At 68.2% G+C, this 57,671-nt stretch carries 49 protein-coding genes and 2 pseudogenes (2 of these 51 running past the window's edge); 24 read left to right on the top strand and 27 right to left on the bottom strand.

Translation table 11 applies throughout. The annotated features are described in order from the left end of the window. Positions 1–292: the 5' portion of a YajQ family cyclic di-GMP-binding protein gene (locus tag WS78_RS15240; RefSeq protein ID WP_038752114.1), read on the bottom strand. Its footprint begins 194 nt before the window's first position; only the first 292 of its 486 coding nucleotides appear in the window; it begins with the start codon at positions 290–292; its stop codon lies off the left edge, out of view. A 136-nt stretch (positions 293–428) separates the two neighbouring features. Between WS78_RS15240 and murB the strand changes: the two genes are divergently transcribed. Continuing rightward, entirely contained in the window at positions 429–1,478 is a 1,050-nt protein-coding gene (murB, locus tag WS78_RS15235) for a UDP-N-acetylmuramate dehydrogenase (protein ID WP_059581440.1), read from the top strand. A gap of 159 nt (positions 1,479–1,637) precedes the next feature. Here the strand turns inward: murB and argF are convergent, their stop codons facing one another. Further along, positions 1,638–2,567: an ornithine carbamoyltransferase gene (gene argF, locus WS78_RS15230; protein ID WP_059581445.1), complete on the bottom strand. Its 930-nt coding sequence runs from the start codon at positions 2,565–2,567 to the stop codon at positions 1,638–1,640. 414 nt (positions 2,568–2,981) lie between these two features. Between argF and WS78_RS15225 the strand changes: the two genes are divergently transcribed. Next, the gene (locus WS78_RS15225; RefSeq protein ID WP_038752104.1) at positions 2,982–3,305 is read left to right on the top strand and encodes a DUF3579 domain-containing protein; all 324 of its coding nucleotides are present in this window, start codon (positions 2,982–2,984) and stop codon (positions 3,303–3,305) included. Positions 3,306–3,509: 204 nt separating this feature from the next. Here WS78_RS15225 and rpsT read toward each other — a convergent pair whose 3' ends face one another. Further along, positions 3,510–3,788 (bottom strand): 30S ribosomal protein S20, encoded by a 279-nt coding sequence (gene rpsT / locus WS78_RS15220; protein WP_059581448.1) that lies wholly within the window; start codon positions 3,786–3,788, stop codon positions 3,510–3,512. 168 nt (positions 3,789–3,956) lie between these two features. On the opposite strand from rpsT, the gene murJ reads away from it, so the two are divergent. Further along, positions 3,957–5,663, top strand: a complete 1,707-nt coding sequence (murJ, locus tag WS78_RS15215; protein ID WP_317135630.1) for a murein biosynthesis integral membrane protein MurJ — start codon at positions 3,957–3,959, stop codon at positions 5,661–5,663. A 9-nt stretch (positions 5,664–5,672) separates the two neighbouring features. Beyond that, positions 5,673–6,515 (top strand): SirB1 family protein, encoded by an 843-nt coding sequence (locus tag WS78_RS15210; RefSeq protein WP_038752096.1) that lies wholly within the window; start codon positions 5,673–5,675, stop codon positions 6,513–6,515. Between the two features lie 272 nt (positions 6,516–6,787). Here the strand turns inward: WS78_RS15210 and WS78_RS15205 are convergent, their stop codons facing one another. The 5 genes from WS78_RS15205 to lpxK form a co-directional block, all read right to left on the bottom strand. After that, positions 6,788–7,546 (bottom strand): SDR family NAD(P)-dependent oxidoreductase, encoded by a 759-nt coding sequence (locus tag WS78_RS15205; protein WP_038752093.1) that lies wholly within the window; start codon positions 7,544–7,546, stop codon positions 6,788–6,790. Between the two features lie 183 nt (positions 7,547–7,729). Further along, the gene (gene adk / locus WS78_RS15200) at positions 7,730–8,392 is read right to left on the bottom strand and encodes an adenylate kinase (RefSeq protein ID WP_038752090.1); all 663 of its coding nucleotides are present in this window, start codon (positions 8,390–8,392) and stop codon (positions 7,730–7,732) included. 208 nt (positions 8,393–8,600) lie between these two features. Then, positions 8,601–9,392: a 3-deoxy-manno-octulosonate cytidylyltransferase gene (gene kdsB / locus WS78_RS15190; protein WP_059581452.1), complete on the bottom strand. Its 792-nt coding sequence runs from the start codon at positions 9,390–9,392 to the stop codon at positions 8,601–8,603. A 149-nt stretch (positions 9,393–9,541) separates the two neighbouring features. Next, positions 9,542–9,748 carry a Trm112 family protein gene (locus WS78_RS15185; RefSeq protein WP_059581455.1) on the bottom strand — a complete coding sequence of 69 codons (207 nt, stop codon included), beginning with the start codon at positions 9,746–9,748 and terminating at the stop codon, positions 9,542–9,544. Further along, positions 9,729–10,757 carry a tetraacyldisaccharide 4'-kinase gene (lpxK, locus tag WS78_RS15180; RefSeq protein WP_038752083.1) on the bottom strand — a complete coding sequence of 343 codons (1,029 nt, stop codon included), beginning with the start codon at positions 10,755–10,757 and terminating at the stop codon, positions 9,729–9,731. The genes WS78_RS15185 and lpxK overlap by 20 nt, the downstream gene beginning before the upstream one ends. A gap of 451 nt (positions 10,758–11,208) precedes the next feature. On the opposite strand from lpxK, the gene xseA reads away from it, so the two are divergent. Then, a complete protein-coding gene (gene xseA, locus WS78_RS15170; protein ID WP_059581460.1) occupies positions 11,209–12,591 on the top strand; it encodes an exodeoxyribonuclease VII large subunit in 1,383 nt (460 codons plus the stop codon). A gap of 205 nt (positions 12,592–12,796) precedes the next feature. After that, positions 12,797–13,375, top strand: a complete 579-nt coding sequence (sodB, locus tag WS78_RS15165; protein WP_038752078.1) for a superoxide dismutase [Fe] — start codon at positions 12,797–12,799, stop codon at positions 13,373–13,375. A gap of 130 nt (positions 13,376–13,505) precedes the next feature. Here the strand turns inward: sodB and WS78_RS37600 are convergent, their stop codons facing one another. Next, entirely contained in the window at positions 13,506–14,075 is a 570-nt protein-coding gene (locus WS78_RS37600) for a hypothetical protein (RefSeq protein ID WP_226377154.1), read from the bottom strand. On the opposite strand from WS78_RS37600, the gene WS78_RS15155 reads away from it, so the two are divergent. Next, complete coding sequence (locus tag WS78_RS15155; RefSeq protein ID WP_226377153.1) at positions 14,062–15,099, top strand: hypothetical protein; 1,038 nt, start codon at positions 14,062–14,064, stop codon at positions 15,097–15,099. The genes WS78_RS37600 and WS78_RS15155 overlap by 14 nt on opposite strands. Positions 15,100–15,661: 562 nt before the next feature. On the opposite strand, the gene chrA is transcribed toward WS78_RS15155, so the two are convergent. After that, positions 15,662–16,867, bottom strand: coding sequence for a chromate efflux transporter (gene chrA / locus WS78_RS15145; RefSeq protein WP_059581466.1), 1,206 nt, complete (start codon positions 16,865–16,867; stop codon positions 15,662–15,664). Between the two features lie 284 nt (positions 16,868–17,151). Beyond that, positions 17,152–17,898: pseudogene (locus WS78_RS15140) on the bottom strand (Crp/Fnr family transcriptional regulator); the annotation flags it as partial. 105 nt (positions 17,899–18,003) lie between these two features. On the opposite strand from WS78_RS15140, the gene WS78_RS15135 reads away from it, so the two are divergent. From WS78_RS15135 to WS78_RS15120, 3 genes are all read left to right on the top strand, one after another. Further along, positions 18,004–18,531: an Mpo1 family 2-hydroxy fatty acid dioxygenase gene (locus WS78_RS15135; RefSeq protein WP_038752067.1), complete on the top strand. Its 528-nt coding sequence runs from the start codon at positions 18,004–18,006 to the stop codon at positions 18,529–18,531. 9 nt (positions 18,532–18,540) lie between these two features. Further along, positions 18,541–19,656, top strand: a complete 1,116-nt coding sequence (locus WS78_RS15130; protein WP_059581469.1) for a 2-dehydropantoate 2-reductase — start codon at positions 18,541–18,543, stop codon at positions 19,654–19,656. A 771-nt stretch (positions 19,657–20,427) separates the two neighbouring features. Then, positions 20,428–21,033 carry a class I SAM-dependent methyltransferase gene (locus WS78_RS15120; protein ID WP_038752145.1) on the top strand — a complete coding sequence of 202 codons (606 nt, stop codon included), beginning with the start codon at positions 20,428–20,430 and terminating at the stop codon, positions 21,031–21,033. A gap of 78 nt (positions 21,034–21,111) precedes the next feature. Here the strand turns inward: WS78_RS15120 and WS78_RS15115 are convergent, their stop codons facing one another. The 3 genes and pseudogenes from WS78_RS15115 to WS78_RS37595 all read right to left on the bottom strand — a co-directional run. Then, positions 21,112–22,386, bottom strand: coding sequence for an EAL domain-containing protein (locus tag WS78_RS15115; RefSeq protein WP_059581473.1), 1,275 nt, complete (start codon positions 22,384–22,386; stop codon positions 21,112–21,114). A 486-nt stretch (positions 22,387–22,872) separates the two neighbouring features. Further along, positions 22,873–24,312: a multidrug transporter subunit MdtD gene (gene mdtD, locus WS78_RS15110; RefSeq protein WP_059581477.1), complete on the bottom strand. Its 1,440-nt coding sequence runs from the start codon at positions 24,310–24,312 to the stop codon at positions 22,873–22,875. 120 nt (positions 24,313–24,432) lie between these two features. Then, positions 24,433–24,915 (bottom strand): annotated as a pseudogene (locus WS78_RS37595) (MerR family DNA-binding transcriptional regulator); the annotation flags it as partial. 161 nt (positions 24,916–25,076) lie between these two features. On the opposite strand from WS78_RS37595, the gene WS78_RS15100 reads away from it, so the two are divergent. Further along, positions 25,077–26,474, top strand: coding sequence for a CoA transferase (locus WS78_RS15100; RefSeq protein ID WP_059581487.1), 1,398 nt, complete (start codon positions 25,077–25,079; stop codon positions 26,472–26,474). 21 nt (positions 26,475–26,495) lie between these two features. Here the strand turns inward: WS78_RS15100 and WS78_RS15095 are convergent, their stop codons facing one another. After that, positions 26,496–27,242, bottom strand: a complete 747-nt coding sequence (locus tag WS78_RS15095) for a GntR family transcriptional regulator (RefSeq protein WP_038752055.1) — start codon at positions 27,240–27,242, stop codon at positions 26,496–26,498. Between the two features lie 167 nt (positions 27,243–27,409). On the opposite strand from WS78_RS15095, the gene WS78_RS15090 reads away from it, so the two are divergent. Next, a complete protein-coding gene (locus tag WS78_RS15090; RefSeq protein ID WP_038752052.1) occupies positions 27,410–28,255 on the top strand; it encodes an aldo/keto reductase in 846 nt (281 codons plus the stop codon). 605 nt (positions 28,256–28,860) lie between these two features. Here the strand turns inward: WS78_RS15090 and WS78_RS15085 are convergent. After that, the gene (locus WS78_RS15085) at positions 28,861–30,831 is read right to left on the bottom strand and encodes a hypothetical protein (protein ID WP_063889463.1); all 1,971 of its coding nucleotides are present in this window, start codon (positions 30,829–30,831) and stop codon (positions 28,861–28,863) included. A 294-nt stretch (positions 30,832–31,125) separates the two neighbouring features. Between WS78_RS15085 and WS78_RS37590 the strand changes: the two genes are divergently transcribed. Continuing rightward, entirely contained in the window at positions 31,126–31,359 is a 234-nt protein-coding gene (locus tag WS78_RS37590; RefSeq protein WP_226377152.1) for a hypothetical protein, read from the top strand. Between the two features lie 686 nt (positions 31,360–32,045). Here the strand turns inward: WS78_RS37590 and fusA are convergent. The 4 genes from fusA to WS78_RS15060 all read right to left on the bottom strand — a co-directional run bounded on the left by fusA (position 32,046) and on the right by WS78_RS15060 (position 36,181). Continuing rightward, a complete protein-coding gene (gene fusA, locus WS78_RS15075; protein WP_059581496.1) occupies positions 32,046–34,160 on the bottom strand; it encodes an elongation factor G in 2,115 nt (704 codons plus the stop codon). A 261-nt stretch (positions 34,161–34,421) separates the two neighbouring features. Next, entirely contained in the window at positions 34,422–34,931 is a 510-nt protein-coding gene (locus tag WS78_RS15070) for a DUF192 domain-containing protein (RefSeq protein WP_038745294.1), read from the bottom strand. A gap of 194 nt (positions 34,932–35,125) precedes the next feature. Next, positions 35,126–35,341, bottom strand: a complete 216-nt coding sequence (locus tag WS78_RS15065) for a hypothetical protein (protein WP_081463944.1) — start codon at positions 35,339–35,341, stop codon at positions 35,126–35,128. Positions 35,342–35,602: 261 nt separating this feature from the next. Continuing rightward, positions 35,603–36,181, bottom strand: a complete 579-nt coding sequence (locus tag WS78_RS15060) for a pseudouridine synthase (RefSeq protein ID WP_038745292.1) — start codon at positions 36,179–36,181, stop codon at positions 35,603–35,605. A gap of 264 nt (positions 36,182–36,445) precedes the next feature. Here WS78_RS15060 and icd point away from each other — a divergent pair, with 264 nt between their 5' ends. Further along, positions 36,446–37,705, top strand: a complete 1,260-nt coding sequence (icd, locus tag WS78_RS15055; protein WP_038745290.1) for an NADP-dependent isocitrate dehydrogenase — start codon at positions 36,446–36,448, stop codon at positions 37,703–37,705. Positions 37,706–37,872: 167 nt separating this feature from the next. Next, positions 37,873–39,468 carry a multicopper oxidase family protein gene (locus tag WS78_RS15045; RefSeq protein ID WP_059581499.1) on the top strand — a complete coding sequence of 532 codons (1,596 nt, stop codon included), beginning with the start codon at positions 37,873–37,875 and terminating at the stop codon, positions 39,466–39,468. A gap of 126 nt (positions 39,469–39,594) precedes the next feature. Here WS78_RS15045 and WS78_RS15040 read toward each other — a convergent pair whose 3' ends face one another. After that, positions 39,595–39,798, bottom strand: coding sequence for a cold-shock protein (locus tag WS78_RS15040; RefSeq protein ID WP_004196460.1), 204 nt, complete (start codon positions 39,796–39,798; stop codon positions 39,595–39,597). 531 nt (positions 39,799–40,329) lie between these two features. Between WS78_RS15040 and clpS the strand changes: the two genes are divergently transcribed. The 5 genes from clpS to WS78_RS15015 all read left to right on the top strand — a co-directional run bounded on the left by clpS (position 40,330) and on the right by WS78_RS15015 (position 46,233). Beyond that, positions 40,330–40,644: an ATP-dependent Clp protease adapter ClpS gene (gene clpS, locus WS78_RS15035; RefSeq protein WP_009892611.1), complete on the top strand. Its 315-nt coding sequence runs from the start codon at positions 40,330–40,332 to the stop codon at positions 40,642–40,644. After that, positions 40,641–42,941, top strand: coding sequence for an ATP-dependent Clp protease ATP-binding subunit ClpA (gene clpA / locus WS78_RS15030; protein ID WP_038745286.1), 2,301 nt, complete (start codon positions 40,641–40,643; stop codon positions 42,939–42,941). The genes clpS and clpA overlap by 4 nt, the downstream gene beginning before the upstream one ends. 98 nt (positions 42,942–43,039) lie before the next feature. After that, complete coding sequence (locus WS78_RS15025) at positions 43,040–44,419, top strand: amino acid permease (RefSeq protein ID WP_038745284.1); 1,380 nt, start codon at positions 43,040–43,042, stop codon at positions 44,417–44,419. A gap of 127 nt (positions 44,420–44,546) precedes the next feature. Further along, entirely contained in the window at positions 44,547–45,290 is a 744-nt protein-coding gene (locus tag WS78_RS15020; RefSeq protein ID WP_059581503.1) for a hypothetical protein, read from the top strand. Between the two features lie 151 nt (positions 45,291–45,441). Beyond that, on the top strand, positions 45,442–46,233 hold the full coding sequence (locus tag WS78_RS15015; RefSeq protein WP_059581507.1) for a COG4705 family protein: 792 nt from the start codon (positions 45,442–45,444) through the stop codon (positions 46,231–46,233). A gap of 102 nt (positions 46,234–46,335) precedes the next feature. Here WS78_RS15015 and WS78_RS15010 read toward each other — a convergent pair. The 6 genes from WS78_RS15010 to WS78_RS14985 form a co-directional block, all read right to left on the bottom strand. After that, positions 46,336–47,471 (bottom strand): IS3 family transposase gene (locus tag WS78_RS15010; protein ID WP_394335868.1). Its coding sequence is split into 2 segments (ribosomal slippage): positions 46,336–47,216 and positions 47,216–47,471, totalling 1,137 coding nucleotides; the frame shifts between segments, so codons are not numbered across the junction. A gap of 138 nt (positions 47,472–47,609) precedes the next feature. After that, entirely contained in the window at positions 47,610–48,056 is a 447-nt protein-coding gene (dut, locus tag WS78_RS15005; protein ID WP_038745278.1) for a dUTP diphosphatase, read from the bottom strand. A gap of 65 nt (positions 48,057–48,121) precedes the next feature. Next, positions 48,122–49,333, bottom strand: coding sequence for a bifunctional phosphopantothenoylcysteine decarboxylase/phosphopantothenate--cysteine ligase CoaBC (gene coaBC, locus WS78_RS15000; RefSeq protein WP_059574831.1), 1,212 nt, complete (start codon positions 49,331–49,333; stop codon positions 48,122–48,124). Positions 49,334–49,394: 61 nt separating this feature from the next. After that, on the bottom strand, positions 49,395–49,895 hold the full coding sequence (gene lspA / locus WS78_RS14995) for a signal peptidase II (protein ID WP_059574829.1): 501 nt from the start codon (positions 49,893–49,895) through the stop codon (positions 49,395–49,397). After that, positions 49,896–52,733, bottom strand: coding sequence for an isoleucine--tRNA ligase (ileS, locus tag WS78_RS14990; RefSeq protein WP_059574827.1), 2,838 nt, complete (start codon positions 52,731–52,733; stop codon positions 49,896–49,898). It lies immediately after the preceding gene. Between the two features lie 114 nt (positions 52,734–52,847). After that, positions 52,848–53,840 (bottom strand): bifunctional riboflavin kinase/FAD synthetase, encoded by a 993-nt coding sequence (locus WS78_RS14985; protein ID WP_038745270.1) that lies wholly within the window; start codon positions 53,838–53,840, stop codon positions 52,848–52,850. Between the two features lie 122 nt (positions 53,841–53,962). Here WS78_RS14985 and purN point away from each other — a divergent pair, with 122 nt between their 5' ends. The 4 genes from purN to WS78_RS14965 all read left to right on the top strand — a co-directional run. Then, positions 53,963–54,625: a phosphoribosylglycinamide formyltransferase gene (gene purN, locus WS78_RS14980; RefSeq protein ID WP_059574826.1), complete on the top strand. Its 663-nt coding sequence runs from the start codon at positions 53,963–53,965 to the stop codon at positions 54,623–54,625. Beyond that, a complete protein-coding gene (locus tag WS78_RS14975; RefSeq protein WP_038745266.1) occupies positions 54,622–55,884 on the top strand; it encodes an RsmB/NOP family class I SAM-dependent RNA methyltransferase in 1,263 nt (420 codons plus the stop codon). Before purN ends, WS78_RS14975 begins: the two co-directional genes overlap by 4 nt. 15 nt (positions 55,885–55,899) lie before the next feature. Further along, complete coding sequence (locus tag WS78_RS14970) at positions 55,900–57,252, top strand: mechanosensitive ion channel family protein (protein WP_038745264.1); 1,353 nt, start codon at positions 55,900–55,902, stop codon at positions 57,250–57,252. Positions 57,253–57,444: 192 nt separating this feature from the next. Beyond that, positions 57,445–57,671, top strand: partial view of a DesA family fatty acid desaturase gene (locus WS78_RS14965; RefSeq protein WP_038745263.1) — the beginning only. Its footprint extends 970 nt past the window's final position; only the first 227 of its 1,197 coding nucleotides appear in the window; it begins with the start codon at positions 57,445–57,447; its stop codon lies beyond the right edge, outside the window.

The raw sequence follows: 57,671 nt of genomic DNA, 5'->3' as shown, positions 1-57,671 counted from the left end.
TCTTGATCGTCGCGACCTGCTTCACCTTGTCGCCGCCGATCTTCTCGATCTTGCCGTATTCGAGGAAGCGCACGTCGACGTTGCGCTTCGCCATCTTGCCGATGAGCACGTCCTTGACCTGGCCGAGCTTGAAGTCGTCGTCGGCGTAGAGCGTGAGCTCGCGCTCCTTCTGCTCGACGCGCGCGTCGGAGCCCTTGAAATCGAAGCGGGTCGAAATTTCCTTGTTCGACTGCTCGACTGCGTTTTTCACTTCGATCATGTTCGCTTCGGAAACGACGTCGAACGATGGCATGGCATTCTCCTGTAGGGCGTGCCGCGCGCGGCCTGCGCGCGGGCACTCGCTATAATTGCGGACTGACCGCCATTTTACCGGCGCCCCTAGATTTGCCCAAGGCCGCGGATTTGACCGTGTGCCGGCGCAACCGCGAATGCCGATGTCCCGTCCCGATTCCTCCGTTCAGTTGATTCCCGATTTTCCGCTGCGCGCGCACAACACGTTCGGCTTCGACGTGCGCGCGCGCCTTGCCGCGCGGATCGGCTCGCCCGCGCAGTTCGCTTCGCTCGCGCGCGATCCGCGCGTCGCGGGGCTCGACCTGTTCGTGCTCGGCGGCGGCAGCAATGTCGTGTTCACGGGCGACTTCGACGGCCTCGTGCTGCTCGACGAGATTCGCGGCCGCGCGCTCGTGCGCGAAGACGAAGGCGCGTGGTTCGTCGAGGCGGGCGGCGGTGAGAACTGGCATGCGTTCGTCGAATGGACGCTCGCCGAAGGGATGCCGGGGCTCGAGAATCTCGCGCTGATTCCGGGCACGGTGGGCGCCGCGCCGATTCAGAACATCGGTGCGTACGGGATCGAGATGAAGGAACATTTCGCGTCGCTGCGCGCGGTCGAGCTCGCAACGGGCGAGATCGTCGAATTCGACGCGCAGCACTGCGCGTTCGGCTATCGCGACAGTTTTTTCAAGCGGGAAGGGCGCGGCCGTTTCGCGATCGTGTCGGTGACGTTCCGGCTGCCGAAGGCGTGGACGCCGCGGCTCGGCTACGCGGACGTCGCGCGCGAGCTCGCCGCGCGCGGGATCGACGCGAGCCGCGCGAGCGCGCGCGACGTGTTCGACGCGGTTGTCGCGATCCGCCGCGCGAAGCTGCCCGATCCGCTCGAGCTCGGCAACGCGGGCAGCTTCTTCAAGAATCCGGTGATCGACGCGCAGGCGTTCGCCGCGCTGCGCGCGAGCGAGCCGGACGTCGTGTCGTATCCGCAGCCCGACGGTCGAGTGAAGCTCGCGGCCGGCTGGCTCATCGACCGTTGCGGATGGAAGGGGCGCTCGCTCGGCGCGGCGGCCGTTCACGAGCGGCAGGCGCTCGTGCTCGTCAATCGCGGCGGCGCGTCGGGCGCCGACGTGCTCGCGCTCGCGCACGCGATTCGGCGCGACGTGCTCGAGCGCTTCGGCGTCGAGCTGGAGGCGGAACCCGTGTGTCTGTAGTAGGTAGTAGGCGGCTTGGCCGCGCGCCATCGACCATAAAAAAACCTCGCTGATTCACAGCGAGGTTTCTGGTCGCGCCGAAGGAGCGCGCCGGCGCCGCGATCCGCGGGCGCCGCGCTCGCGCGCTGGGCGGCAACGTGCGGCCGCCGCAGGCGCGCGTCAGTGGTTCAAGCGCCCGAGCAGCAGGAACTCCATCAGCGCCTTCTGCACGTGCAGGCGGTTTTCCGCCTCGTCCCACACGACGCTCTGCGGGCCGTCGATCACGCCCGCCGTCACTTCCTCGCCGCGGTGCGCGGGCAGGCAGTGCATGAAGAGCGCGTCGGGACTCGCGTGCGACATCATTTCCTCGTCGACGCACCAATCCGCGAACGCCTGCTTGCGCGCCTCGTTTTCCGCTTCGAAGCCCATGCTCGTCCAGACGTCGGTCGTGACGAGATCCGCGCCCCTGCACGCTTCGTTCGGATCGTCGAACACCTGGTAGAACGGCGCGCTTTCCGGGTCGACGAGCTTCGCGTCGAGCGCATAGCCGGGCGGCGTCGACAGCCGCAGCTTGAAGTCGAGGATGCGCGCGGCCTGAATCCACGTGTACAGCATGTTGTTTGCGTCGCCGACCCATGCGACCGTCTTGCCGCGGATCGGCCCGCGGTGCTCGTAATACGTGAAGATGTCGGCGAGCACCTGGCACGGGTGGTACTCGTTCGTCAGGCCATTGATCACCGGCACGCGCGAATTCTCGGCGAAGCGCTGGATGATGTCCTGCTCGAACGTGCGGATCATGATGATGTCGACCATCCGCGAGATCACCTGCGCCGAATCCTCGACGGGCTCGCCGCGGCCGAGCTGCGTATCGCGCGTGCTCATGAACACGGCGTGGCCGCCGAGCTGGAAGATCCCGGCTTCGAACGACAGGCGCGTGCGCGTCGAGCTCTTCTCGAAGATCATCGCGAGCGTGCGGTCGTGCAGCGGGTGATAGGTCTCGTAGTTCTTGAATTTGCGCTTCAGGATACCCGTGCGTTCGAGCACGTACTCGTAGTCTTCCAGCGAGAAATCCTTGAACTGCAGGTAGTGACGAATGGTTTTGGCGGTCATGAAACGAAACGCGGCGGACTCACCCGGCGGCCGATGCGCCGGACGGCGCCGCCGTCGGATGTGATAACTCGAAGCAGCATAAAGGATTTTTTACGCTTTGACGAGCCGCGCGCCCGCGCCGCCCGGCGCGCGGGACGGCTTGCTGCCGGCTTGCGGCGCGCGCGCGACACGACGCGCGATGGCGCGCTGCGGTATAATTTCGAAGTTTTCTCAAGCCCGGCGGGCAAGATTCATGCTTGGTCTGCCGGACACAATCGACCAAGGCGGCGGCTTGCCTGCGCGCGATGCGCCGCAAGCCGGAACGCACGTTCAGGCGGGCTCGTCGCGAGCCGCCGCGAAACCGCTTCCATTGTGTTCGAAGTGTCCAGGCGAAGCTTCGCCGGTGCACTGCTGGGCCGTCACTTGGGTACCCTCATGGCTGAAACACTCCCGACCGAATATTTCATTCAGGGCATCACGAAAGATGGGAAGAAGTTTCGGCCGAGCGACTGGTCCGAACGTCTCGCCGGCGTGATGTCGTGCTACGGTCCGGGGGCGAGCGGGCCCAATGCCCGCCTTCAATATTCGCGCTATGTGCGCCCGACGCTGCTCGGTGACCTCAAGTGCGTGATCGTCGATTCCCGGCTGCGCGACATCGAGCCGATGGCGTTTGATTTCGTGATGAATTTCGCGAAGGACAACAACCTCGTCGTTACCGAGGCGTGCGAACTGCCCGATTACAGCAAGGCGCAGAAGTAAGCAATGCGCCGGCGCTCCGGCGGCGGGGCTCGGCGATCGCGTGGCGGTGGCGCCGCGGCAATCGCGCGCGACGGCCGCGGTCGGCGGAACATCGAGCGAAGTCGAAAGGCGCAGCGCGAAATCCAGCAAAAAAAGCCCGCACGAAGCGGGCTTTTTCGTCGATCGCAGAGGAAACAGGGCGCCCGCCTCGCGGGCGCGCCGGATTTACTGCGCGGCTTGCGCCTGCAGGCCCTTGACGGCTGCGGCGAGGCGGCTCTTGCTGCGAGCGGCCTTGTTCTTGTGAACGATCTTCTTGTCGGCGATCGTGTCGATCGTCTTCGTGGCGGCCTTGAACAGATCGGCGGCCTTTGCCTGATCGCCGGCGTCGATCGCTTTGCGGACTGCCTTGATCGCGGTACGGAATTTCGAGCGCAGCGCCGAGTTGTGCGAGTTTGCCTTCGCAGCCTGGCGGGCGCGCTTGCGTGCTTGTGCGGAGTTAGCCATGACGGTTCCTTATCCTGTCCTGTTTCCAGAGCTTGGAGCCTGACGGCCAAGCGCTGCTTTTCGATCCGACTCCCGGAAGCGATTGTCCGGGAGCGCAAAAAAACGTCGGTTTTAACCGAGGCCGGCCGACACGCTTGACCGCGAAACGCCGCTCGCGCGACGCACGCAATGCGTATGACAGGCTCAGAAACCGACAATTATAACAACAAAATCAAGCGAGTGGCAAGCGCAAGCCGCACCTGCCGGATCGCCCGCGCCGGGTCGTCCGCCTTTTCCTCGGACGTACCGGCCGCCGCCGCCCGAGGTCCGTATAATAAGCGCCCCATGAATCTATTCCGAGCCCTGCTGACGGTCAGCGGCTTCACGCTGCTGTCGCGCGTGACCGGACTGGCCCGCGAGACGCTGATCGCCCGTGCGTTCGGCGCCAGTCAATTCACCGACGCATTTTACGTTGCGTTCCGCATTCCGAACCTGCTGCGCCGGCTGTCCGCCGAGGGCGCGTTCTCGCAAGCGTTCGTGCCGATTCTCGCCGAGTTCAAGAATCAAAAAGGGCACGATGCGACGAAGGCGCTCGTCGACGCGATGTCGACCGTGCTCGCGTGGGCGCTCGCGTTCCTGTCGCTCGCCGGCGTCGCCGGTGCGTCGTGGGTCGTGTTCGCTGTCGCGTCGGGCCTGCGCACGGACGGGCAGGCGTTCCCGCTCGCCGTCACGATGACGCAGATCATGTTCCCGTACATCGTGTTCATCTCGCTCACGACGCTCGCGTCGGGCGTGCTCAACACGTACAAGAGCTTTTCGCTGCCCGCGTTCGCGCCCGTGCTGCTGAACGTCGCGTTCATCGTCGCGGCGGTGTTCGTCGCGCCGCATCTGAAGGTGCCCGTCTACGCGCTCGCGTGGGCGGTGATCGCCGGCGGCGTGCTGCAGTTCGCGGTGCAGCTGCCGGGGCTGAAGAAGATCGACATGGTGCCCGCGATCGGCGTCAATCCGAGGCGCGCGCTCGCGCATCCGGGCGTGAAGCGCGTGCTCGCGAAGATGGTGCCCGCGACGTTCGCGGTGTCGGTCGCGCAGTTGTCGCTCATCATCAATACGAACATCGCGTCGCGGCTCGGGCAGGGCGCCGTGTCGTGGATCAACTACGCGGACCGGCTGATGGAGTTCCCGACCGCGCTGTTGGGCGTCGCGCTCGGCACGATCCTGCTGCCAAGCCTGTCGAAGGCGCACGTCGACGCCGATTCGGCCGAGTACTCCGCGCTCCTCGACTGGGGGCTGCGGGTCACGTTCCTGCTGGCGGCGCCGAGCGCGCTCGCGCTGTTCTTCTTCGCCGAGCCGCTGACGGCGACGCTCTTCAACTACGGCAAGTTCGACGCGCACACGGTCACGATGGTCGCGCGCGCGCTCGCAACGTACGGGATCGGCCTCGTCGGCATCATCCTCATCAAGATTCTCGCGCCCGGCTTCTACGCGAAGCAGGACATCAAGACGCCCGTGAAGATCGCGGTCGGCGTGCTCATCGTCACGCAGTTGTCGAACTACGTGTTCGTGCCGATCATCGGCCACGCGGGGCTCACGCTCAGCATCGGCGTGGGCGCGTGCCTGAATTCGCTCCTTCTGTTCATCGGGCTGCGCCGCCGCGGCATCTATCAGCCGTCGCCCGGCTGGCTGCGCTTCTTCGCGCAGCTCGCGGGGGCGTCGCTCGTGCTCGCGGGCGTGATGCACTGGCTCGCGATCAATTTCGACTGGACGGCGATGCGCGCGATGCCGCTCGAGCGGATCGCGCTGATGGCCGCCTGCCTCGTTCTGTTCGCTGCGCTATATTTCGGTATGTTGTGGCTGATGGGTTTCAAATACGCGTACTTCAGACGGCGCGCCAAGTAACGGACCCCAATGACTCGCGTTCTCGACTATTTCAGTGCGCTCGTCGCGGAAGACGACGGCCTGCCGCTCACCGAGGCGGCGCTGTCGCTCGCGCTGGACGCCTATCCCGACGCGGATCTGCAGGGCGTCCTCGCGGAGCTCGACGCGCTCGCGGTGCGGCTCGTCAGGCGGCTGCCGGACGGCGCCGGCGCGAGCGACAAGCTCGCGCTCCTGAACGACTTCTTCTTCCGCGAGCTCGGCTTCGCGTGCAACCACAACGACTACTACGATCCGGACAACAGCTACCTGAACATGGTGCTCAAGCGCCGTCGCGGGATTCCGATCTCGCTCGCGGTGCTGTATCTGGAACTCGCCGAGCAGGTTGGGGTGCCCGCGCGCGGCGTGTCGTTTCCCGGGCATTTCCTGCTGCGCATCGCGCTGCCGGACGGCGATGCGATCCTCGATCCGACGACGGGACGCTCGTTGTCGGAGACGGAGCTCGTCGAGATGCTCGAGCCGTACGTCGCGCGCGCCGACGGCGGCGCGACGAGCATGCTGCGCGCGCTGCTGCAGCCGGCCACGGATCGCGAGATCGTCGCGCGGATGCTGAACAACCTGAAGGCCGTCTATCTGCAGACGGAACGCTGGCAGCGGCTGCTCGGCGTGCAGGAGCGGCTCGTGATCCTGCTGCCCGGGCAGCTCGACGAAGTGCGCGACCGCGGCTTCGCGTACGCGCGGCTCGACTATCTGCGCCCGGCGCTCGAGGATCTGGAGACGTATCTCGGCGAGCGGCCCGATGCGGCCGACGCGACGGTCGTCGAAGCGCAATTGAGCGAATTGCGGCAGCGGATGCAGCGCGACGACGACGATTGAGCGGCGAGCCGGCTGGGCAGCGGCCCGATGCCGGTGCGCGACGCCGGTGATCGGAGCGGCGCGACCGACGATGCGATCGAAGGATCGTCGCTCGCACCGCGCCTGCTTCGATGTCGCGTTCGAATCCGACGATTGACGTGATGACGACGTGACGACATGACGACATGACGACGCCCGCGGATGCCGACGCATCCAGCGGGCGTTTTTTTTCGTGCCCGACGACGCGCCGCTCATGCGGCGCAGCCGGTGCCGAGCGCATGCGCGCGGCCGCATTACTTCGGTTGCATCCGGATCGCGCCGTCGAGGCGGATCACCTCTCCGTTGAGCATCGGGTTCTCGACGATCTGCTTGACGAGCATCGCGTACTCGGCCGGCTTGCCGAGGCGCGGCGGGAACGGCACCATCGCGCCGAGCGCGTCCTGCACTTCCTTCGGCATGCCGAGCAGCATCGGCGTTTCGAAGATGCCGGGTGCGATCGTCATCACGCGGATCGCGTTGCGCGACAGGTCGCGCGCGACGGGAAGCGTCATGCCCGCGACGCCCGCCTTCGACGCCGCGTACGCGGCCTGGCCGATCTGGCCGTCGAACGCCGCGACCGACGCGGTGCTGACGATCACGCCGCGCTCGCCCGTTTGCGTCGGCGCGTTCGCGGCCATTGCGGCGGCCGCGACGCGAATCATGTTGAACGTGCCGATCAGGTTCACGGTGATCGTTTTCGCGAACAGGTCGAGCGGGTGCGGGCCGTCCTTGCCGACCGTCTTCGCCGCGGGCGCGATGCCCGCGCAATTGACGAGCCCGCGCAGCGTGCCGAGCTTCGTCGCGGCGGCGACGGCCGCCTGCGCGTCTTCCTCGCGCGCGACGTCGCACTTGACGAACACGCCGCCCAGCTCGCGGGCGAGCGCTTCGCCCGCTTCCTGATTGAGGTCGGCGAGCACCACCTTGCCGCCCGCCTCGGTCAACAGGCGCGCGGTGCCCGCGCCGAGCCCCGATGCGCCGCCCGTGATCAGGAAGACGCTGTCGCGAATCTCCATGTTTGCTCCTTCTCCTTGGATTGGTACGAATGCCGATCGAATGTCGTGACGCGCCGTGCGCCGTGCGACGATTGTACGGGCGAGCGCCGAAGCCCGGCGCGAAGCGAACGACCGGACGAAAAAAAACCGCCCGGGGAGGGCGGTTTTCCGTTCGGCGTCGCGCGCCGCGTGCGCGGGGCGCGATTACTTCAGTGCGTCGAACACGCGCGTGCGGATTTCGTCGACGCCGCCGAGGCCGGAGATCTTCCGGTACGCCGGCGCTTTCAGGCCGTTCTCCTCGCCGCGCTTCGCCCAGTCGCCGTAGTACGTGATGAGCGGCTTCGTCTGCGCTTCGTACACGTCGAGACGCTTCTTCACCGTCTCTTCCTTGTCGTCGTCGCGCTGGATCAGGGGCTCGCCCGTCACGTCGTCCTTGCCTTCGACCTTCGGCGGGTTGAACGTCACGTGGTACGTGCGGCCCGACGCCGGGTGCGTGCGGCGGCCGCTCATCCGTTCGATGATTTCGGAGAACGGCACGTCGATCTCGAGCACGTAGTCGATCGCGACGCCCGCTTCCTTCATCGCGTCGGCCTGCGCGATCGTGCGCGGGAAACCGTCGAACAGATAGCCGTTCGCGCAGTCCGCTTGCGTGAGGCGCTCCTTGACGAGGCCGATGATCAGCGAATCCGGCACGAGCTTGCCTTCGTCCATGTACGTCTTCGCTTCGACGCCGAGCGGCGTGCCGGCCTTCACGGCGGCGCGCAGCATGTCGCCCGTCGAGATTTGCGGGATGCCGAACTTTTCCTTGATGAAGTTTGCCTGGGTGCCCTTTCCCGCGCCGGGCGCGCCCAACAGGATCAAACGCATGGTGATATCTCCGGTATGTGAATGCTTTGGCGCGAGACGCTACGGGACCCGCGGCGCGGCTCGGCGGTTCTGTCGCAAGCGCGGTCGACCGGTCTAACTGCGGCGCGTCGGTGGCGACGCGCGGCGGCCGGCGAATGACGGGCTTGGAGCGAATCTCGGTGAGCGGCGCGGGCGGATCGCTCGCACAATCGTTCGATTATGCCATGGGTTATTTGGCGCGAGACCGAAAAAGGGCCTGCACGCGTTCGAGATCGGCCGGCGTGTCGATGCCGGCCTCGGGCGCGTGCTCGGTGACGAGCACCGCGATGCGCTCGCCGTGCCACATCGCGCGCAACTGCTCGAGCTGCTCGGCCGCCTCGATCGGCGCCTGCGCGAGCGTCGGATACGTGCGCAAAAAGCGCGCGCGATACGCGTAGAGGCCGATGTGCCGATAGACGGGGCACGTCGGCGCGGGCATTGCCGCGACGTTCGGCCAGTGCGGCAGGTACGCGTCGCGCGACCACGGAATCGGCGCGCGCGAGAAGTACAGCGCGACGCCGTTCGCGTCGAGCACGACCTTCACGTAGTTCGGATTGAACACGTCCTGCGCTTCGTGCAGCGGGTGCGCGGCCGTCGCGATCGCGCACGACGGATGCGCGGCGAGGTGCGACGCTACGTCGCGCACGAGCTGCGGATCGATCAATGGTTCGTCGCCTTGGACGTTGACGACGATCGTGTCGTCGCCGAAGCCGAGCTTGGCGGCGACTTCGGCGAGGCGGTCGGTGCCGGACGGATGGTCGGCGCGCGTGAGCACCGCGTCGAAGCCGTGCTCGCGCACCGCGTCGAGGACGTTTTGCGCGTCGGACGCGACGAGCACTTGCTGCGCGCCCGCCTCGCGCGCGCGTTCGGCGACGCGCACGACCATGGGCTTGCCGCCGAGATCGGCGAGCGGCTTGTTCGGCAGGCGGGTCGACGCGAGGCGGGCGGGAACGACGGCGACGAAAGGGAGCGAGGAGGTCATCGGACGTGCGCGAAGCGGCAAAGGGTTCGAAAAGTGCGCCCGCGTGGCTTGGCGGGCGGCGGAGTCGGGGCGGGCGGTGCTTCGGCGCCCGCGCGCGGGTGAGGCGGCAACGGCGCGCGCGACGCGAGGCGCGCGGCGCGGCGTTGCCTTCAGCGGCCCTGTGCCGGGCCAGCCGGCTCGACCGGCGTGCCTTCGACCGTCTGGCGCGCTTCGTCGACGAGCATCACCGGGATGCCGTCGCGGATCGGGTACGCGAGCTTGTCGGCGTTGCAGACGAGCTCCTGCGCGCCGCGGTCGTAGTGGAGCGAGCCCTTGCAAATGGGGCATACAAGGATTTCAAGCAGGCGTGCGTCCACGGAGTTTCTCCACAACGAGAGCGATAAGGCGGGGGTCGAGCGCGGCTTCGACCGGGACGACCCAGATTCGAGCGTCGCGCCACGAAGTCCCCAATTTTACTGCATCCTTCTCGGTGATCAGGATCGCGTCGAAATGATCGTCGACGAACGGGTTGCGGGCGAACGCGTAGTGGTCGGGCAGCGCGCGCGTCGCGGGCGCGACGCCCGCCGCGCGCAGCGTCGCGAAGAAGCGCTCGGGCGCGCCGATGCCGGCCGCCGCGAGCACGCGCTCGCCCGCGAACTGCGCGAGCGGCTTGCGGCGCGACGGCTCGTCGAGATGCCACGCGTCGCCGGGCGCGAGCGAGAGCGCGAACGTGTCGGGCCACGGCGGCAGCGCGCGGCTGTACGGATCATTGACGAGCGTCGCGTCGCGACGGCGCGACAGCGGCTCGCGCAGCGGGCCGGCGGGCAGCAGGAAGCCGTTGCCGCCCAGGCGGTGATCGAACACGACGATCTCGACCGCGCGAGCGAGCCGGTAATGCTGCAGGCCGTCGTCGCTCACGACGACGTCGACGTCCGGATGCGCGGCCGTGAGCGCGCGCACGGCGGCGACGCGGTCCGGGCACACCCACACGGGCGCGAGCGTGCGGCGCGCGATCAGGAGCGGCTCGTCGCCCGCCTGTTGCGGCGGCGACGCGGGCGTGACCGCGGTGGGCGCGGCGATCTTCGCGCCATAGCCGCGCGACACGACGCCCGGCGTGAAGCCCGCGGCGCGCAACGCGTCGACGAGCGCGATCACGGTCGGCGTCTTGCCGGTGCCGCCGACCGTCACGTTGCCGACGACGACGACGGGCACGCCGCAGTCGATCCGCTCCTTCCAGCCGCGCGCGTAGGCGGCGCGGCGCAGCGCGGCGATCGCGCCGAATGCGCATGCGAAGGGCGCGAGCGCCCATGCGAGCGCGCCGCGGCGCTGCCACTCGCGGGTCAGGCGCGCTTCGGCGCGCGCGAGGAGTCGCGGCTGCGCGCTCATGGCGCGAGGCGCGAGGCGCCGCGCGGCGCGGCAGAGGACGGATTCGTCAACACGTTTCTCCGGAAGGCGGCCGGCGGCCGCGCGGTCTGCGAAAGGCGGCACTCTAGCGCGCCCGGCGCGCGGCCGGCAAGTCGCGCGGGTGCGGCGTGCGGCCCGCGCCGCGCCGTCGCGCGCTGGAACGGGCTGTGGATAACTCTGTGAAAAACTTGGCGCCCGGCTGTCCGGCAGGGCCGCGCGGCGGGCTTTCAATCGGCGGGATGCGTGCGAGGGATGCCGAAAAACTCATTGAAATCAAGTGCTTGCTTGAAATCATCAGGGGTTTCGGGACGATTGTTACGACGCCGTCCCTGTTTCGATGCCCGTGTGGACACTTGAGCGGCCCCGCACGCGCGGCTTGCCGTGCGCGCCGAGGCAGTCTATCGTTGGGCCGCCTGAAATCATCCGACCGTCCATGCATTCCGAAACCACTTTCGCCGGCCCCGGGGGCGCGCCCGCGGGCGACGGCGTCATTCCCGTGTCCGCGCTCAACCGCGCGATCGGCACGATGCTCGAACGCACGTTTCCGCTGCTGTGGGTCGCGGGCGAAGTGTCGAACTTCACGCGCGCGGCGAGCGGCCATTGGTACTTCTCGATCAAGGATCAACAGGCGCAGATGCGCTGCGTGATGTTCCGCGGCCGGGCGCAGCACGCGGAATTCACGCCGCGCGAAGGCGACAAGATCGAGGTGCGCGCGCTCGTCACGATGTACGAGCCGCGCGGCGAGGTGCAGCTCAGCGTCGAGGCGATCCGGCGCACGGGCCAAGGGCGGCTCTACGAAGCGTTCCTGCGGCTGAAGGCGCAGCTCGAGGCCGAAGGGCTCTTCGCACCCGAGCGCAAGCGGGCGCTGCCGACGCATCCGCGCGCGATCGGCATCGTCACGTCGCTGCAGGCGGCCGCGCTGCGCGACGTGCTGACGACGCTCGCGCGCCGCGCGCCGCACGTGCCCGTGATCGTCTACCCGGCGCCCGTGCAGGGCGCGGGCGCGGCCGAGAAGCTCGCGGCGATGGTCGAGGCGGCGAACGCGCGGCGCGAGGTCGACGTGCTGATCGTCTGCCGCGGCGGCGGCTCGATCGAAGACTTGTGGTCGTTCAACGACGAGGGGCTTGCGCGCGCGATCGCGGCGAGCGGGGTGCCCGTCGTCTGCGGCGTCGGGCACGAGACCGATTTCACGATCGCCGATTTCGCGGCCGACGTGCGCGCGCCGACGCCGACGGGCGCGGCCGAGCTCGTGAGCCCGCAGCGCGCGCTGTTGTTGCGGGAGCTGAGCGACAGGCAGGGCGCGCTCGCGCGCGGCCTGCGGCGCGGGCTCGATCTGCGCGCGCAGCAGCTCGACTGGCTCGCGCGCCGATTGGTCAGCCCGGCCGAGCGTCTGGCGCGTCAATACACGCACGTGGGCCAGCTCGCCGCGCGGCTCACGGCGGCGGGCGCGCGGCCCGTGCGCGACGCGCGCGCGCGCTTCGCGCTCGTGCAACTGCGCTGGCAGCGCGCGCGGCCCGACGTCACGCAGGCGCGGCAGGCGCTCGCGACGCTCGCGCAAAGGCTCGAGGCGACGCTGCAGCGGCGCCTCGAACGCGATGCCGCGCGCGTTGCCGCGTGCGCGGCGCGGCTCGAGGTGTTGAGCCCGCAGCGCACGCTGGAGCGCGGCTACGCGGCGCTCATCGACGCGCAGACGGGCCGCGCGGTGCGCGCGCCGTCGGCGCTCAAGCCGCAACGCCGGCTGACCGTGCATCTCGCGGAAGGCTCGGCCGACGTGTCGCTTGCCGACGTGCAACCGCGTCTTTCGGATACATTCTGATGATGCGACGCGCGTGCGGCATGCGAAACGGCACGTGCTTCGCGTGCGCCGTTTCGCGCGTCGCGGATGCAGCGTCAACGTCGATTTTTCGGATGTGACGGATAAAGGCCCGCGAGTTTGCGGGGTTATTCGGAGTCGCCTACAATCGGGCGTTCCGCGGCATCCAATATTGCCCTCCCTACATACAACTTCGAAGGAACCGATCATGGCTCATACGCTCCCGCCGTTGCCGTACGCTGAAGACGCGCTCGCTCCGCACATCTCGCAGGAGACGATCCAGTTTCACTACGGCAAGCATCACCAGGCTTATGTGACGAACCTGAACAATCTGATTCCCGGCACCGAGTTCGAGAGCCTGTCGCTGGAAGAGATCGTGAAGAAGTCGTCGGGCGGCATCTTCAACAATGCCGCGCAAATCTGGAACCACACGTTCTTCTGGAACAGCCTGTCGCCGAACGGCGGCGGTGCGCCGACGGGTGCGCTCGGCGACGCGATCAACGCGAAGTGGGGCTCGTTCGACGCGTTCAAGGAAGCGTTCACGAAGGCGGCGGTCGGCACGTTCGGCTCGGGCTGGGCGTGGCTCGTGAAGAAGGCGGACGGTTCGCTCGACATCGTGTCGACGAGCAACGCCGCGACGCCGCTCACGACGGCCGACAAGCCGCTCCTCACGATCGACGTGTGGGAGCACGCTTACTACATCGACTACCGCAACGCGCGTCCGAAGTTCGTCGAGGCGTTCTGGAACATCGTGAACTGGGACTTCGCCGCGAAGAACTTCGCGTAAGCGGCCCGTCATCCGACGAATTCAATTCGGAAAAGAATCGAGCGATACGCAGTGACAAGATTTCGAATCCGTCTCGAAGAAAAAGCCCTCCGCCGGAGGGCTTTTTTTTCGCCTTTAACGGGGGCTCACCCTACTTGCATTGCGTTGACGTTACATCAGCGGATTGGCCGATGGCCGTGAGTTTCGGCATCGACGAGCGGGCCGCATGCGCTCGTCGGGGGACGCATCGCGACGGCCGGCCGATCCGTCCGTTCACCGCGCGCTCTGCGTGAGCGATTGCGGTTCCATCGCATTTTTTTCGGGGCGTGGCGTTGGCTCGCCACGTCCCGTTTCGCCGGGCGACGGTGATTTCATCGTCGCCCGGCATCTTGTGTGCCGTCGCGTCCGGGGGGGCGCGGTGCTTTTCTTTCTTCTTAGAAAAGGTAGATGACAACATGGCACTTTCACGAGGCACTCGCACCTTGATCGGTGCAACGCTTTGCGCATCCGTCGCGCTGATGACCGCCGCTTGCGGCGGCTCGGACGGCTCGGGCGACGGGGCGAGCGCGAGCGTGCTCAAATCGCCGCATGGCCAGGGCAAGTCGGGCACCACCAGCAGCACCGGCGGCACCAGCACCACCGGCAGTACGGGCAGCACCAGCGGCAGCGGCGGCACCAGCAGCACGCAGAGCACGATGGCGCTGCAGATGGCGGACTTCATCCTCGCGCAGCAGGACGTCAACGGCGCGATTCCGGACGAGGCCGGCACCGCCACCGCCAATACGGACTCCGACATGGAGTACGCGTTGATCGGCCTGGCGGCCGCCTACGGCGCCACCCATGACGCCAAGTATCTGAACGGTCTCGAGAAGGGCATCGCGTGGCTCGCCGCACGCGAGGAGATGACCGATCCGGCGTGGACGGGCAGTTGGCGTTACGCGTATTCGATGACGCCGCCGTACGACGCGATCCCGACGTCGCCCGGCGCCGGCATCGCCGACGTGCGCGGCGTGGACGCGACGTCCGCGCTCTTCGTCTATCTGCTCTACCTCGACCGTCAACTGACGGGCAGCACGGCGCTCGTGACGCAATACGGCGCCAACGCGCGGGCGGCGCTCGACTTCGTTCTGGCGAAGAACATCAACCCGAGCGGCTACTCGGGCAGCTCGTGGCAACTGCCCGTCGGCAGCACCACGTGGCAGTTCTGGCCGTACGAGTACGCGGCGGATCAGGGCGATGTCTATCTCGGCATGAACGCGGGCGGGCTGTTGTTCCCGGACAATCCGAACTACGCGGCGAAGGCGGCGTTCCTGAAGGCCAACGTGCCGTCGCAGTTCTACATGACGGACGCGCAGCGTTATTCGGTCGGCCGCGACACGGGCGCTCCGCTCGACGCGGATCTCGGGATCGACACGATCTTCCCGCAGGGCTACCTGCCGTGGGTGTTCGGCGCCAATACGCAGAGCATGGGTTCGATTCAGTGGATGATCAACCAGACGGCCGCCGACGGCAGCATCCGCTCGCCGTCCACCGATCCCGCCTATGCGCTGTCCAACGTGATCCTGCTGCTCGGCGCGCCGACGCAAGGCATGCAGGCGCCGTCGACGACGCTGCCGTGGATCGTCAACAACGTGCTCGATCCGCAGACGTACGGCATCCACGACTTCCCCGGCTCGCCGGACCTGGAGACGAACGTCTCCGGCTTTGCGGTCACGGCGCTGCTCGGGACGAAGGCGTTCCCCTGATCGGGGCGTGAATCCGGCGGGCGGCATCGAATGCCCGCCGGATTCGGCAATGGCGGCCGGATGCGTTCGACGGAGCGCGTCCGGCTCGCCCGCCCGCGCCGCCGGCGACGGCGGCGCGGGGGCGCACGGCGCGATCGCGCCGGCGCGCGCGGCATCGGCGACGCCAAGGCGATGCGCAATCGCGCGCCCGATCCCGCAGCGCAATTCCGCATCCCTTTCCGTGATGTCGTTGCGTCATCCGATCGATGGCGGGCATGCGCGCGCGATCAACGAGGTGCGCGCAGGCGTGGCCGCCGCAGCGGCGGCCGTCGTCGTCGAGCCGCGTTCGACGATCCTCAGATCCTTCGTTCCTTCAATACGCCGATTCGCCGATTCGCCGATCCGCCGATCCGCCGATCCGCCGATCCGCCGATCCGCCGATCCGCCGATCCGCCGATCCGCCGATCCGCCGATCCGCCGATCCACCGATCCACCGATCCACCGATCCACCGATCCACCGATCCGACCACCGGCGACGATTTGCGTGCCGCAATCGGCCGATCGGGTGGTCGATGCAATCCGATCACGCGGAAAAGAGGGCCCACCCCGCGACGCAAGCGCCGATCACCACGATCCAAGGCGGCACGCGCCAGAACGTGAGCGCGACGAACGCGACGAGCGCGGCGACGAAGTCGCGCGGCGCGAGGATCGCGCCCGTCCACACCGGCTGATAGAGCGCGGCGAGCAGCAGCCCGACGACGGCCGCGTTGACGCCCGCGAGCGCCGCCTGCATCCGCGCGTTCTTTCGCCAGCGCTCCCAGAACGGAATCGCGCCCGCCACGAGCAGGAACGACGGCGCGAAGATCGCGACGAGTGCGAGCGCGCCGCCGAGCCAGCCCGACGGCGCATCCTTCATCGACGCGCCGAGAAACGCGGCGAACGTGAAGAGCGGGCCGGGCACGGCCTGCGCGGCGCCGTAGCCCGCGAGAAACGTCTGGCCGCCGACCCAGCCGGGCGCGACGACCGACGCCTGCAGCAGCGGCAGCACGACGTGCCCGCCGCCGAACACGAGTGCACCCGCGCGATAGAACGCATCGACGATCGCGAGCGCGTGGCTGCCCGACGCGCGCGCGGCGAGCGGCAGGCCGATCAGGAGCGCGCCGAACAGCGCGAGCAAGCATGCGCCCGTGCGGCGGCGCAGCGCGATCGGCAGCGGATCGTGCGCGCCGTCGCGCGCGGGATCGACGTGCAGCAGCCCCGCGCAGCCCGCGGCCGCGATGACGGCGAGCTGCGTCCACGTCGACGGCGCGACGAGCGCCGCGCCCGTCGCGATCGTCATGATCGTCACGCGCCGCGCGTCGGGGCACAGATTGCGCGCCATGCCCCAGACCGCCTGCGCGACGACGGCCGCCGACACGATCTTCAGCCCGTGCAGCGCGCCCGGCGCGAGCGCATGGCCGGTCGCGCCGGCCATGCCGTAGGCGAACGCGATCATCGCGAGCGCGGACGGCAGCGTGAAGCCGGCCCACGCGGCGAACGCGCCGGCGTAGCCCGCGCGCGACAGGCCGATCGCGATGCCGACCTGGCTGCTCGCGGGGCCGGGCAGGAATTGGCAGAGGCCGACGAGGTCTGCGTAGCTGCGCTCGCCGAGCCAGCGCCGCCGCACGACGAATTCGTCGCGGAAATAGCCGAGGTGGGCGATCGGACCGCCGAACGACGTGAGGCCGAGGCGCAGGAACGCGACGAAGACGGGCCAGGCGCGGCCGGGGGCGGAGCGGGATGCGTGCATACGGTGGCGGTCGGGCGTGCGGACGGAGGGCGATACGCGATGATAGCGGACGCGCAGGGAGCGCCGCACGGGTGCGCGGATTCCGATCCTGCCGCCGCTGTTTGCGGCTACGGCTGGCCGCGCGAGGCGCGCGCGCGGCTCGCGTCGTCGGTGTCGTTCGCGTTTTCCGCGTCGTTCGTGTTGCTTGCGTCTTTCGCGTCTTTCGCGGCGTCCGCGTTATCCGTGACGTCCGCGTCGCCGGACGCCCGTGCATCGCCTGGCCGCCGCGCGCCGCCGCGCGCGCCATCGCCGGCGTTCCCCGCGTCGCCCACGCCGCGCGCGCCGCCTTCCGCGCGATCCGCCGCGCCGCTCGCCGCCCATAGCGCGTCCAGGTCGATGATCTCGATTTCGCCGACGTGCAGCTTCACGACGCCGCGCGCCGCGAGATCCTTGAGCAGCTGGTTCGCGGTTTGCCGCGACAGCGACAGCATCGCGCCGAGCCGCTCCTGCGACAGCCTGATGCGCCGATGCCGCGCGCTGATCCCGCCGTAGCCTTCGGCGATCATCAGCAGCCGCGCCGCGAGCCGCTGCGCGGCGGGCAGCAGCGTGAGCGCCTCGACGTTCAGGAACGACATGCGCAGCTTCTGCGCCATCAGAAGCGCAAAATGTCGCCAGTAGCGCGGCGTGTCGTCGAGCAATTGCTGCAGCGCAGCTTGCGGGATGTGCAGGAGCAGCGCGTCCTCGAGCGCGATCGCGTCGTGCGTGCGCGGCAGTTCGTCGAAGAGCGCGATTTCGCCGAACCACGTCGTCGGCCCGGCGACGGTGAGAAGCGCCTCCCTGCCGCTCGCGTCGACGGCGCCCACCGACAGCGCGCCGCCCAGCACCGCGTAGAGCCCGCACGGCGCGTCGCCGCGGCGGAACAGGACCTGGCCTGCCGCGAGCCGGCGCGGCGTCGCGGCCGCGGCGAGCGCATCGCGCAGCTCGGCGGGCAGCGCGCCGAACCACGGATGCGCGTCGAGCTGGGAGCGGTAGGGTTCGAGGAGCGGATGCATCGGCCGTGGGGGTGTCGGGTAGCTGACAGAGAAATCGTCGCGTGACGGGCATGATAGCGCTCACTCGCAACCGGCATCGAACATCAGGCGTCAGGAGGAGACACGATGAGAACCTTGGTCGATCAACTCGCGCAGTACGCGGCCTATCATCGCGACGCGCGCAACATCGCGACGCATCTCGTCGGCATTCCGATGATCGTCGTCGCGGTGACCGTGCTGCTGTCGCGGCCGGCGTTCGCCGCGTGGGGCGCGCTTGCGCTCACGCCCGCGGCGCTCGTCGCGCTCGCGGCGGCGATCTTCTATCTGCGGCTCGACCTGCGCTTCGGCGCCGCGATGGCCGTGCTGCTCGCGCTGAGCCTCTGGGCCGGCCGCGCGCTCGCCGCGCAGACGACCGCGCTCTGGCTCGGCGCGGGTCTCGGGCTCTTTTTCGTCGGTTGGGTGATCCAGTTCGTCGGCCATTACTTCGAGGGGCGCAAGCCCGCGTTCGTCGACGATCTGGTCGGGCTCATCGTCGGGCCGCTGTTCGTCGTCGCGGAAGTCGCGTTTTTCGTCGGGCTGCGCGGCGAAGTGCGCGACGAGATCGAGCGGCGCGTCGGGACGGTGCGCGCCGGCGCGCGCAATGCGCGCGTCTGATTCGCGTCGATGGCGACGATCTGCATCTACGGCGCGGGCGCGGTCGGCTGCTACATCGGCGGTCGGCTGCTCGCGGGCGGCGCGGACGTCGCGCTGATCGGCCGCGAGCGGATCGGTGCCGAATTGCGCGCGCACGGTCTTGCGCTGTCCGATTATCGCGGCCGTGACGCGCGCGTGCCGCCTTCCGCGATCGCGTTCTCGACCGTCGATGCCGACGCGGATGCGAACGCTAACGCAGACCTTAGCGCCAGCGCCAACGCCAGCACCAACGCCAGCACCAACGCCAGCGCCAGCGCCAACACCAACGTTGCCGCGGCCGCCGAGCTCGTGCTCGTGACGGTGAAATCGGCGGCGACCCCTGCCGTCGCCGCCGCGCTCGCGCGCGTCGTGCGGCCTGGCGCGATCGTCGTCAGCTTCCAGAACGGCGTGCGCAACGCGGACGCGCTGCGCGCCGCGCTGCCTGGCGCGACCGTGCTCGCCGGCATGGTGCCGTTCAACGTGATCGCGCGCGGCGCGGGCGGTTTTCATCAAGGTTCGGCGGGCGAGCTGCAAGTCGAGGCCGCGCCCGCGCTGCAACGTTTCGCCGGCGCGTTCGAGCGCGCGGGGCTGCCGCTCGTGCCGCGCGCGGACATGCGCGCCGTCCAGTGGGCGAAGCTGCTGCTCAATCTCAACAACGCGATCAACGCGCTCGCGAACCGGCCGCTGAAGGAAGAGCTTGCCGCGCGCGGCTATCGGCGCTGCCTCGCGCTCGCGCAGACGGAGGCGCTGCGGCTGCTGTCGGCGGCGGGAATCCGCCCGGCGCGGCTCACGCCGCTGCCCGCCGCGTGGGTGCCGCGATTCCTGAGCGTGCCGGACGCGTGGTTCGCGCGGCTTGGCCGGCAGATGCTCGAGATCGATCCGCTCGCGCGCTCGTCGATGTCGGACGACCTGGCCGCGGGGCGGGCGACCGAGGTCGACTGGATCAACGGCGAGATCGTGCATCTTGCGCAGCGGCTCGGGCGCGCGGCGCCCGTCAACGCGCGCCTGTGCGCGCTCGTGCACGAGGCTGAGCGGGCGCAGGCGCGGCCGGCGTGGGGCGGTGATGCGCTCTATGCCGACTTGCGCGCGGCGGCGCGGGCGGGGTAGCACGGCTACGGCTGCGGCGCAGGACGGGGCGGTGCGAGGACGCTCGCGCGTGGTGCCGCGCGGTTGTCGGAACGCGGCGCTTCGATTGCGTCGCGCCGCGCGGTTCGATGCGGCGATGACCGGCCGCCCGTGATTCGTTCGATCGCCGGTTCGGCGACGGCCGATAGGGCATCGTCGAAGATCGGATGTTGATCGCCGGCGCAGTCGATTTATCATGCTGGCCGACAGGCGACAGGCGACAGGCGACAGGCGACAGGCGACAGGCGACAGGCGACAGGCGACAGGCGACAGGCGACAGGCGACAGGCGACAGGCGACAGGCGACAGGCGACAGGCGACAGGCGACAGGCGACAGGCGACAGGCGACAGGCGACAGCCGACAGAGTGGAGGCAACAGCCGGTGCTCAATGGTCGACGGCTTCTGGCTCGTCGGCGGCTATCGCATCACGGCCGTCCCGGGCGGATCTCTTGCCGTTCATGCACGCGACCGAGTGCATCGGCCGGGGCGGCCGACGCCACCAACATCAACGCCAACGCCACTTTCGAAGTCGAAGTCCACATCCGCACCAACGCAATCGACACCAACCGCCGCAACGCGCGGCGAGCCGCGCCCGCGTGCCGAATCTCGTAGTCGCCGCATCGACGCCATCGTCGCCGCGCCTCTCGCCTGCGCGACGTCCGCATGCGCGAAGCGCCCGCGGCGATTACCATGACGCGAGCGCGCGCCCGCGCCCCGCGAGCCGATGCGCAGCCGCCCGCCGAGGAGACGACGATGGACCGCACGACGCTCGACGCGTACGACCGCCACGCGGCCGACTACGCACGCGAATGGGCCGAACAACCCGCGCCCGACGACATGTACGCGCTCCTCGAGCGCTACTTCGAACCCGGGTCGACCGTCGACATCGGCTGCGGCGCGGGCCGCGACGTCGCGTGGCTCGCGAGCCGCGGCTTCGATGCATGCGGCTACGACGGCAGCGCGTCGCTCGTCGCCGAAGCGCGGCGCGGCCACCCGGCGCTGCGCTTCGAGCAGGCGCTGCTGCCCGCGCTCGCGGGCGTGCCGTCCGGCGCGTTCCGCAACGTGCTATGCGAGACGGTGATCATGCATCTGCCGAGCCAGGACGTCGACGCCGCGCTCGCGCGGCTCGTCGAGCTGCTCGCGCCGGGCGGCACGCTGTATCTGAGCTGGCGCGTGGCGTCGGACGGCGCGCAGCGCGACGGGCGCGGTCGCCTCTACGCGGTCGTCGAGCCCGCGCGCGTGCACGCGGCGCTCGGCGACGCATGCGACGTGCTGTTCGAACAGGAAAAGGTGAGCGAGTCGTCCGGCAAGTGCGTGCGCCGGCTCGTCGTCAGAAAGCGCGCTCGCGCGGCCGGCTGAACGTCGCGTCGTGCGCGCGAACGGCGCAGCGACGCGCGGCCAGGAGCGAAGCGGCGGCGGGCGAGCGCCCGTCCCGGTCTAGTCGCGGTGCGCGGCCGCTTCCCAGTTGACGTCGACGCACAGCACCTGCATGCCTTGCGCGGCGGGCGTCGCGATCGACGCCGTCACGCACAGGTGCGCTTCGTTGATCGACAGATAGGGCGGCGTGAAGTGCACGCGCCCCGGCACGCGCATCGCCTCGATGAAGTACGGCCGCCGTTCCCAGCTCGCGCCTTCCGAATGCAGCAGCGGGCTGAAGCGCTTTGCGCGTTGCGACGCATGCACGTGCGGCAGCACGTTGTCGCCGATCTGTCGGCCCGACGCGTCGAGCAGGAAGCAGCGCGCGGCCTCCGGCAGTTCGAGCAGTTCCTTCGACGCTTCGGTCAGGTCGCGGCCTTCGCGCAACAGCGCGCTCGCCTGCAGCAGCGCGGCGACGTACGGCGCGAGGCGCGCGTCCTGCGCGCGCGAACGCTCGGCGACGCGCAGCCGCAGCGCGGCCGACAGCGTATCCATGATCGACGCCGCGACCTGCGGCTGCACCGGCTCGACGCTCGGCCCGGCGAAGTACTGCCCTTGCACGAAATCGACGTCGCATTCGAGCGCGATGAGCGCCTCGCGCTCGGTCGTGATCCCGCCCATCAGCACGAGCTGCCCCGATTCGTGCAGCAGCGACACGAGGCCGGGCAGCACGCGCTCGAGGTGCGAATGCTCGCTCGCCTGCGCGAGGATGCCGCGATCGAGCGTGACGATGTCCGGATGCAGGTGCCAGACGCGGTCGATGTTCGAATGCTTCGCGCCGAAGCCGCCGAGCGCGATCAGAAAGCCCGCCTTGCGCAGCCCGTCGACGATCGCCGCGAAGCGCGGCGTCTCGCCGCCCGCCTGCTCGGGCACTTCGAGCACGACGCGCTGCGCAGGCAGGCCGAGCGCCTTCAGGTTCGCGAGGAGCGCGTCGCCGTAGACGGTGTCCATCAGCGCGGCCGGATGCAGGCTCAGGAAGAGCCATTCGTCGTGGCTGTCGAACGTGTGGAAATTGCCGAGATGCAGCGATTCGGCGAGGCGGCCGAGTTCGAGCAGATCGCCGCGGCGCGCGGCCTGCGTGAACACCTCGTGCGACGGCACCTGGTTGCCGTGCGCGTCGTGCGCGCGCAGCGACGCGTGGTAGCCGATCGCGCGGCGATGCGACACCGAGAACACCGGCTGGAACACGCTGAATACGGTGTAGTCGCCGTACAGCACGGTGCGCCGGTTGCCGTCGTCGCCCGCGATCGGGCGCGGCGACTGGAAGCTGGGGGGATCGATGTCGATCATGCTCATGATTCGGCTGCTTGAGAACCGTCAGTTTACCTACAGAATAGGCGAGCAAGAACTGTGCGCAAAAAGGCGCTCCGGCGTGCCGCAGCATCGCGCGCCGAGCGGGGGGCGTGCACCCGTGTGGTGCGCGGCGCTTCGCGATGGCGCGAAAGCCGGGCGCGCGGCCCCTGGGGCGATTCGCGGCGGCGTCGCGATGGGCCGGTGGACGGGCGGCGACGCGCGTCGCGGCGGGTTGCGCTGCGACAATCGGACGCTCGGATGCGTAACGGCTTGTTCGCTCAGAGGTTCGGACGCTCGGACGCGAACGCGAACGCGTTCGCGGCGCGCATGCGTGGCGTGCGAAGCGGCGCACCGAAGCGGCCGCGCACCTTTCGCGACCGTCGCGCGCGCAAACGCCCGCGCGCCGCGCTCCCCGCCGCTCGTGCGCCGTGCGCCGCCTCCGCCATGCCGGTTGCACGTTCGTCGGTCGCGGCGGCGGCCGCGTTCGCGTCACGCGCGCTCGGACGGGTCGGTCTTGCGCCGAGCGGCGCCGCGCACGTCGGGGGACAGTTGCGCGAAGATCCACGCGGACGCGGCGGTGATGATGCCGACGCAGATGAACGTTGCGTGAAACGCGGGCAGCGAGTGCGTCGGCGTGACGCTTCGCATCATGCCGGTGAATGTCGCGAGGAGCGCGCCCGCGACCGTCACGCCGAGACTCATCGACAGCATCTGCACGAGCGAGAACAGGCTGTTGCCGCTGCTCGCGCCGCCCGTGCCGAGATCCTTCAGCGTGAGCGTGTTCATCGCGGTGAACTGCATCGAGTTGAAGCCGCCGAACAGGGCGAGCTGCGCGATCTTGAGCCAGGCCGGCATCGCGTCGCTCATCAGCGCGAAGCTCGCCATCATCAGCCCGACCATGATCGTGTTCGCGAGCAGCACTTTGCGATAGCCGTGCCGCGTGATGAGCACCGTGATGATCCGCTTCGAGAACATCCCCGCGGCCGCGACGGGCAGCATCATCAGGCCCGCTTCGAACGCGCCGTAGCCGAGGCTCACCTGCAGCAGCAGCGGAATCAGATACGGCATCGCGCCGCTGCCGATGCGCGCGAACAGGTTGCCGAGCAGGCCGACGCTGAACGTGTGGATCTTGAAGAGCTCGAGCGAGAAGATCGGCTGCGGCGCGCGCACCGCGTAGAGGCCATACGCGACGAAGCACGCGAGGCTCAGGATCAGCAGCACGAGCACCATCGCGTGCTGCATGCCGAGGTCGGCGAGGCCGTCGAGCGACATCGAGATCGCGATCATCCCGATCGTCAGCAGCAGATAGCCTTTCAGGTCGAAGCGGCCCGCGGCCGGATTGCGCGCGTCGGGCATCGAGTAGAACGTCGCGATGCAGCTCGCGATGCCGACCGGCACGTTGATGAGGAAGATCCAGTGCCACGATGCGATCTTCACGAGCCAGCCGCCGAGCGTCGGCCCGATCAGCGGGCCGATCAGGCCCGGAATCGCGACGAACGACAGTGCGGGCAAATAGCGCTCGGCGGGAAACGTGCGCAGCACGGCGAGCCGTCCGACGGGCAGCAGCATCGCGCCGCCGATGCCCTGGATCACGCGGAACGCGACGAGGAGCGGCAGCGTGCGCGCGTTCGCGCACAGGAGCGAGCCGAGCGTGAAGATCAGGATCGCGCTGAAGAACACGCGGCGCGTGCCGAGCGTATCGGCAAGCCAGCCGGATACCGGGATCATCACGGCCATCGTCAGCGAGTACGCGATCACGACCGACTGCATCCGCAGCGGCGATTCGCCGAGGCTCGCCGCCATCGACGGCAGCGCGGTGTTGACGATCGTCGCGTCGAGGGTCTGCATGAAGAAGCCGGTGGCGACGAGCCACAGCATCACGGTCAGCGATTTTTCGCTCGGGGAGACGGCGGGCGGGGCTTGGAACATGAAAGCGAGGCGCGGCGGGCGCGTTCGGGGCGGGCAGCCGACATTGTAGGGAAAGCCGGCGATGCGTGCAGTAACGGGGGCGGTGCGCGAGATCGCCGCGCCCGCGGCCTTGCACGAAGACGGCCGCGGGCGCGGCGAAGGGCAGCAGCGCGAGCGCGCGCTCGAGCGGCGGGCGATCGCGCCATGGATCGATCGCGCCGTGCCAGCGCGCCGCGTCGAACGACGGCGCGGCGAAGGGCGCCGCCTGCACGCGCGCGAGCGGGCAGTCCCACAGCAGCGCGGCGGCCTCCTCGAGCGTCGCCGTCGTCGCGAGCGCGATCGCATCGCGGCCGCGATAGTTGAGCGCGACGTCCGCGATCTGCGTGGTCCGCGATTCGAGAACGGGCACGCCCCAGTCGAGCGTGCGCTCGGCGGCGTTGCCCGCGCGCTTAGCGTCCGCGCGGCGGCGCGCGAGCAGGCGAACCTCGTTCGCGCCGTAATAGCGGCGCTTGCTCGCGCCGTCGGCGCGCGAGCGCAGCAGGCCGCGGCTCACATATATGCGTAGAGGGTCGTCACGCTGACGCCGAGCAGTCGCGCGGCTTCGATCGCGCTCAAGCGGGGCATGTCGGCAGTTCTTCGTGTCGAAGAGCGCACGTTCGGGCGCGGTGCGCGCCGACGCTCGCGTGGCGGCCGCGCGCCGCGCATGGATGCGCGCATTCGGGATTGAATGCGCGTGCACGCAATTCTAGACTCGTTTGCATGCACACCACGACGAGGCCGCTGCGATGAATCCCCGGCGCGCATTGACGCATCTGTGGCATCTCGCGGACGGCGATCCGGCCGCGCTCGAACGCGTGGATCTCGACGGCGACGATCCGTGCCTGCCGTCGGCGCATCGAATCGGCGCGCTCGCGGCGGCGTCGATCGCGGCGGCGGGGCTTGCCGCCGCCGAATGCGATCGCTTGCGAACGGGGCGCGCACAGCGGGTTCGCGTGTCGGTGCGGCATGCGCTCGCGGCGTTTCGCAGCGAACGGTATCTGCGCGTCGACGGCCGCGCGCCGCCCGAGCCGAGGCATCCCGTCACCGGTTTCTACGAGACGCGCGACGCGCGCTGGATTCAACTGCACGCGAATTTCCCGCATCACCTGCAAGGCGTGCTCGACGTGCTCGGCTGCGGCGGCGAACGCGCGCAGGTCGCGGCCGCGATTCGCGGTTGGGACGGCGACGCGCTCGATGCCGCGCTCGCCGACGCAGGGTGGTGCGCGGCGCTGATACGGTCTCCCGAAGAATGGCGCGCGCACGAGCAGGCGCGGGCGCTCGCGTGTGAGCCGCTCTTCGAGATCGAACGCACGGGCGACGCGCCGCCGCGGCCGATCGGCGCGGGCGCGGCCGGGCAGCCGCTTTCCGGCGTGCGCGCGCTCGATCTGACGCGAATCATCGCGGGGCCGGTCGCGGGGCGCACGCTCGCCGCGCACGGCGCGCAGGCGCTCGTTGTCACCGGCCCGCATCTGCCGAACATTCCCGCGTTCGCGATCGACAACGGTCGCGGCAAGCGCGCGGCGTTCGTGGATCTGCGCGACGCGGCGGGCTGCGCGACGCTCGATGCGCTCGCGTCGCAAGCGGACGTGTTCGTGCAGTCGTACCGGCCCGGCGCGCTCGATGCGCGCGGCTTCGGCGCGCGCGATCTCGCGAGGCGGCATCCGGGCATCGTCTGCGTATCGGTGTGCGCATACGGCTACGGCGGCCCGTGGGCGTCGCGTCGCGGCTTCGACAGTCTCGTGCAGTCGGCGAGCGGCATCGCGTGGGTCGAGCGGCAAGCGGCGGGCGGGCGCGTGCCGAGGCCATTGCCGTGTCAGGCGCTCGATCACGCGACCGGCTATCTCGCCGCGTTCGGCGCGATGACGGCGCTCGTGCGTCGCGCGCGCGAGGGCGGCAGCTGGCACGTGCGCGTGTCGCTCGCGCAGACGGGGCGATGGCTGCAATCGTTCGGCATCGTCGAGGGCGGCGAGCGCATGCGCGACACGACGCTCGACGACGTTCAGGACTGCCTCGACGACGCGCTCGCGTCGCCGTTCGGCGCGGTGCGCGGGGTGCGGCACGCGGAGACGCTGTCGGCGACGCCGCCGCGCTTTTCGCGCGGGCCCGTGCCGCCCGGCAGCGACGCGCCGCGCTGGCTGCCGTGACGCGTGCTTGCGGCGCGCGGCCTACTTGCGCAGCTCGACGACGAAATCGTAATAATCGTTTCGACAGTAAGTGTCGGTGAGCTCGATTGCGCGCTGATCGTGCGTGAAGCCGATCCGCGTGATGAGAAGGAGCGCGTCGTGCGGCGCGATGCCCATCTGCCGCGCGATCTCGTCGGTCGCGTTGACCGCGCGAAAGTGCTGCAGCGCGCGCACGATCGGCGTGCCGCGCTGTTCGAGATAGCTGTACAGCGAATCGCCGATCGCCTGCGGGTCGGGGACGATCGTTGCGGGAAACGTCGAGTTCTCGACCGCCATCACGATGCCGTCCGCGAGCCGCAGGCGCTTCAGGCGCGTGACCGACGCGGCGGGCGACAGCCCGAGCTGGATCACCTCGTCGCGGTTCGCGGGCTGGATCTCGCGCGAAAGCCACGTCGAGCTCGGCGTGAAGCCGCGGCGCTTGAGCATCTCGCTGAAGCTCGACAGCCGCGACAGCGGATCTTCGTAGCGCGGCTGGATGAAGTTGCCCGCGCCTTGCGTGCGCCGGATCAGCCCTTGCTCGACGAGGAGCGCGATCGCCTTGCGCGCGGTGATCCGCGACACGCCGAGCGACTCCGCGAGCAATCGCTCCGACGGCAGCGCTTCGCCCGCGGCCCAGCGGTTGTCGTGAATCGCGTCGCCCAGCTTGCGGGCGAGTTGCAGGTAGAGCGGCGTGTCGTTGTCGGGGTCGGGGCGCAGGTCGGACCAGCGGTCTTCCGTCGATGGCTTCATGGAGTGGACGTAGAAAACAGTGCGGCCATTCTAAGACATCGCGTGCCGCGGTTATACCCGGTTTTTGCGCCGAACGCCGTCCGAGGCCGCGCGAGTCGCTACACTGACGAATCACTCGCGGGCCGCGCGCGACGCGCACCGCATCCGAACCTGTGACGAGGAACGATATGGCCAGCATGCTCGACACCGTCGCGTTGCCCGGAGGAGAACGCATACCGAAGCTCGGGCAGGGCACCTGGGAAATGGGCGAGCGGCCCGCGACGCGCGCGGCCGAAATCGCCGCGCTGCGCGAAGGCGTCGAGCTCGGGATGACGCTCATCGACACCGCGGAAATGTACGGCGACGGCGCGACCGAGACGCTCGTCGGCGAAGCACTCGCCGGCGCGCGCGATGCGCTGTTCATCGTGAGCAAGGTCCTGCCGCATCACGCGAGCCGCGCGGGCGTTGTCGCCGCGTGCGACGCGAGCCTGAAGCGCCTGCGCACGGATCGCGTCGATCTGTATCTGCTGCACTGGCGCGGCGCGATTCCGCTCGCCGAGACGATCGCGGGCTTCGAGGCGTTGCGCGACGCGGGCAAGATCCGCCACTGGGGCGTCAGCAATTTCGACGTCGACGACATGGAAGCGCTCGCCGCCGAGGCGGGCGGCGGCGTCTGCGCGACGAATCAGATCCTCTACAACCTCGCGCGCCGAGGCCCCGAGTTCGATCTGCTGCCGTGGCTCGCGCGCCGCGAGATGCCGGCGATGGCGTACAGCCCGATCGATCACATGCGCCTTCCGAAGCGCACCGCGCTCGACGACATCGCGCGCGGGCGTGGCGTATCGCCGATGCGCGTCGCGCTCGCGTGGGTGCTTAGGCAACCGAACGTTCTGGCGATTCCGAAGGCAGGCAGCGTCGAGCATGTGCGCGACAATCGCGCGGCGCTCGACCTCGCGCTCGACGAAGAGGAGCTCGCGCGGCTCGACGCGCACTTCAAGCCGCCGCGCGGCAAGCGGCCGCTCGAAATGCTGTAGCCGCGCAGCGCACGTCGCGCAGACGCGATCGATGCGGGCGGGCGGCGGCTCGCGCAGTGCGTGGGCCGCGCGGCGCGCCTGACCGATCGGATCGCCCGCCCGCGGGCGGGTAACGGAAAGCTCGTCCGTTGTTGGACGGGTTTTCGTCTCATGGGCCGCACAGCGCCATGTTCGCCGCCGGGGCATGAGCTGTTTCGACGCGGCAGACATCGAGAACTCGTCGACGACGCATGGGGTGCGGCAGGCGCGACCCAACAGATTCTCTACAACATTGCGCGCGCGCGGATCGGAAATCGACCTGTCGCCGCGGCTCGTGGTGCGTCGGATGTTATCGATGCCGTATCGTCCGATCGACCACGCGCGCCGCGCCTGCCGAAGCGTTCGTTGCTGGACGAGATTGCGTGGGTGCGCCGCGCGCTCATATGGTGCCCGTCCAGCCTGGCGCGTTCGCGGCCACGACGGCGGCAGTGATCGAGCGCGCGCGAGAACCGCGCCGCGCTCGATACCGTATCGTGCGATGACGAATGGCGCGCGGCTCGGCGCGCACCTTCGCCCACTGCGCGGCACGTGCGCTCGCGGCGCTTTGACCTGAGCGCCGCCGCAGGTCAGTGGCCGTTCCCGTGGCCGCCGTTGCCGCCGCCGCCATTGCCATGGCCGCCGCTGCTGCCGCCGTTGCCGCTGCCGCCGGCACTGCTGCCACCGTTGCCATGGCCGCCGTTGCTGCTGCCATTGCCGTTGCCAACGCCGTTGGCACCACCATTGCCGGCGCCACCACTGCCGTTGCCATTGCCGTTGCTGCCACCGTTGCCATGACCGCCACCGTTGCCGGTGCCGCCGTTGCCGTTGCTGCCGCCGTTGCCGTTACCACCGGCATTGCTGCCACCGTTGCCGTGGCCGCCGTTGCTGCCGCCATTGCCGCCACCGTTACCGGTGCCGCCATTGCCGTTGCTGCCGCCGTTGCCGTTACCACCGGCACTGCTGCCACCGTTGCCGTGGCCGCCGTTGCTGCCGCCATTGCCGCCACCGTTACCGGTGCCGCCATTGCCGTTGCTGCCGCCGTTGCCGTTACCACCGACACTGCTGCCACCGTTGCCGTGGCCGCCGTTGCTGCCGCCATTGCCGCCACCGTTACCGGTGCCGCCATTGCCGTTGCTGCCGCCGTTGCCGTTACCACCGGCACTGCTGCCACCGTTGCCATGGCCGCCGTTGCTGCCGCCATTGCCGCCACCGTTACCGGTGCCGCCGTTGCCACCATTGGCGGCACCACCACTGCCATTGCCGTTGCTTCCGCCGTTACCGTGACCACCACCGTTGCCACCGCCACCGCCATTGCCTCCGTTGCCGCCGCCGTTGGCACCACCGTTACCGGCACCGCCATTGCCGCCGCTACCTTGACTGCCACCGCTATTTCCGCCGCCGTTGCCGTGACCCCCACCGCTGTCGCCGCCGCTACCGCCGCTGTGTCCACCATGGCCACTGCTCGACGTGCCGCCGCTCGAAGTGCCTCCACCCGAAGTACCGCCACTCGAAGTGCCGCCGCCCGAAGCACCGCCGTTCGAGGTGCCGCTGCCCGACGCGCCGCCGCTTGAAGTACCGCCACTCGAAGTACCGCCACTCGAAGTACCGCCACCCGAAGTACCGCCACTCGAAGTGCCGCCACTCGAAGTGCCGCCACTCGAAGTGCCGCTACCCGAAGTGCCGCTACCCGAAGTGCCGCCGCCCGAAGCACCGCCGTTCGAGGTGCCGCTGCCCGACGTGCCGCCGCTTGAAGTGCCGCCACCCGAAGCGCCGCCACCCGAAGTGCCGCCGTTCGAGGTGCCGCTGCCCGACGTGCCTCCACCCGAAGTACCGCCACCCGAAGCGCCGCCACCCGAAGCACCGCTACCCGAAGCACCGCCGTTCGAGGTGCCGCTGCCCGAAGTGCCTCCACCCGAAGTGCCGCCGCCCGAAGCACCGCCGTTCGAGGTGCCGCCGCCCGAAGTGCCGCCACCCGCAGCACCACCACCCGCAGCACCACCACCCGACGTACCACCACCCGAATGTCCGCCGCCGGCGTTGCCGATGCCCGATGCGTTGCCCGCGGAGTTACCGCTGCCGCGGCCCGTGCCGGTCGTGCCGCCGGAGGTCGAACCTGTCGTCGCGCCGCCCCCGATGCCAGCCGGCCCGACGGCGCCATCCCCGTTGTTTCCATTGCCGCCGCTTCCACGGCCATTGCCCGGGCTGCCGCCGGTTCCGATTCCGTGCTCGCCGTTGCCCCCCGCGCCGTTGGCGAGATGAAGCACGGATTCGCACGCTGCCGGATCGGCGGAGCAGGGCGACGCCAGTTCCGCCGGCGGCATCGCGACGTCCGCATTGGCGGACACATCCGGCGCGCCGGCCTGCGTCGCGTTTTGCGCAACCGGCAACGGTGCGGAAAGCGGCGCGTCGTCGCGTGACTGCGCGGCGCTCGGCCCCGCGGGCATGATTTCTTGCGCGAGCGCATACGAGCCGCAGCAGTACGCGAATGCGGCCGCCGCCAGCAAGGTCGCGCGATAGCATCGGCCCGCCGCGCGGTACGGCTGTTTCGTCTTGTGCATCATGGGTCTCCCGAAGCGCGCGGTCCGTGTTGCCGCGCGGTTTTATGCGTGTGTTGCCCGGGGGCCGGAAGATGCGTTGTCGTTTCAGTGGCCGATCTCGTCCGGACTGGTGCGAGACCAGCCGGCCGCGTCGATCGGCACGCGGGCCCGCCGTGCGCGCCCCTCACTGCGATAACCGTGCCATCGGCCGCTCACGCCCATCGAGCAAGGCGTGGGCGCTTCGCGAACGCGGCGCTGAAACATCGGAGAAGCGGTTTTGTTTCCGAAATGAAACGTCGGGAGGAAGGTCCGCGCGTGGACGCGTCGGCCGCGCGCCGCGAGCGGCGGCGCAGGATCGATGCGATCCGGCAGGCCAGGAACAGCGCGGCGATCCCACATCCGATCGCGCCGACCCTCTCGCCGATCGCGTCGAGCGGGTTGCGCTCCGCGCCCGGCGGCGAGAGCGTGTGGGCGAGCAGGGAGGCCGCCTGGATGCCGCCGATCGCGCATGCGCGCGTCGAGGGCACGACCGTTGTGCTCGCGTCGTGAAGATGCTCGCGCTGCGGATCGCCCGTCTCCCGGCCGCGCGCGCGGCTCATCGGCACGTCGTCCGTCGATCCGATCGGCGTCATTGGGGCCATGATCCGCGCGGGAAACGGCGGAATCCGGAAGCGCGGCAGGTCCTGGCTCGCCGGTGTGGCGTCGATCGCAAGGAGGCGGGTTTGGTTACAGAATTGAAACCGAGCCGGCCGGCACGGCGGCCGGATACCTGTTCCGGCTAGTCGAAACGAACCGGAGCCGCGGGCGCGCCAAGCGCGCGAAGAAGCGGGCGAAGAAGCCCGCGGATGCGCATGCGTGCCGGCCGAGTCCGCAGCGTCCGGCGTGCGGCGGGGTTATGCCGCCGCGCGATTCTGCGGGATCGCGCGGTTCAGGCCTGCCAGCCCGAGCGGGAACGTTACGGATATCGTGCGCGGTGCGCTTGCGCCGCCTATATCGCAAAACGTGTTGAAAGGTGTCGAAGCGGTCACGCAGCGCGACCGCGGTCAGCGCCGCGCCGAGCGTGGCGGGGAGACGACGCCTCGTCGCGAGGCGGGCGGCGTGAACGCTCCGCCGTGGCCTCGTCGATGCCCGGGCGGCGCGTGCCGAAACGAAAGCCCGTCCGTTTCCGGACGGGCTTTCGTTTCATGGGCCGCGCGGCGCGATGCCGCCGCCGCACGGCCTCGCAAGCCGGCCGCTCAGCCGCGGCGGACCTGCTTCGCGTTGATGACCGCTTCCGACACGTTCGCCGGCGTCTCCGCGTAGTGCTTGAACTCCATCGTGTAGGTCGCGCGGCCCTGCGTGGCGGAGCGCAGCGACGTCGAGTAGCCGAACATCTCGGCGAGCGGCACCTCGGCGCGCACGAGCTTGCCGCCGCCGCCCGCGATGTCCTCCATGCCCTGCACGATGCCGCGCCGGCTCGACAGGTCGCCCATCACGTTGCCCATGAAGTCCTCGGGCGTCTCCACCTCGACGGCCATCATCGGCTCGAGCAGCACCGGCTTCGCGCGGCGCATCGCTTCCTTGAACGCCATCGAGCCGGCCATGCGGAACGCGTTTTCGTTCGAGTCGACGTCGTGGTACGAGCCGAACGTCAGGTGCACCTTCACGTCGACGACCGGATAGCCCGCGAGCACGCCGCTCTTCAGCGTCTCCTCGATGCCCTTGTTGACCGCCGGAATGAACTCGCGCGGAATCACGCCGCCCTTGATCTCGTCGAGGAATTCATAGCCCTTGCCGGGGTTCGGCTCGAGCTTGATCACCGCGTGACCGTACTGGCCGCGGCCGCCCGACTGCTTGACGAACTTGCCCTCGACATCCTCGGCGACGGTGCGCACCGTCTCGCGATACGCGACCTGCGGCTTGCCGACCGTGGCTTCCACGCCGAACTCGCGCTTCATCCGGTCGACGATGATTTCGAGATGCAGCTCGCCCATCCCGGAGATGATCGTCTGGCCGGATTCCTCGTCGGTCTGCACGCGGAACGACGGGTCTTCCTGCGCGAGGCGATTGAGCGCGAGGCCCATCTTTTCCTGGTCGGCCTTGGTCTTCGGCTCGACCGCCTGCGAGATCACCGGCTCGGGGAACTCCATCTTCTCGAGGATGATCGGCTTGCCCGGATCGCACAGCGTGTCGCCGGTCGTCGCTTCCTTCAGGCCGACCGCCGCCGCGATGTCGCCCGCGCGCACTTCCTTGATTTCCTTGCGCTCGTTCGCGTGCATCTGCAGGATTCGGCCGAGCCGTTCCTTCTTGTCCTTCGTCGGGTTCAGCACCGTGTCGCCCGATTCGACGACGCCCGAGTACACGCGAAAGAAGATCAACTGGCCGACGAACGGATCAGTCATGATCTTGAACGCGAGCGCGGAGAACGGCTCGTCGTCGCTCGGATGACGCTCCGCTTCGTGGTCGTCGAGATCGTGGCCGAGGATCGCGGGCACGTCGGCGGGCGACGGCAGATAGTCGATCACCGCGTCGAGCATCGCCTGCACGCCCTTGTTCTTGAACGCGCTGCCGCAGAGCATCGGCACGATCTCGTTGGCGATCGTGCGCTGGCGCAGCGCGGCCTTGATTTCTTCCTCGGTCAGCGAATTGTGGTCGGTCAGGTATTTCTCGAGCAGTTCCTCGCTGGCCTCGGCCGCGGCCTCGACCATCTTCTCGCGCCATTCGTGCGCGAGCTCGACGAGGTTCGCCGGGATGTCCTCGTACGTGAACTTGACGCCCTGGCTTTCGTCGTCCCAGACGATCGCCTTCATCTTCACGAGATCGACGACGCCCTGGAAATGCTCTTCCGCGCCGATCGGAATCTGGATCGGCACGGCGACGCCTTTCAGGCGCTCGCCGATCTGCCGCTGCACGCGGAAGAAGTCCGCGCCGACGCGGTCCATCTTGTTGACGAACGCGATGCGCGGCACCTTGTACTTGTTCGCCTGGCGCCAGACGGTTTCGGACTGCGGCTGCACGCCGCCCACCGAGTCGTAGACCATGCACGCGCCGTCGAGCACGCGCATCGAGCGCTCGACTTCGATCGTGAAGTCGACGTGGCCCGGCGTGTCGATGATGTTGATCCGATGCTCGGGATAATTGCCGGCCATGCCTTTCCAGAACGCCGTCGTCGCCGCGGACGTGATCGTGATGCCGCGCTCCTGCTCCTGCTCCATCCAGTCCATCGTGGCCGCCCCGTCGTGAACCTCGCCGATCTTGTGGCTCACGCCGGTATAGAAGAGGATGCGCTCGGTCGTCGTGGTTTTGCCGGCGTCGATGTGAGCGCTGATACCGATGTTGCGATAGCGCTCGATGGGGGTTTTGCGGGGCACGTGAACCTCCTGATGGTTCTGGACGGAAACGGCCCGGCCGGTGCGGCCGGCGCCGTCGCTCTTGCGAGACTTAAAGCATAGCGCTTGCTCGGGGCTTTTGCAGATGCGGGCGATGCATCGGCAATCAAGTCCCGCGCGTCGGCGAACGCTCGAGCGCCTCGTCCGTGCACGAAAACGGCGCGCGCGAAAAAGCCGGCGCGCGGCCGGCTTTCTGTCGCGGCACGGGCGGAGGCGGGCGGCGCGCGTCGCCCGCGTCGGGCGTCACTGCGGCTGCGGCAGCCCGTCGATCTTCATCCCCTGCTTGATGCCCTTCGCGGCGAACCAGCCGCGGCTCATCTCCAGCGCGTAGACGCCGTTGTTGCGCGGGCAATGGTTGTCGGTCGTCTCGGCCTTCATCTCGTCGATGTCGGTGATCGTGCCGTCCGCGCGGATGAACGCGATCGACAGCGGGATCAGCGTGTTCTTCATCCAGAAGCAATGCACGGCGTTCTCGTTGAACACGAACAGCATCCCTTCGTTCGGCGCGAGCTGCGAGCGGTACATGAGGCCCTGCTCGCGATCGGCGTCGTTCGCCGCCACGGCCGCGTCGATCACGTACATGCCGGCGCGCAGCTTCACGCGCGGGAATTCGCTCGGCTGCTTCGCGCCGGGCGGCAACTGCGCGGTCTGCGCGGCCGCGGCGTGCATGCCGCCCGCGGCGAGCGCGAGCGCGATCGGGAAGGCGGCGGCTCGCACGAATCGGGCGAGCGAAGAGCGCGGGGAAAATCGCACGGCTTGGGCTCCTATCGGGAATTCGAGACCCGCATGGTACGCGAAGCGCGGCGTCGCGCGCAGATCACGTGCACGGTGCGAGGCGGGGGAACGGAGACAAAAAGAAAAAGGCAGATCGCCTCGCGGGGATCTGCCTTGCAACGCCGTAAGAACGGCAACGACTTGTTCTTGACTGCGTCTTACAACTTGCTTACTTAGTTCGAAGCAGCAGCCGGGGCTTCAGCAGCGCTGGCTTCCTTCGCCTTCTTCGCGTGCTTCTTGTGTGCGTGCTTCTTGTGGGCCTTCTTAGCCGGAGCCGAAGCAGCTTCAGCCTTCTCAGCCGGAGCCGAAGCAGCGGCCGGAGCCGAAGCTTGCGCGAAAGCAGCCGTTGCGAAGAGACCAGCGACCAGAGCGGCGATCAGTTTGTTCATGTTGTGTTCCTCAGCTTTAGTTAATTAACCAAATGACCCGGCATAGGAGTCATGTCGTCTAACGTGCCATCCACCTTTCGGTTGACAGACGCATCGAGAAAAATCTCTTCGCGCTGCAGGCGGCCGGTTCGCGCAGGTGTCGCTCGAGCGACGGGACCGCGGTTCGGTCGCCAATGCCGGATAGCTGGGAGTGGCATCTGCGTCGTTTAACGCGTCGGGTTCGAAGTCGGTTGACGCGCGACGAAACGTGTCACCGCATTGTCATCCAGGCCGCTTTGCGCGCTCCCAGGGCGCGCGGGGCGGCAACTCGCGGGTTTCGCCGGGCGCGAGGCCGAGCGCGAACACGTCGAGCGCGCCGATGCCGACGCGGATGAGGCGCAGCGTCGGAAAGCCGACCGCCGCGGTCATTCGCCGCACCTGGCGGTTCTTGCCCTCGGCGATCTCGAGCTCGATCCAGGTCGTCGGGATCGCGGCGCGAAAGCGGATCGGCGGGGTGCGCGGCCAGAGCGCGTCGGGCGGCGCGACGAAACGCGCGCGGCACGGGCGGGTCACGTAGTCGCCGAGATCGACGCCGCGCTCCAGCGCCGCGATCGCGGCCGCGTCCGGCGCGCCCTCGACCTGCGCCCAGTAGCGTTTGACGAGCTTGTGGCGCGGCTCGGCGATCTTCGCCTGCAGCGCGCCGTCGTCGGTGAGCAGAAGGAGCCCTTCGCTGTCGGCGTCGAGGCGGCCCGCCGGGTAGACGCCGGGCGTCTTCACCCAGTCGCCGAGCGACGCGCGGGTTTCGTGCGGAGAGAACTGGCAGATCGTGCCGAACGGTTTGTTGAGGGCGATGAGGCGCATGGGGCAAGGCTCGCGAGGGGACGGGCGGCGCGACGCGGGCCGCGTTCTATGGCAAATGGCGGAATCTTAATGCATAATACGGAACGGCAAGTCTTTTGTCTTATATAAGACTTGCGCGGGTCCCGCGTACCAGTTTCGCGCCGCCTTCCGCCGCGAGAGCGCTAGAATAGCGGCTCGCCTTTGCGGACGCAGGGCCGGCGCCGCGCGCGCCCGACCGCGCACAACCAGATACCCACCAGCCCAGCCATATCACTGGAGTCGATCATGCCGTATCAGCACATCAAGGTTCCGGAAGGCGGTGACAAGATCACCGTCAACAAGGATTTCTCGCTCAACGTTTCCGATCAGCCGATCATCCCTTACATCGAGGGCGACGGCACGGGCTTCGACATCACGCCGGTGATGATCAAGGTCGTCGACGCGGCGGTCGAGAAGGCGTACGGCGGCAAGAAGAAGATCCACTGGATGGAGATCTACGCCGGCGAGAAGGCGACGAAGGTCTACGGTCCGGACGTGTGGCTGCCGGAAGAGACGTTGCAGGTGCTCAAGGAGTACGTCGTGTCGATCAAGGGCCCGCTCACGACTCCGGTCGGCGGCGGCATCCGCTCGCTGAACGTCGCGCTGCGCCAGGAGCTCGACCTGTACGTCTGCCTGCGCCCGATCCAGTACTTCAAGGGCGTGCCTTCGCCGGTGCGCGAGCCGGAGAAGACCAACATGGTCATCTTCCGCGAGAACTCGGAAGACATCTACGCCGGCATCGAGTGGGCGGCGGAATCCGAGCAGGCGAAGAAGGTCATCAAGTTCCTGCAGGAAGAGATGGGCGTGAAGAAGATCCGCTTCCCGGAAACGTCGGGCATCGGCATCAAGCCCGTGTCGAAGGAAGGCACCGAGCGTCTCGTGCGCAAGGCGATCCAGTACGCGATCGACAACGATCGCAAGTCGGTCACGCTCGTCCACAAGGGCAACATCATGAAGTTCACGGAAGGCGCGTTCCGTGACTACGGCTACGCGCTCGCGCAGAAGGAATTCGGCGCCGAGCTGATCGACGGCGGCCCGTGGATGAAGTTCAAGAACCCGAAGACGGGCAACGAGATCGTGATCAAGGATTCGATCGCCGACGCGTTCCTGCAGCAGATCCTGCTGCGTCCGGCCGAGTACGACGTGATCGCCACGCTGAACCTGAACGGCGACTACGTCTCCGACGCGCTTGCCGCGCAAGTCGGCGGCATCGGCATCGCGCCGGGCGCGAACCTGTCGGATTCGGTGGCGATGTTCGAAGCGACGCACGGCACGGCGCCGAAGTACGCGGGCAAGGACTACGTGAACCCGGGTTCGGAAATCCTGTCGGCCGAAATGATGCTGCGCCACCTCGGCTGGACCGAGGCGGCCGACGTCATCATCGCCGCGATGGAGAAGTCGATCCATCAAAAGCGCGTCACGTACGACTTCGCACGCCTGATGGAAGGCGCGACGCAAGTGTCGTGCTCGGGCTTCGGTCAGGTGCTGATCGAAAACATGCAGTAAGCGCGTCGGCTTGGCCGATGTCGAACGACACCCCGGCGGGCCGTGTGCCCGCCGGGGTGTTTCGTTTTGGCGCGGCGCTCGCGCGCAACGCACGTAAGCGCCGCACCATGCGCGCGCCGACTGGTGTATCGTCGGAATTTCCGTTTCGGCGACACAGGAGTCGATCGATGTTGCGCAGACATTTTCTTTCCAGCGCGCTGGCCGCGGCCGTCGCGTCGCTCTTCGCGCGCGGCGCACTTGCGGCCGGCGGCGAGATGCACGACATGGAAGGCATGGAAGGCATGGACGACATGCCGGGCATGTCGCCCGCGCCCGCCCGCGCACCGCGCGCGAAGCCGGCGGCGCAGGCGCTCGCGGCCGCCGACGCGCTGCCTGCCGGCGCGCCGCTTGCCGCGTTGCGCGTGCTCGCGAACGAGAGCCGCGAGCCCGGCGTGTTCCGCGCGACGCTCGTCGCGCAGCCCGTCGCGCGCACGCTGTTGCCGGGCGCCGCGCCGACGACGTTCTGGCAATTCGGCGCGGGCGTGCAGGGGCCGGTGGTCGGCCCGCTCATCGACGTGCGCGAAGGCGACGCGGTCGAGCTTCGCTTCGTCAACCGGCTGCCGCAGCCGTCGACGATTCACTGGCACGGGCTGCCCGTGCCGCCCGACCAGGATGGCAATCCGTCCGATCTCGTCGCGCCGGGCACGACGCGCGTCTATCGCTTCACGCTGCCGAAGGGGAGCGCGGGCACGTACTGGTACCACCCGCATCCGCACATGGCGACGGCCGAGCAGGTGTTTCGCGGGCTCGCGGGGCCGTTCGTCGTGCGCGCGGCCGACGATCCGCTCGCCGGCTGGCCCGAGCGGCATCTGTTCGTCTCCGATCTGAAGCTTGCACACGACGGAACGATTGCGCCGAACGACATGATGGACTGGATGAACGGCCGCCAAGGCCAGTTCGTGCTCGTCAACGGTGCGCGACGGCCGCGCATTTCGCTCGCCGGCGACGAGCGCTGGCGCGTATGGAACGCGTGCAGCGCGCGCTATCTGCGCATCGGGTTCGACGACGGCCGATCGTTCGCGCACATCGGCACCGACGGCGGCCTCTTCGACGCGCCGCGCGACGTGACGTCGCTGCTGCTCGCGCCCGGCGAGCGCGTCGAGCTCGTCGTGCGCGCGGGCGATCGCGCGTCGCGCGCAGTGCTGACGGCGCTCGAGTACGACCGCGGCAAGATGTCGATGTCGGATGCCGCGCACGGCAGCCTGCCGCCCGATCCCGCGCTGCCGCTCGCCGACGTCGCGTTCGAGCCCGGCGCGCCGCGTGCGCTGCCCGCGCATTTGCGCGCGGTGCCCTCGCTCGGCGAGCCGGTCGCGCGCAAGGACGTGTCGTTCGGCGAGCAGATGGACATGAACGCGATGATGCGCTCGCCCGCGCACGGCCGACCGGCCGGCATGCGCTTCATGATCAACGGCGCGACGTTCGAGCCGCACCGCGCGACATTGACGAGCCGGCGCGGCGACGTCGAATTGTGGACGATTCGTAACGAAACCGACATGGATCATCCGTTTCATCTGCACGGCACGCAGTTCCAGGTCGTCGAGCGCGAGATCGACGGAAACAAGACGCCGGAGCCCTATCGCGCGTGGCGCGACACGGTGAACGTTCGGCAGGGCGAGCGCGTGCGGATTCTCACGGCGCAGTTCGAGCGCGGCGAGCGGATGTTCCACTGCCATATTCTCGAGCACGAGGATCTCGGGATGATGGGCGTGCTGAAAGTCGTTTGAAATGCGCGGCGACCGAGTTCGGTCATCGAGCGCACATTCGGTTCGTCGTGGCGCTCGAGCGCGCCGCGGGCGGACGAAAAAAAACCCGGCTGGAAGCCGGGTTTTCTATTTTGATCCAGACGGCCCTCAAGCTGCTTGGATGTTCGACGCTTGCTTGCCCTTCGGGCCTTGCACTACCTCGAAGCTGACCTTTTGGCCTTCCTTCAGGGTCTTGAAGCCCTGCATGTTGATCGCCGAGAAATGTGCAAACAGATCTTCGCCGCCTTCGTCGGGCGTGATGAAGCCGAAGCCCTTCGCGTCATTGAACCATTTGACAATACCAGTTGCCATACCTACTTCCCCTGTCACACAGTCGCTACTTACAACGAGCACGCTCGAAAAGCTAAACGACCGGCAAACGCAGCCGTTCCCCCCTCACAAGCTCACCTCGGCCTCTTCCAATAGTCGTAAAGACAAATTGAAAAAAGTGCCAGCTTGATTGTTGGCGCTCTTTATTAGAGTGTCAAGAGAATTTTTAGACGTATACGGGGACGTTGTAAAGAACCCATTTTCAGGGTTTATCCGGCTTTGCTTTGCAGCATCGGAGCGAGCGAGGCGGCTTGAAAAGTCGCATAATCGTCGCATATACCAGGCTCGAGTGACGCGCGGTCGAGGTCGTCCGCGTTGTGGGATACTCGATCCATGCATGGTGCGCGGGCGGCATGCCGCATGCTTGCATATCGAACGGGAGCCGGCACCGCAGCCGGCTCCCGTTCGATATGAGAGGGACGCTGCCGCACGCGGGGAGCCGGGGAGGGCGCCGGCTGGTCAGTCGGTTAATGACAGGATTGCGGGCCTGTCCGAGTTGTTTAGAATGGGTGTATGGCGATTATCCCGGACAAGCAGGACAGCACCGTCCTGGAACGCAAGGAACAGAAGCTCAAGCCACCTTCGATGTACAAGGTGGTGCTCCTGAACGACGACTTCACGCCAATGGAATTCGTCGTGATGATCGTGCAGGAGTATTTCAAGAAAGATCGCGAAACGGCCACACAGATTATGCTGAAGGTGCATCGCGAAGGGCGGGGGGTTTGTGGGGTCTATACGCGAGACATCGCGTCGACCAAAGTCGAGCAAGTCGTTACCCATGCGCGGCAGGCCGGGCATCCGCTGCAGTGCGTGATGGAGGAAGCATGATTGCCCAGGAATTGGAAGTCAGCCTGCACATGGCGTTCATGGAAGCGCGCCAGGCGCGGCATGAGTTCATTACGGTCGAGCATCTGTTGTTGGCCCTGCTGGATAATCCGACGGCAGCCGAGGTGTTGCGCGCGTGTGCGGCGAACATCGAGGATCTGCGTCAGAACCTGCGCAATTTCATCCACGACAACACGCCGACCGTTCCCGGCACCGACGACGTCGACACGCAGCCGACGCTCGGCTTTCAGCGCGTGATCCAGCGCGCGATCATGCACGTGCAGTCGACGTCGAACGGCAAGAAGGAGGTCACGGGCGCGAACGTGCTGGTCGCGATCTTCGGCGAGAAGGATTCTCACGCGGTCTACTATCTGCAGCAGCAGGGCGTGACGCGCCTCGACGTCGTGAACTTCATTTCGCACGGCATCGCGAAGACGAGCAGCAGCGAATCCGCGAAGCCCGCCGACGCGAACGCGGAGGGCGAGGACGCGAGCACGCAGAAGGAAACGCCGCTTGCGCAGTTCACGCAGAACCTGAACCAGATGGCGAAGGACGGCCGCATCGATCCGCTCATCGGGCGCGAATCCGAAGTCGAGCGCGTCGTGCAGGTGCTCTGCCGCCGCCGCAAGAACAATCCGCTCCTCGTCGGCGAGGCGGGCGTCGGCAAGACGGCGATCGCCGAAGGCCTCGCATATCGGATCACGCGCGGCGAGGTGCCGGACATCCTCGCGAACGCGCAGGTGTATTCGCTCGACATGGGCGCGCTCCTCGCGGGCACGAAGTACCGCGGTGATTTCGAGCAGCGTCTGAAGACGGTGCTGAAGGAGCTCAAGGAGCGTCCGCACGCGATCCTCTTCATCGACGAGATCCATACGCTGATCGGCGCGGGCGCCGCGTCGGGCGGCACGCTCGACGCGTCGAACCTGCTGAAGCCGGCGCTGTCGTCGGGCACGCTCAAGTGCATTGGAGCGACGACGTTCACCGAATATCGCGGCATCTTCGAAAAGGATGCGGCGCTGTCGCGGCGCTTCCAGAAGGTCGACGTGACCGAGCCGACCGTCGAGCAGACGGTCGCGATCCTGCGCGGCCTGAAGTCGCGCTTCGAGGAGCATCACGGCGTCAAGTATTCGTCGGGCGCGCTGTCGGCCGCGGCCGAACTGTCGGCGCGCTTCATCACCGACCGTCATCTGCCCGACAAGGCGATCGACGTGATCGACGAAGCGGGCGCCGCGCAGCGCGTGCTGCCGAAGTCGAAGCAGAAGAAGACGATCGGCAAGAGCGAGATCGAGGAAATCATCTCGAAGATCGCGCGCGTCCCGCCGCAGAGCGTGTCGCAGGACGACCGCAGCAAGCTGCAGACGCTCGATCGCGATCTGAAGAGCGTCGTGTTCGGCCAGGACCCGGCGATCGACGCGCTCGCGGCCGCGATCAAGATGGCGCGCGCGGGCCTCGGCAAGCTCGACAAGCCGATCGGCGCGTTCCTGTTCTCCGGCCCGACGGGCGTCGGCAAGACCGAGGTGGCGCGGCAGCTCGCGTTCACGCTCGGCATCGAGCTGATCCGCTTCGACATGTCGGAATACATGGAGCGCCACGCGGTGAGCCGCTTGATCGGCGCGCCGCCGGGCTACGTCGGGTTCGACCAAGGCGGGCTGCTCACCGAGGCCGTCACGAAGAAGCCGCACTGCGTGCTGCTGCTCGACGAGATCGAGAAGGCGCATCCGGACATCTTCAACGTGCTGCTGCAGGTGATGGATCACGGTACGCTGACCGACAACAACGGCCGCAAGGCGGATTTCCGCAACGTCATCATCATCATGACGACGAACGCGGGCGCGGAGTCGATGCAGAAGGCGACGATCGGCTTCACGACGCGTCGCGAAGTCGGCGACGAGATGGCGGACATCAAGCGCCTGTTCACGCCCGAGTTCCGCAACCGGCTCGACGCGACGATCAGCTTCCGTTCGCTCGATGAGGAAATCATCATGCGCGTGGTCGACAAGTTCCTGATCCAGCTCGAGGAGCAGTTGCACGAGAAGAAGGTCGACGCGCTCTTCACCGACTTGCTGCGCAAGCATCTCGCGAAGCACGGCTTCGATCCGCTGATGGGCGCGCGGCCGATGCAGCGGCTGATCCAGGACACGATCCGGCGCGCGCTCGCCGACGAGCTGCTGTTCGGCAAGCTCGTCAACGGCGGCCACGTGACGGTGGACGTCGACGAGAACGACAAGGTGCAGTTGTCGTTCGACAAGACGGCGACGCCGCCCAGCAAGCCGAACGAAGAGGCGATCGAAGTCGAATAACCGCTCGTCCGAACGCTTCGAACAAACGGCGCGGGATGTTTCCCGCGCCGTTTCGTTTTATTTGCGGCAGGAAAAAAGCACGAAAGCAGGAGTTTGGTTTGACACAACAACAACGAACGTTCGACTCGATCGTCGAGCGCGAAAAGGGCCTGCGGCGCGGGCTTTCGTCGGGGCAGATGGCGATGATCGCAATCGGGGGCGCGATCGGGACAGGGCTCTTTCTGGGCAGCGGCTTCGCAATCGGGCTCGCGGGGCCGGGCGTGCTGGTGTCGTATGCGATCGGCGCGCTGATCGCGCTGCTGCTGATGGGCGCGCTCGCGGAAATGACGGTCGCGCATCCGACGTCAGGTTCGTTCGGCGCATATGCGGAGCATTACGTCGGCCCGCTCGCGGGGTTTCTCGTCCGCTACGCGTACTGGTCGGCCGTCGTGTTCGCGGTCGGCACCGAGGTGAGCGCGATCGCCGTCTTCATGAAGTATTGGTATCCCGGCGTGCCCGGCTGGTATTGGGTCATCGGGTTTTCCGCCGCGCTGGTCGCGGTGAACATGACGAGCGTCACGCTCTACGGCGTCGTCGAATACGTGTTCTCGCTGCTGAAGATCGCTGCGATCGTCGCGTTCATCGCGCTCGGCGCGTACTACGTCGCGACCGCGCCCGCTTCGTCCGGCATCGGCTTCGCAAATTACTCGGCGCACGGCGGCTTCTTCCCGAAAGGCTTCTCGGGCGCGTGGGTCGCGGTGATCGTCGCGATCTTCAGCTATATGAGCATCGAAACCGTCGCGATCGCGGCGGGCGAAGCGCGCGATCCGCAGCGCGCGGTGTCGCAGGCGTTCCGTTCGACGGTGTTCCGCCTCGTGCTGTTCTATCTGCTCACGCTCGCGCTGATGCTCGCGATCGTGCCGTGGACGCAGGCGGGCACCGACGAGAGCCCGTTCGTCAAGGTGATGGCCGCGACGAACGTGCCGTATGCGGCGGGCGTCATCAACTTCGTCGTGCTCGTCGCCGCGCTCTCCGCGATGAACAGCCAGCTCTACGTGACGACGCGGATGATGTTCAGCCTGTCGCGCGCGCGGCTTGCGCCGGCGATGTTCGGGCGCGTCGGCGCGAACGGCGTGCCGCTCGCGGCGCTCGTGGTGTCGTCGAGCGGCGTCGCGGTCGCGGCCGTGCTGGTCGCGCTGTATCCGGACACCGCGTTCACGCTGCTGATGGCGATCGCGATGTTCGGCGCGTTGTTCACGTGGCTGATGATCTTCGTCACGCACCTGTACTTTCGCGCGCGTTACCGGGGCCCGGCGCCCGCGTTCCGGATGCGGCTGCATCCGGTGGGCAGCCTGCTCGGCGCGGCGCTCGTCGGCGCGGTGCTCGTGACGACGGCATTTACGCGGGAGTTCAGAATGACGATGATGATCGGCATTGCGTTCGTCGCGCTGCTGACGCTCGCGTATCGGCTGCATTACCGTGCGCGGCACGCTCGCTGACGCGACGCGAAGCGCACGGACGGCGCAATAGCGCGACGCCGGGACCGGGATACGGCGGCGCGGCGTCATGGTGGCGTGGCGGCGTGGCGGCGGCGCTTGCCGCGTTGCACTTCTGGCGAGAGACGACATGCCGACGAAAGGGAAGACGGGCGAAGCAAGCGATGCCGGTCGCGCGGCGGCCGCCGCGTTCGCGCGAGCGGCAAAGCGCGTCGCGCTGGGGACGCTCGTGAGTGTCTCGCTCGTCCAGCCGCTGGGCGTCGCGTTTGCATCGGCGTTGCGCGCGTCGTCGAGCAACGCGGCGGTGCCGCTCCTCGACACGACGCCGTGGCTGGCGAGCGTGCAGGCGCCGAAGGCCCCGTTCTTCACGCGCGAGTCGGACGCCGAGGGCGTGTCGTTTCACTTCAGGAACAGCGGCCGCTCCGTGCCGAAAGGCGGTGAGGTGATCGTCAGCGAATCGCCGAACGGTGACATGTGGCTCGGCGCAATGGTGCACGCGACGTACATCGACGACTCGGGCGTCGCGACGTCCGGCTGGCTCGTGCGCTCGCATTTGCGGCAGGTGAGGACGCCGGTGCGCCAGTCCGCGTGGGACGGCCACTGGCGCAGCAGCGCGGGCGCGCGCCGGCTGATCGCGCACGGCGATCGCGTCAGCTATTCGTTCGCGGGCGCGGGCGGCGCGCAGCCGCGCGTCGAGATGCTGATGCGGATGCGGCGCGTGTCGGACGCCGAAGCGACGCTGTCGCGGATGCAGGCGTCGGACGGCATGTGCGATCTCGATGTACGGCGCCTCGGCGATTACCTCGTCGTGACCGCGCGAGATTGTTTCATCCCAGGCGTGAATCCCGAAGGAATCCTGCGCAGACGGCAGTGACGAGCGCGTGCGGCGTACGCGCGCCCGTCAGACGGATGTTCGCGCACCGCGTATACGGGTTAACGCTCTCTTAAGCGAACGTTCCTTAGCATTCGAGTCTCGTGCCGCATCGCGGCGATTGATCTGTTTCGAATTCCTTCGAGAGGCTCGCATGAACAAACTCCCTGCGATCACGCTCGCGTTCTGGGTGATGAAGATCTGCGCGACGACGCTCGGCGAAACCGGCGGCGATTTGCTGTCGATGACGCTCAACGTCGGCTATGCGTACAGCTCGCTGATCCTGTTCTCGTTCTTCATCGTCACGCTCGCCGCGCAACTCGCGACGACGCGCTACCGCCCCGCGATCTACTGGGCGGTGATCGTCGCGACGAGCACGGCCGGCACGACGATGTCCGACTTCATGGACCGCACGCTCGGCCTCGGTTATGCGGCCGGCTCCGGCATTCTGATCGCGATCCTGCTGACGATCTTCGCGGTGTGGCGGCTGCAGGGCGAATCGCTCGCCGTCACCGAGATCCGCACGCGCAAGGTCGAGTTGCTCTACTGGATCGCGATCCTGTTCTCGAACACGCTCGGCACGGCGCTCGGCGATTTTCTCGCCGACAGCTCGGGCCTCGGTTTCGCGGGCGGCGCGTTCCTGATCGGCGGCCTGCTCGCGGTGATCGTGCTCGCCGCGTATTTCACGAACGTATCGAAGGTGTTCCTGTTCTGGGCGGCGTTCGTGCTGACGCGTCCGTTCGGCGCGACGGTCGGCGATCTGCTGACGAAGCCCGTCGCGAAGGGCGGCCTCGGGTTCGGCACTGTCGGCTCGTCGGCGATTCTCGCGGGCGTGCTGATCGCGCTGGTCGTCTATGCGGTGTTCGCCGAAGCGAAGCAGGCGAAGGAGGCGACAGGCGCGCGGCAGTCGCAGCTTGGCTGGAAAGCGCCGGCGCTCGAGGAGTGAGCGGCGCTCAAGCGGCAGTGGAGTAAATGGCGGGAAGCAAGAGAGGTGGCCTCACTCGTTCGGACAGTTTTCTGAGATTTTTAAGTGGAACGTCCGAGGCAATCATGCTGCCGATTTGATCGCAGGCAGCGTCGCGAAGTATGCCTCATCCGGCGTCCGATCCGCCAGGCTCGAATGGGGCCGTTTTCGGTTGTACAGCTCGATGTAGTCGCCGATGGAGCGCCGGGCATGGCTGACCGACTCGTAAGCTCGCAGGTAAACCTCTTCGTACTTGACGCTGCGCCACACGCGTTCGACGAACACGTTGTCGCGCCAGGCCCCTTTACCGTCCATCGACAGCCGCACGCCTCGACCCAGTACGGCCTCGGTGAACGCGCCCGCCGTGAACTGGCTGCCCTGATCGGTGTTCACAATGTCCGGCAGCCCGTAGCGCGCGAACGCTTCCTCGAGCGCCTCGACGGCGTGCACTGCTTCCAGCGTGATCGCCACCCGGTGCGAGAGCACCTTGCGACTTGACCAATCCACTACTGCCGTCAGGTACACGAAGCCTCGCGCCATCGGAATGTATGTCGTGTCCAGTGCCCACGCCTGATTGGCCCGGGCGATTTTCATGCCGCGCAGCAGGTACGGCCAGATCTTGTGCTGCGCATTGCGTCGGCTCGTGTTCGGCTTGCAGTACAGCGCTTCCACGCCCATGCGTTTCATCAGCGTGCGCACGCGGCGGCGGCCGACCTCATAGCCTTCCCGGCGCAACAGACGCGCCAGCATCCGCGCTCCGGCAAACGGAAACTCCATGTGCAGTTCGTCGATCCGCCGCATCAGCAACTGGTCCGCCTCGCTCACTGGCTGCGCCCGGTAATACGCGCTCGATCTCGCGATGCCAACCAGTCGCGTCTGTCGCGAAACCGGCAGCGCATGCGTACGGTCAATCATCGCTTTGCGCTCAGCAGTCCGGCTTTGCCGAGCGCTCCTGACAAAAAATCGTTCTCCAGCGTCAACTGTCCGATTTTCGCGTGCAGCGTTTTCACGTCCACCGGCGGCTCGTTCGACGGTGGAGCGGCCGCGCCGAACACATCCGCCGCACGCTCCTGCAGTTGCCGCTTCCACTCCGTGATCTGGTTCGGGTGCACATCGAACTGCTGCGCCAGTTCGGCCAGCGTGCGCTCGCCCTTGACCGCCGCCAGGGCCACTTTCGCTTTGAACGCCGCTGAGTGCGTCCGTCGGGTTCTCTTCGTCATCTTTCCGGTTCCTTTGCCTGCATTATCGCTGGCTCAGGCCCCGGGCATTCCACTTACCCGACTGTCCGAATTTGCGCGGCCACCTCTAAGCGCGTGCGGGGGCGGCAACGCCCCCGCACGCGTTTTGTCGTTGCGGCTTCAGCCGCGGCCGGTGCTGCCGAAGCCGCCCGCGCCGCGCTCGCTTTGCGCGAAATCGTCGACGAGGTTGAACGTCGCCTGCACGACCGGCACGATCACGAGCTGCGCGAGGCGCTCGAACGGATTCAGCACGAACTCGGTCTGGCCGCGGTTCCACGTCGAGATCATCAGTTCGCCCTGATAGTCGGAATCGATGAGGCCGACGAGGTTGCCGAGCACGATCCCGTGCTTGTGGCCGAGGCCCGAGCGCGGCAGGATCAGCGCCGCATGGCCCGGATCGGCGAGGTGGATCGCGAGGCCCGTCGGCACGAGCGCCGTGTCGCCCGGTTTCAGCGTGACGGGCGCGTCGAGGCAGGCGCGCAGGTCGAGGCCCGCGCTGCCCGTCGTCGCGTATTTCGGCAGGTAATCGCGCATGCGCGCGTCGAGAATCTTCAGGTCGAGTTTCATGCGGCGAAAATCGGTGACGGAGGTTGAGAGAGAGCACGGCCGCGCGAGGCGGCCGCGGCGATGCATCAGATGAGGCTCGTGTCGGGCAGCCGCTTCGCGATCTCGGCGACGAGCGTATGCGCGAGCGTCATCTTGTCGGCGCGCGGCAGGCGCGTCGTGCCGCCGGCTTCGAACAGCACGACTTCGTTGTCGTCGAGGCCGAACGTGAGCGGCCCGAGATTGCCGATCAGGAGCGGCACGTTCTTGCGCACGCGCTTTTCTTCGCCGTGCACGTCGAGATCGCCGCTCTCCGCCGCGAAGCCGACGCAGTAGGGCGCATCGGGCAGCGCCGCGACGGTCGCGAGGATGTCCGGGTTCTCGACGAACGTGAGCGCCGGCATCTTGTGGTCGGCGGTCTTCTTGATCTTGTGCTCGGCCGGCTGCGCGGCGCGCCAGTCGGCGACCGCGGCGACCGCGACGAACACGTCGGCGTCCGGCACCGCGTTCATCACCGCGTCGTACATCTGCTGCGCGGTCTGCACGTCCTCGCGGTACACGCCCCACGGCGTGGGCAGATGGACGGGGCCCGCGACGAGATGCACGTCGGCGCCCGCTTGCTGCGCGGCGCGCGCGATCGCGAAGCCCATCTTGCCGCTCGAGCGGTTCGTGAGGCCCCGCACCGGATCGAGCGGCTCGAACGTCGGGCCGGCCGTGATCAGCACGCGGCGGTGCGCGAGCACCTTCGACTGGAAGTGCGACACGATCGCCTCGTAGATCGCCTCGGGCTCGAGCATCCGTCCGTCGCCGACTTCGCCGCACGCCTGCGCGCCCGAATCGGGGCCGAGCACCGCGACGCCGTCGTGGCGCAATTGCGCGACGTTGCGCTGCGTCGCCGGGTTCTGCCACATCTGGCGGTTCATCGCGGGCACGACGAGGAGCGGGCAGTCGCGCGCGATGCACAGCGTCGACAGCAGATCGTCGGCGAAGCCGTGCGCGAGCTTCGCGAGGAAATCGGTCGACGCGGGCGCGATCACGATCGCGTCGGCTTCGCGCGACAGATCGATGTGCGCCATGTTGTTCGGCATCCGCGCGTCCCACTGGCTCGAATAGACGGGGCGGCCGGACAGCGCCTGCATCGTGACGGGGGTGATGAACTGCGTCGCGGCGTCGGTCATCACGACCTGCACGGTCGCGCCCGCCTTCGTCAGAAGGCGCGTGAGCTCGGCGATCTTGTAGCAGGCGATGCCGCCCGTCAGGCCGAGGACGAGATGTTTTCCTGCGAGTTCTGCGTGTGCCAACTGAGGCCTCCGAAAGCACGTGGGGCCGGCGAGCGCCGGCCCCTGCGCGAAGTGTATGCGCTCAGCGCGCGCCGCGCACGCGACGCAGCTCGTCGTAGATGAGGAGCACCGCGCCCACCGTGATCGCGGAGTCGGCGAGATTGAACGCGGGCCAGTGCCACGCGCCGACGTGGAAATCGAGGAAGTCGATCACGTGACCGTAGATCAGACGGTCGATCACGTTGCCGAGCGCGCCGCCGAGAATCAGCGCGAGCGACAGGCTGAAGAGGCGCTGATGCCCGTGGCGCTTGAGCAGATAGCAGATCACGAGCGTCGCGCCTACGCCGAGCGCCGTGAACGCCCAGCGCTGCCAGCCGCCGGCGGTCGCGAGAAAGCCGAACGCCGCGCCGCGGTTGTAGATCAGCGTCAGGTTGAAGAACGGCGTGATCTGGTGCATCGCGCCGTACGCGAACGTTTTCAGCACGGCGATCTTCGTCAACTGATCGAACAGGATCACGATGAGCGAGATGCCGAGCCACGGCGCGAGCGCGCCGCCCGAGGATTTCGACAGGGTCTTCGCCATTTACGCAGCGCTCCGGGTTTCGCCGTTTTCGAACAGGTTGGAGAAGCAGCGGCCGCAAAGCGTCGGATGATCGGCGTGCGCGCCGACGTCCTCGCGGTAGTGCCAGCAGCGCTCGCACTTCTGGTACGTCGACGTCGCGACGTCGACGCCTTCCTCGCTTTCCGCGTCGACCTTCGCGACCGTCGCCGCCGACGTGATCAGCACGAACTTCAGATCGTCGCCGAGGCTCGCGAGCGCGTCGTAGCGCGCGCCCGACGCGCGCACTTCGACTTGCGCCTGCAGCGACGAGCCGATGCGGTTCGCGGTGCGCGCTTCCTCGAGCGCCTTCGTCACGTTGCCGCGCACGTCGCGCAGCAGCGACCACTTCGCGACGAGCGCGTCGGCGTTCGCGATTTCCGGATACGCGTAGTAGGTCTCGGTGAAGATCGTGTCGCTTTGCGGCTGGAACACGCGCCACGCTTCCTCGGCCGTAAACGACAGGAACGGCGCGAGCACGCGCAGCAGGCCCTGCGTCACGTGGTAGAGCGCCGTTTGCGCGGAGCGGCGCGCGTTCGAAGCCGGCGCGCTCGTGTACAGGCGGTCCTTCAGCACGTCGAGATAGAAGCCGCCGAGATCTTCGGAGCAGAACGTCTGCAGCTTCGCGACGACCGGGTGGAACTCGTACTTCTCGTAGTGCGCGAGCAGCTCGGTCTGCAACCGCGCGGCGAACGCGACCGCGTAGCGGTCGATCTCGAGCCATTCGCTCGCGGGCAGCGCGTCCTTCGCGAAGTCGAAATCCGACAGGTTCGCGAGCAGAAAGCGCAGCGTGTTGCGAACCCGGCGATAGCCTTCCGTCACGCGCTTCAGAATCTCCTCGGAGATCGCGAGCTCGCCCGAATAGTCGGTCGACGCGATCCACAGGCGGATGATTTCCGCGCCGAGGCGGTTCGCGACTTCGTGCGGATCGATGCCGTTGCCGAGCGACTTGCTCATCTTGCGGCCTTCGCCGTCGACGGTGAAGCCGTGCGTGAGCAGGCCCTTGTACGGCGCGCGGCCGTCGAGCATCGACGCGGTCAACAGCGACGAATGGAACCAGCCGCGGTGCTGGTCCGAGCCTTCGAGGTAGAGATCGGCCGGGAACTGCAGTTGATCCCTGTGCGAGCCGCGCAGCACGTGCCAGTGCGTCGTGCCGGAGTCGAACCAGACGTCGAGCGTGTCGCGGTTCTTCTCGTAGAGGTTCGCGTCGTCGCCGATCAACTCGCGCGCGTCGAGCGTCTGCCATGCCTCGATGCCCGCCTGCTCGACGCGCTTGGCGACTTCCTCCAGCAGCTCGAGCGTGCGCGGATGCAGCTCGCCCGTTTCCTTGTGGACGAAGAACGCCATCGGCACGCCCCATTGACGCTGGCGCGACAGCGTCCAGTCCGGGCGGTTCTCGATCATGCTGTGCAGGCGCTGCTTGCCCCACGACGGGTAGAACGCGGTCGCGTCGACCGCGTCGAGCGCGGTCTCGCGCAGCGTCTTGCCGCCGTCGGCCGGCTGCGTGTCCATGCCGGCGAACCACTGCGACGTCGCGCGATAGATGATCGGCGTCTTGTGTCGCCAGCAGTGCATGTAGCTGTGCGAGTAGTGCTCGTTGCGCAGGAGCGAGCCGGCCGCCTGCAGCGCGTCGACGATCTTCGGATTCGCGTCCCAGATCGTGAGGCCGCCGAACAGCGGCAGCGATTCGATGTAGCGGCCGTCGCCCATCACCGGGTTGATGATGTCCGAATCGGTCATGCCGTGCGCCTTGCACGACGTGAAATCCTCGACGCCGTATGCGGGCGACGAGTGGACGATGCCCGTGCCGGTGTCGGTCGTCACGTAGTCGCCGAGATAGACGGGCGACGTGCGCTTGTAGCCCGGATGCGCGGCGGCGAGCGGGTGGTGAAAGCGCAGGTTCGCGAGCTTGTCGCCGTGCTCCGTCGCGATCACGTTGCCCGTCAGGCCGAAGTCCTTCATGCACGCCTCGACGCGTTCCTCGGCGAGGATGAGCAGGCCGCGTTCGGTGTCGACGAGCGCGTAGGCGATCTCCGGATGCAGGTTGAGCGCCTGGTTCGCGGGAATGGTCCACGGCGTCGTGGTCCAGATCACGATCCCGCCGTCGGCGCGCGGCAGCGCGGCCAGGCCGAACGCGCGCGCGGTCTTCTCGGGCTCCGCGAACGCGAACAGCACGTCGATCGTCGGATCGGTGCGGTCCTTGTATTCGACTTCCGCCTCGGCGAGCGCCGAGCCGCAGTCGAAGCACCAGTTCACGGGCTTCAGGCCGCGGTACACGTAGCCCTTCTCGATGATCTTGCCGAGCGCGCGGATTTCCTCCGCCTCGTTCAGGAAGTTCATCGTCTTGTACGGATTGCCCCATTCGCCGAGGACGCCGAGACGCTTGAAGCCCGCCTTCTGCTTCTCGATCTGCTCGGTCGCGTACGCGCGCGCCTTCTCCATCACCTCGGCGGCGGGCAGCGACTTGCCGAACTGCTTCTCGATCTGGATCTCGATCGGCATGCCGTGGCAGTCCCAGCCGGGCACGTACGGCGCGTCGAAGCCCGCCATGTTGCGCGACTTCACGACCATGTCCTTCAGGATCTTGTTGACCGCGTGGCCGAGGTGGATGTCGCCGTTCGCGTACGGCGGGCCGTCGTGCAGGATGAATTTCGGGCGGCCCTCGCTCGCCGCGCGGATCTTGTCGTAGACGCCGCGCGCCTCCCAGTCCTTCACCCATTGCGGCTCGCGCTTCGGGAGGTCGCCACGCATCGGGAACGGCGTGTCGAGCAGGTTGACCGGATACTTGGCCTGCGGTTTCGAATCGGCTTTCTTGTTGCTCATGTCGGGATCGCTGTGAAATCTTGGGGACGCTCGCGCGTCGTGAAATCGGTGAGGCGCGGCGCCGGCTTCGGGCGGCGCGGCGGACGGGGGCGCCCGGTGCGGGCGCGGCGTCGATCAGCTAATTCGGTCGGTGGCGGACGTCGCGAAGCCGGTCGCGCGGCTGCCCGGCGCGCGGCCGTGTTCGGCGAAGTACGCGCGCGTGTCGACGACGTCCTGCGCGATCGCGCGCGCGAGTGTCTCGAGGTCGACGAATTTCGCTTCGTCGCGCAGCTTCTTCAGGAACTCGACGCGAACGAGCTTGCCATATGCGTCGCCGTGCCAGTCGAGCAGGTGCACTTCGAGCAGCACGCGGCCGGAATCGTCGATGGTCGGCCGCACGCCTAGGCTCGCGACGCCCGGCAGCGGCTCGGGCCCGATGCCGTGCACCTGGACGACGAAGATGCCCGACAGCGCCGGGCGCTTGTGCGCGATCGGCAGGTTCAGCGTCGGGAAGCCGAGGTCGCGGCCGAGCTTCAGGCCGTGCGTGACGTGGCCGCTGATCGCGTAACCGTGGCCGAGCGCGCGCGCGGCCGCGTCGAGATCGCCCGCCGCGAGCGCGGCGCGCACGCCGGAGCTCGAGATCCGCGCGCCGTCGGCGTCGGCGAGCGTTTCCATCTGCTCGACCTCGAAGCCGAAGCGCTCGCCCGCCGCCTTCAGCGACGCGAAATTGCCCGCGCGCTTCGCGCCGTAGCAGAAGTCGTCGCCGACCATGATCCAGCGCGTGTGCAGCCCGTGGACGAGCGTGCGCTCGACGAACGCCTCGGGCGACTGGCTCGCGAACGTGTGATTGAAATGCTCGACGACCACGCGCTCGACGCCGTGCTCGCGCAGCGCCTCGAGCTTGTCGCGCAGCATCGCGATCCGCGGCGGCGCGCTGGCCGGATTGAAGAATTCGCGCGGGTGCGGCTCGAACGTCATCACGCACACGGGCAGCCCGCGCGCGTCCGCCGCCGCGCGCACGCGCGCGAGCAGGGCCTGGTGGCCGCGATGGACACCGTCGAAGTTGCCGATCGTCAACGCGCACGGGGCGCGGCTTTCGGCGTTGGGCAGGCCGCGGAAAACTTTCACGATAGCGGTGGCAGCGTGGGGGAAGAGCGGCCGGATGCCGCAAAGCAAAAGATTATAAACGTTCGGGCGGCCAGGCGGCTCAGGATGCCGGAAACGGCAGGGCCGAATGGTAAAATCCGCGGATGAAAAAACTCGTCATCCTGATTTCCGGCCGCGGCAGCAACATGGAGGCCATCGTACGCGCTTGCGCGCGCGAGGGCTGGCCTGCCGAGGTTGCCGCCGTCATTTCCAACCGGCCGGGCGCCGCTGGCCTCGAATTCGCGGCGTCGCACGGCATCGCGACGGCCGTCGTCGATCACCGCGCGTTCGACAGCCGCGACAGCTTCGATGCGGCGCTCGCCGCCGAGATCGACCGCTTCGGCCCCGATCTCGTCGCGCTCGCCGGCTTCATGCGCATTCTGACCCCGGCCTTCGTCGCCCGATATGAGGGCCGGATGCTGAACATCCATCCGTCGCTGCTGCCGAGCTTCAAGGGCATCCATACGCACCAGCAGGCGCTCGACGCGGGCGTCGCGCTGCACGGCGCCTCCGTCCACTTCGTGATTCCGGAGCTCGACAGCGGCGCGATCGTCGCGCAGGCGGCCGTGCCCGTCGTCGCGGGCGACGACGCCGCCGCGCTCGCCGCGCGCGTGCTCGCGGCCGAGCACGCGCTGTATCCGCGCGCGGTGCGCTGGTTCGTCGAAGGGAAGCTGCGCCTCGAAGCGGGGCGCGCCGTCGTCGCGCCGGACGAGGCGCGCTGGCTGTTCGCGGATGCAATCGACATGTCGACGAGCGAGGGCGTATGAAGCTGCACGGATTCCTGATTGGCCAGACCGAGGCGCTTCTCGCCGAAGTCCTGAAATTCGCCGGCCCGGCCGACGTCACGACGAGCCGTTTCTTCCGCGCGCATCCGAAGCTCGGCCACGCCGAGCGCGGCGTGATCGCCGAGGCGGTGTTCGCGGTGCTGCGGCGGAAGATGGAGTACGCGCACCTCGCCGAGAGCGGCACGGGCGCGCCGGCGCGGCGGCTCGCGCTGCTCGGGCTGATGCAGACGGCCGGCCGCTCGGCGCTCAAGCCGTTCGTGTCGGCCGCCGAATGGGCGTGGCTCGACCACGTCGCGAAGATCGATCCGGCGAGCCTGCCGCTGCGCGTGCGCACGAACCTGCCGGACTGGATTCATCAGGCGCTTGCCGAGCGCATGGGCGCCGACGAGCTCGCGCAGTTCGCGGCCGCCGTCAACTATCCGGCGCCGCTCGATCTGCGCGCGAACGTGCAGAAGGCGACGCGCGACCAGGTGATCGACGGCCTGCGCGCGGCCGGGATCGACGCGGGCGCGACGCCGTTCGCGCCGTTCGGCGTGCGCGTCGTCGGCAAGCCGGCGCTCACGAAGCTCAAGCTGTTCGAAGAGGGACAGATCGAAGTGCAGGACGAGGGCAGCCAGTTGCTGTGCTCGCTCGTCGCGCCGCGGCGCGGCGAGATGGTCGTCGATTTCTGCGCGGGCGCGGGCGGCAAGACGCTCGCGCTCGGCGCGATGATGCGCTCGACGGGCCGCCTGTACGCGTTCGACGTGTCCGAGAAGCGCCTCGCGAAGCTCAAGCCGCGCCTCGCGAGGAGCGGCCTGTCGAACGTGAACCCGGTGCTCATCGACAGCGAGCACGACGCGAAGATCAAGCGGCTCGCGGGCAAGATCGACCGCGTGCTCGTCGACGCGCCGTGCAGCGGCCTCGGCACGCTGCGCCGCAATCCCGACCTCAAGTGGCGCCAGTCGCGCGAGACGATCGCCGAGCTCGCGCCGAAGCAGGCGTCGATTCTCGCGAGCGCCGCGCGCCTCGTGAAGAAGGGCGGCCGGCTCGTCTACGCGACCTGCAGCGTGCTCGAGGCGGAGAACGAGACGATCGTGGCCGAGTTTCTCGCCGCGCATCCGGCGTTCGCGCTCGTGCCGGCGAGCCGCGTGCTCGCCGAGCAGCGGATTTCGCTCGACACGGGCGACTACCTGTCGCTCTGGCCGCACCGCCACGCGACCGACGGCTTCTTCGCCGCGGTCCTCGAGCGGCGCGCGCAGTAACGGGCGGGCTCGCGCATGGTCACGAATCACCTGACGCGGCGGCTCGCCGCCGTCGCGCACGACTTCGGCCAGCCTGCGATGATCTGGCAGGCGGCCGCGTTTCTTGGCTCGCTCGCGCTCGCGTGGCTCGTCGCGCGCTATGTGCGCGGGCGGATCGACGCGCGCCGCCGCTCGGCCGGCCGCTCGCCCGGGCCGGGCGCGCTCAGCCTGAACCGCGCGCTGTTTCCGCTCGTCGGGGGCGCGTTCATGTGGCTCGCGGAGACGGCGTTCGACGAGCTGATGCCGACGTCGCTGCTGCAGCTCGCGCTCGTGCCGCTGTTCGGCATCGGTCTCATCTACATCCTGTTCTTCGTCGCGCGCCGCGTGTTCGCTCGCGACGGCCACACGCACGCGTGGCTGTCGATCGTCGAGAAGATCGCGTCGATCGTCGTGTGGATCGCGATGGCGCTCACGGTGCTCGGCATCCAGCACGACGTGCTCGTCTGGCTCGACAGCGTCCAGTTCCGCGTCGCGAACGCGCGCCTCACGCTGTTGTCCGTGGTGTCGGGCGCGCTGTGGGTTTGCGTGACGCTCGTCGTCGCGATGTGGCTCGGCTCGGTGCTCGAAGAGCGGCTGATGCGCGCGCGCTCGCTCGACGCGAACCTGCGCGTCGTGCTCGCGCGCGTCGGGCGCGCGCTGCTCATCTTCGCGGCGGTGCTGATCGGCCTGTCGCTCGTCGGGATCGACGTGACGGTGCTCGGCGTGTTCGGCGGCGCGCTCGGCGTCGGGCTCGGCTTCGGCCTGCAGAAGATCGCGAGCAACTACGTGTCGGGCTTCATCATCCTGCTCGACCGGTCGCTCAGGCTCGGCGACGCGATCAACGTGGGCGGCCTGCAGGGCGTCGTCACGCAGATCCGCACGCGCTACACGGTCGTGCGCGGCCTCGACGGCAACGAGACGCTGATCCCGAACGAGAAGCTCATCACCGACGTCGTGCAGAACCAGTCGTCGTACCTGACGCGCGGTTACGCGAAGGTCGCGGTCCAGATCGCATACACGTCGGACGTCGAGCACGCGATGTCGCTTCTCGCCGACGCGGCGAAGGGCATCGACCGCGTGCTCGAGGAGCCGGCGCCGACGCCTTATCTCGTCGGCTTCGGCGCGGACGGCATCGATCTCGAGCTCGGCTTCTGGATCGCCGACTCGGCGAAGGGAACGGCGAGCGTGCGCTCGATGGTGAACCGGAACATCTGGCGGCTTTTTGTCGCACACGGGATCTCGATCCCGTTCCCGCAACGGGAGGTGCGCGTGATCGGGCTGCCGGACGGAATCGCGCCCGCGGCCGGCGCGGAAGGCTTCGCGGCAGATCGGCCGCGGCAGGACGCGTAGCCGCGCCGGGCGCCGTCGCGCCCCGCGCAGCCCGAAAACGCCCGCGCACGTATTGCGGCGCCGCAAAAAATATTCATTTTTTACAAAGACTTGGAACGGATGCAGTAAAATTCCGTCCTATCACGCGGTATGCTTTCATTTTCTTGACGCGGATCATTTGAGCCGGCGTCCTTACTTTCACAGGTAACTGCCTTGTTGAATTCCCTGCTCGATTTCTTTTCCAACGGGCTTCTGCGTTTCTCGTGGTGGCAGATCGTGCTGTTCACGCTCGCCGTCACGCACGTGACGATCGTCGGCGTGACCGTCTATCTGCACCGCTGCCAGGCGCACCGCGCGCTCGACCTGCATCCGATCATGAGCCACTTCTTCCGCCTGTGGCTGTGGATGACGACGGGCATGCTGACGGGCCAGTGGGCGGC

It is taken from the genome of Burkholderia savannae, assembly GCF_001524445.2.
GTDB classification, from domain to species: domain Bacteria; phylum Pseudomonadota; class Gammaproteobacteria; order Burkholderiales; family Burkholderiaceae; genus Burkholderia; species Burkholderia savannae.
This window is presented reverse-complemented; position numbering and strand designations above follow the sequence as displayed.

Coding starts and splice junctions, on each gene's coding strand:
- WS78_RS15045 (WP_059581499.1), top strand. CDS start 37,873: ATGTTGCGCAGACATTTTCTTTCCAGCGCGCTGGCCGCGGCCGTCGCG.
- rpsT (WP_059581448.1), bottom strand. CDS start 3,788: ATGGCTAACTCCGCACAAGCACGCAAGCGCGCCCGCCAGGCTGCGAAG.
- murB (WP_059581440.1), top strand. CDS start 429: ATGCCGATGTCCCGTCCCGATTCCTCCGTTCAGTTGATTCCCGATTTT.
- WS78_RS15100 (WP_059581487.1), top strand. CDS start 25,077: ATGAATCCCCGGCGCGCATTGACGCATCTGTGGCATCTCGCGGACGGC.
- kdsB (WP_059581452.1), bottom strand. CDS start 9,392: ATGACCTCCTCGCTCCCTTTCGTCGCCGTCGTTCCCGCCCGCCTCGCG.
- clpA (WP_038745286.1), top strand. CDS start 40,641: ATGATTGCCCAGGAATTGGAAGTCAGCCTGCACATGGCGTTCATGGAA.
- icd (WP_038745290.1), top strand. CDS start 36,446: ATGCCGTATCAGCACATCAAGGTTCCGGAAGGCGGTGACAAGATCACC.
- adk (WP_038752090.1), bottom strand. CDS start 8,392: ATGCGTTTGATCCTGTTGGGCGCGCCCGGCGCGGGAAAGGGCACCCAG.
- WS78_RS15120 (WP_038752145.1), top strand. CDS start 20,428: ATGGACCGCACGACGCTCGACGCGTACGACCGCCACGCGGCCGACTAC.
- WS78_RS15015 (WP_059581507.1), top strand. CDS start 45,442: ATGAACAAACTCCCTGCGATCACGCTCGCGTTCTGGGTGATGAAGATC.
- argF (WP_059581445.1), bottom strand. CDS start 2,567: ATGACCGCCAAAACCATTCGTCACTACCTGCAGTTCAAGGATTTCTCG.
- murJ (WP_317135630.1), top strand. CDS start 3,957: ATGCGTATGACAGGCTCAGAAACCGACAATTATAACAACAAAATCAAG.
- WS78_RS15090 (WP_038752052.1), top strand. CDS start 27,410: ATGGCCAGCATGCTCGACACCGTCGCGTTGCCCGGAGGAGAACGCATA.
- lpxK (WP_038752083.1), bottom strand. CDS start 10,757: ATGAGCGCGCAGCCGCGACTCCTCGCGCGCGCCGAAGCGCGCCTGACC.
- WS78_RS14970 (WP_038745264.1), top strand. CDS start 55,900: ATGGTCACGAATCACCTGACGCGGCGGCTCGCCGCCGTCGCGCACGAC.
- WS78_RS15085 (WP_063889463.1), bottom strand. CDS start 30,831: ATGCACAAGACGAAACAGCCGTACCGCGCGGCGGGCCGATGCTATCGC.
- clpS (WP_009892611.1), top strand. CDS start 40,330: ATGGCGATTATCCCGGACAAGCAGGACAGCACCGTCCTGGAACGCAAG.
- WS78_RS15115 (WP_059581473.1), bottom strand. CDS start 22,386: ATGAGCATGATCGACATCGATCCCCCCAGCTTCCAGTCGCCGCGCCCG.
- WS78_RS15205 (WP_038752093.1), bottom strand. CDS start 7,546: ATGGAGATTCGCGACAGCGTCTTCCTGATCACGGGCGGCGCATCGGGG.
- lspA (WP_059574829.1), bottom strand. CDS start 49,895: ATGGCGAAGACCCTGTCGAAATCCTCGGGCGGCGCGCTCGCGCCGTGG.
- WS78_RS15155 (WP_226377153.1), top strand. CDS start 14,062: ATGGCGGACTTCATCCTCGCGCAGCAGGACGTCAACGGCGCGATTCCG.
- WS78_RS15225 (WP_038752104.1), top strand. CDS start 2,982: ATGGCTGAAACACTCCCGACCGAATATTTCATTCAGGGCATCACGAAA.
- WS78_RS15065 (WP_081463944.1), bottom strand. CDS start 35,341: ATGAACAAACTGATCGCCGCTCTGGTCGCTGGTCTCTTCGCAACGGCT.
- WS78_RS15095 (WP_038752055.1), bottom strand. CDS start 27,242: ATGAAGCCATCGACGGAAGACCGCTGGTCCGACCTGCGCCCCGACCCC.
- xseA (WP_059581460.1), top strand. CDS start 11,209: ATGCATTCCGAAACCACTTTCGCCGGCCCCGGGGGCGCGCCCGCGGGC.
- WS78_RS15135 (WP_038752067.1), top strand. CDS start 18,004: ATGAGAACCTTGGTCGATCAACTCGCGCAGTACGCGGCCTATCATCGC.
- WS78_RS37600 (WP_226377154.1), bottom strand. CDS start 14,075: ATGAAGTCCGCCATCTGCAGCGCCATCGTGCTCTGCGTGCTGCTGGTG.
- WS78_RS14975 (WP_038745266.1), top strand. CDS start 54,622: ATGAAGCTGCACGGATTCCTGATTGGCCAGACCGAGGCGCTTCTCGCC.
- WS78_RS15020 (WP_059581503.1), top strand. CDS start 44,547: ATGCCGACGAAAGGGAAGACGGGCGAAGCAAGCGATGCCGGTCGCGCG.
- ileS (WP_059574827.1), bottom strand. CDS start 52,733: ATGAGCAACAAGAAAGCCGATTCGAAACCGCAGGCCAAGTATCCGGTC.
- mdtD (WP_059581477.1), bottom strand. CDS start 24,312: ATGTTCCAAGCCCCGCCCGCCGTCTCCCCGAGCGAAAAATCGCTGACC.
- WS78_RS15060 (WP_038745292.1), bottom strand. CDS start 36,181: ATGCGCCTCATCGCCCTCAACAAACCGTTCGGCACGATCTGCCAGTTC.
- WS78_RS15130 (WP_059581469.1), top strand. CDS start 18,541: ATGGCGACGATCTGCATCTACGGCGCGGGCGCGGTCGGCTGCTACATC.
- WS78_RS15040 (WP_004196460.1), bottom strand. CDS start 39,798: ATGGCAACTGGTATTGTCAAATGGTTCAATGACGCGAAGGGCTTCGGC.
- dut (WP_038745278.1), bottom strand. CDS start 48,056: ATGAAACTCGACCTGAAGATTCTCGACGCGCGCATGCGCGATTACCTG.
- chrA (WP_059581466.1), bottom strand. CDS start 16,867: ATGCACGCATCCCGCTCCGCCCCCGGCCGCGCCTGGCCCGTCTTCGTC.
- sodB (WP_038752078.1), top strand. CDS start 12,797: ATGGCTCATACGCTCCCGCCGTTGCCGTACGCTGAAGACGCGCTCGCT.
- WS78_RS15210 (WP_038752096.1), top strand. CDS start 5,673: ATGACTCGCGTTCTCGACTATTTCAGTGCGCTCGTCGCGGAAGACGAC.
- purN (WP_059574826.1), top strand. CDS start 53,963: ATGAAAAAACTCGTCATCCTGATTTCCGGCCGCGGCAGCAACATGGAG.